At 72.0% G+C, this 57351-nt stretch carries 51 protein-coding genes and 1 pseudogene (1 of these 52 only partly in view); 37 read left to right on the forward strand and 15 right to left on the reverse strand.

Features of this window, described 5'->3' with window-relative positions; genetic code table 11:
• From D0D28_RS17155 to D0D28_RS17170, 5 genes and pseudogenes are all read left to right on the forward strand, one after another.
• A pseudogene (locus D0D28_RS17155) lies at positions 1–198 on the forward strand (YifB family Mg chelatase-like AAA ATPase); the annotation flags it as partial.
• Entirely contained in the window at positions 195–347 is a 153-nt protein-coding gene (locus tag D0D28_RS35715) for a hypothetical protein (protein ID WP_162830568.1), read from the forward strand. The pseudogene D0D28_RS17155 and the gene D0D28_RS35715, both read left to right, overlap by 4 nt.
• Positions 344–1516, forward strand: coding sequence for a DNA-processing protein DprA (gene dprA / locus D0D28_RS17160; protein WP_116111268.1), 1173 nt, complete (start codon positions 344–346; stop codon positions 1514–1516). The genes D0D28_RS35715 and dprA overlap by 4 nt, the downstream gene beginning before the upstream one ends.
• A gap of 70 nt (positions 1517–1586) precedes the next feature.
• Complete coding sequence (locus tag D0D28_RS17165) at positions 1587–2579, forward strand: tyrosine recombinase XerC (RefSeq protein ID WP_094007873.1); 993 nt, start codon at positions 1587–1589, stop codon at positions 2577–2579.
• 403 nt (positions 2580–2982) lie between these two features.
• A complete protein-coding gene (locus tag D0D28_RS17170) occupies positions 2983–3909 on the forward strand; it encodes a FliA/WhiG family RNA polymerase sigma factor (protein ID WP_240323246.1) in 927 nt (308 codons plus the stop codon).
• On the opposite strand, the gene D0D28_RS17175 is transcribed toward D0D28_RS17170, so the two are convergent.
• Entirely contained in the window at positions 3906–4469 is a 564-nt protein-coding gene (locus D0D28_RS17175; protein WP_240323247.1) for a murein hydrolase activator EnvC family protein, read from the reverse strand. The genes D0D28_RS17170 and D0D28_RS17175 overlap by 4 nt on opposite strands.
• Positions 4470–5259: 790 nt before the next feature.
• On the opposite strand from D0D28_RS17175, the gene rpsB reads away from it, so the two are divergent.
• The 5 genes from rpsB to D0D28_RS17200 all read left to right on the forward strand — a co-directional run bounded on the left by rpsB (position 5260) and on the right by D0D28_RS17200 (position 9318).
• Positions 5260–6084: a 30S ribosomal protein S2 gene (gene rpsB / locus D0D28_RS17180; RefSeq protein WP_094007874.1), complete on the forward strand. Its 825-nt coding sequence runs from the start codon at positions 5260–5262 to the stop codon at positions 6082–6084.
• A 69-nt stretch (positions 6085–6153) separates the two neighbouring features.
• A complete protein-coding gene (gene tsf / locus D0D28_RS17185; RefSeq protein WP_094007875.1) occupies positions 6154–6981 on the forward strand; it encodes a translation elongation factor Ts in 828 nt (275 codons plus the stop codon).
• Between the two features lie 104 nt (positions 6982–7085).
• Complete coding sequence (pyrH, locus tag D0D28_RS17190) at positions 7086–7835, forward strand: UMP kinase (protein WP_094007876.1); 750 nt, start codon at positions 7086–7088, stop codon at positions 7833–7835.
• Between the two features lie 44 nt (positions 7836–7879).
• A complete protein-coding gene (frr, locus tag D0D28_RS17195; protein ID WP_094007877.1) occupies positions 7880–8437 on the forward strand; it encodes a ribosome recycling factor in 558 nt (185 codons plus the stop codon).
• The gene (locus D0D28_RS17200; protein ID WP_116111269.1) at positions 8437–9318 is read left to right on the forward strand and encodes a phosphatidate cytidylyltransferase; all 882 of its coding nucleotides are present in this window, start codon (positions 8437–8439) and stop codon (positions 9316–9318) included. Before frr ends, D0D28_RS17200 begins: the two co-directional genes overlap by 1 nt.
• Positions 9319–9572: 254 nt before the next feature.
• Here the strand turns inward: D0D28_RS17200 and D0D28_RS17205 are convergent, their stop codons facing one another.
• On the reverse strand, positions 9573–10415 hold the full coding sequence (locus D0D28_RS17205) for a VOC family protein (protein WP_094007879.1): 843 nt from the start codon (positions 10413–10415) through the stop codon (positions 9573–9575).
• 84 nt (positions 10416–10499) lie between these two features.
• On the opposite strand from D0D28_RS17205, the gene D0D28_RS17210 reads away from it, so the two are divergent.
• The gene (locus D0D28_RS17210; protein WP_116111270.1) at positions 10500–11330 is read left to right on the forward strand and encodes a class I SAM-dependent methyltransferase; all 831 of its coding nucleotides are present in this window, start codon (positions 10500–10502) and stop codon (positions 11328–11330) included.
• Here D0D28_RS17210 and D0D28_RS17215 read toward each other — a convergent pair.
• Positions 11279–11725 carry a PadR family transcriptional regulator gene (locus D0D28_RS17215; protein WP_094007881.1) on the reverse strand — a complete coding sequence of 149 codons (447 nt, stop codon included), beginning with the start codon at positions 11723–11725 and terminating at the stop codon, positions 11279–11281. The two genes, D0D28_RS17210 and D0D28_RS17215, sit on opposite strands and share 52 nt — an antisense overlap.
• Positions 11726–12080: 355 nt before the next feature.
• Here D0D28_RS17215 and rlmN point away from each other — a divergent pair, with 355 nt between their 5' ends.
• Positions 12081–13187, forward strand: a complete 1107-nt coding sequence (gene rlmN / locus D0D28_RS17220; RefSeq protein WP_094007882.1) for a 23S rRNA (adenine(2503)-C(2))-methyltransferase RlmN — start codon at positions 12081–12083, stop codon at positions 13185–13187.
• A gap of 239 nt (positions 13188–13426) precedes the next feature.
• Here rlmN and D0D28_RS17225 read toward each other — a convergent pair whose 3' ends face one another.
• A complete protein-coding gene (locus D0D28_RS17225; protein ID WP_116111271.1) occupies positions 13427–13702 on the reverse strand; it encodes a DUF2631 domain-containing protein in 276 nt (91 codons plus the stop codon).
• 97 nt (positions 13703–13799) lie between these two features.
• Between D0D28_RS17225 and dxr the strand changes: the two genes are divergently transcribed.
• The 8 genes from dxr (at position 13800) to map (ending at position 21188) form a co-directional block, all read left to right on the forward strand.
• Complete coding sequence (gene dxr / locus D0D28_RS17230; protein WP_233157448.1) at positions 13800–15005, forward strand: 1-deoxy-D-xylulose-5-phosphate reductoisomerase; 1206 nt, start codon at positions 13800–13802, stop codon at positions 15003–15005.
• Between the two features lie 3 nt (positions 15006–15008).
• Positions 15009–16229, forward strand: coding sequence for a M50 family metallopeptidase (locus D0D28_RS17235; protein WP_116111273.1), 1221 nt, complete (start codon positions 15009–15011; stop codon positions 16227–16229).
• Positions 16230–16356: 127 nt separating this feature from the next.
• Positions 16357–17508, forward strand: coding sequence for a flavodoxin-dependent (E)-4-hydroxy-3-methylbut-2-enyl-diphosphate synthase (gene ispG / locus D0D28_RS17240; protein WP_094007886.1), 1152 nt, complete (start codon positions 16357–16359; stop codon positions 17506–17508).
• A gap of 82 nt (positions 17509–17590) precedes the next feature.
• The gene (locus tag D0D28_RS17245; protein ID WP_116111274.1) at positions 17591–18157 is read left to right on the forward strand and encodes a Uma2 family endonuclease; all 567 of its coding nucleotides are present in this window, start codon (positions 17591–17593) and stop codon (positions 18155–18157) included.
• Between the two features lie 4 nt (positions 18158–18161).
• A complete protein-coding gene (locus tag D0D28_RS17250) occupies positions 18162–18989 on the forward strand; it encodes a helix-turn-helix domain-containing protein (protein WP_116111275.1) in 828 nt (275 codons plus the stop codon).
• Positions 18986–19381 carry a VOC family protein gene (locus tag D0D28_RS17255; RefSeq protein ID WP_116111276.1) on the forward strand — a complete coding sequence of 132 codons (396 nt, stop codon included), beginning with the start codon at positions 18986–18988 and terminating at the stop codon, positions 19379–19381. Before D0D28_RS17250 ends, D0D28_RS17255 begins: the two co-directional genes overlap by 4 nt.
• Before the next feature lie 48 nt (positions 19382–19429).
• Positions 19430–20284: a GNAT family N-acetyltransferase gene (locus D0D28_RS17260; RefSeq protein WP_116111305.1), complete on the forward strand. Its 855-nt coding sequence runs from the start codon at positions 19430–19432 to the stop codon at positions 20282–20284.
• 46 nt (positions 20285–20330) lie between these two features.
• Complete coding sequence (gene map, locus D0D28_RS17265; protein WP_094007890.1) at positions 20331–21188, forward strand: type I methionyl aminopeptidase; 858 nt, start codon at positions 20331–20333, stop codon at positions 21186–21188.
• Between the two features lie 117 nt (positions 21189–21305).
• Here the strand turns inward: map and D0D28_RS17270 are convergent, their stop codons facing one another.
• Entirely contained in the window at positions 21306–21974 is a 669-nt protein-coding gene (locus D0D28_RS17270; protein WP_116111277.1) for a FadR/GntR family transcriptional regulator, read from the reverse strand.
• A gap of 48 nt (positions 21975–22022) precedes the next feature.
• On the opposite strand from D0D28_RS17270, the gene D0D28_RS17275 reads away from it, so the two are divergent.
• Both D0D28_RS17275 and D0D28_RS17280 read left to right on the forward strand, forming a co-directional pair.
• Positions 22023–23237 (forward strand): CynX/NimT family MFS transporter, encoded by a 1215-nt coding sequence (locus D0D28_RS17275; protein ID WP_430732397.1) that lies wholly within the window; start codon positions 22023–22025, stop codon positions 23235–23237.
• A gap of 43 nt (positions 23238–23280) precedes the next feature.
• The gene (locus D0D28_RS17280) at positions 23281–23706 is read left to right on the forward strand and encodes a nuclear transport factor 2 family protein (RefSeq protein ID WP_240323248.1); all 426 of its coding nucleotides are present in this window, start codon (positions 23281–23283) and stop codon (positions 23704–23706) included.
• Between the two features lie 23 nt (positions 23707–23729).
• Here D0D28_RS17280 and D0D28_RS17285 read toward each other — a convergent pair whose 3' ends face one another.
• Both D0D28_RS17285 and D0D28_RS17290 read right to left on the reverse strand, forming a co-directional pair.
• The gene (locus D0D28_RS17285; RefSeq protein WP_116111280.1) at positions 23730–25121 is read right to left on the reverse strand and encodes a mycothione reductase; all 1392 of its coding nucleotides are present in this window, start codon (positions 25119–25121) and stop codon (positions 23730–23732) included.
• Positions 25122–25187: 66 nt separating this feature from the next.
• Positions 25188–26024, reverse strand: a complete 837-nt coding sequence (locus tag D0D28_RS17290; RefSeq protein WP_205413292.1) for a M15 family metallopeptidase — start codon at positions 26022–26024, stop codon at positions 25188–25190.
• A gap of 175 nt (positions 26025–26199) precedes the next feature.
• Between D0D28_RS17290 and D0D28_RS17295 the strand changes: the two genes are divergently transcribed.
• Entirely contained in the window at positions 26200–27009 is an 810-nt protein-coding gene (locus D0D28_RS17295; RefSeq protein WP_116111281.1) for a S1 family peptidase, read from the forward strand.
• A 10-nt stretch (positions 27010–27019) separates the two neighbouring features.
• Complete coding sequence (locus D0D28_RS17300; protein WP_094007896.1) at positions 27020–27466, forward strand: GNAT family N-acetyltransferase; 447 nt, start codon at positions 27020–27022, stop codon at positions 27464–27466.
• On the opposite strand, the gene D0D28_RS17305 is transcribed toward D0D28_RS17300, so the two are convergent.
• Positions 27432–28607 (reverse strand): 8-amino-7-oxononanoate synthase, encoded by a 1176-nt coding sequence (locus D0D28_RS17305; RefSeq protein WP_116111282.1) that lies wholly within the window; start codon positions 28605–28607, stop codon positions 27432–27434. The genes D0D28_RS17300 and D0D28_RS17305 overlap by 35 nt on opposite strands.
• A gap of 45 nt (positions 28608–28652) precedes the next feature.
• Here D0D28_RS17305 and D0D28_RS17310 point away from each other — a divergent pair, with 45 nt between their 5' ends.
• The gene (locus tag D0D28_RS17310; RefSeq protein WP_094007898.1) at positions 28653–29372 is read left to right on the forward strand and encodes a PIG-L deacetylase family protein; all 720 of its coding nucleotides are present in this window, start codon (positions 28653–28655) and stop codon (positions 29370–29372) included.
• Here D0D28_RS17310 and D0D28_RS17315 read toward each other — a convergent pair.
• The 3 genes from D0D28_RS17315 to D0D28_RS17325 form a co-directional block, all read right to left on the reverse strand.
• The gene (locus tag D0D28_RS17315; RefSeq protein ID WP_116111283.1) at positions 29369–29965 is read right to left on the reverse strand and encodes a dihydrofolate reductase family protein; all 597 of its coding nucleotides are present in this window, start codon (positions 29963–29965) and stop codon (positions 29369–29371) included. The genes D0D28_RS17310 and D0D28_RS17315 overlap by 4 nt on opposite strands.
• A 169-nt stretch (positions 29966–30134) precedes the next feature.
• On the reverse strand, positions 30135–31517 hold the full coding sequence (locus D0D28_RS17320) for a DEAD/DEAH box helicase (protein ID WP_116111284.1): 1383 nt from the start codon (positions 31515–31517) through the stop codon (positions 30135–30137).
• Positions 31518–31730: 213 nt separating this feature from the next.
• Positions 31731–32666, reverse strand: coding sequence for a serine protein kinase RIO (locus D0D28_RS17325; protein WP_116111285.1), 936 nt, complete (start codon positions 32664–32666; stop codon positions 31731–31733).
• 208 nt (positions 32667–32874) lie between these two features.
• Here D0D28_RS17325 and D0D28_RS17330 point away from each other — a divergent pair, with 208 nt between their 5' ends.
• Positions 32875–33960, forward strand: coding sequence for an NAD(P)/FAD-dependent oxidoreductase (locus tag D0D28_RS17330; RefSeq protein WP_116111286.1), 1086 nt, complete (start codon positions 32875–32877; stop codon positions 33958–33960).
• On the opposite strand, the gene yaaA is transcribed toward D0D28_RS17330, so the two are convergent.
• Positions 33947–34678: a peroxide stress protein YaaA gene (gene yaaA, locus D0D28_RS17335; protein ID WP_094007903.1), complete on the reverse strand. Its 732-nt coding sequence runs from the start codon at positions 34676–34678 to the stop codon at positions 33947–33949. The genes D0D28_RS17330 and yaaA overlap by 14 nt on opposite strands.
• A 69-nt stretch (positions 34679–34747) precedes the next feature.
• Here yaaA and D0D28_RS17340 point away from each other — a divergent pair, with 69 nt between their 5' ends.
• Positions 34748–35689: a GNAT family N-acetyltransferase gene (locus tag D0D28_RS17340; protein WP_094007904.1), complete on the forward strand. Its 942-nt coding sequence runs from the start codon at positions 34748–34750 to the stop codon at positions 35687–35689.
• Between the two features lie 54 nt (positions 35690–35743).
• Positions 35744–36919: an FAD-dependent monooxygenase gene (locus D0D28_RS17345; RefSeq protein WP_205413290.1), complete on the forward strand. Its 1176-nt coding sequence runs from the start codon at positions 35744–35746 to the stop codon at positions 36917–36919.
• A 485-nt stretch (positions 36920–37404) separates the two neighbouring features.
• Here the strand turns inward: D0D28_RS17345 and D0D28_RS17350 are convergent, their stop codons facing one another.
• Positions 37405–40548 carry a BTAD domain-containing putative transcriptional regulator gene (locus tag D0D28_RS17350; RefSeq protein WP_240323249.1) on the reverse strand — a complete coding sequence of 1048 codons (3144 nt, stop codon included), beginning with the start codon at positions 40546–40548 and terminating at the stop codon, positions 37405–37407.
• A 77-nt stretch (positions 40549–40625) separates the two neighbouring features.
• On the opposite strand from D0D28_RS17350, the gene D0D28_RS17355 reads away from it, so the two are divergent.
• The 3 genes from D0D28_RS17355 to D0D28_RS17365 all read left to right on the forward strand — a co-directional run bounded on the left by D0D28_RS17355 (position 40626) and on the right by D0D28_RS17365 (position 44392).
• The gene (locus D0D28_RS17355) at positions 40626–41363 is read left to right on the forward strand and encodes a PP2C family protein-serine/threonine phosphatase (RefSeq protein ID WP_094007906.1); all 738 of its coding nucleotides are present in this window, start codon (positions 40626–40628) and stop codon (positions 41361–41363) included.
• Positions 41364–41872: 509 nt separating this feature from the next.
• Complete coding sequence (locus tag D0D28_RS17360) at positions 41873–42385, forward strand: DUF2087 domain-containing protein (RefSeq protein ID WP_094007907.1); 513 nt, start codon at positions 41873–41875, stop codon at positions 42383–42385.
• A 183-nt stretch (positions 42386–42568) separates the two neighbouring features.
• Positions 42569–44392 (forward strand): glycoside hydrolase family 2 protein, encoded by a 1824-nt coding sequence (locus D0D28_RS17365; protein ID WP_116111288.1) that lies wholly within the window; start codon positions 42569–42571, stop codon positions 44390–44392.
• A 606-nt stretch (positions 44393–44998) separates the two neighbouring features.
• Here D0D28_RS17365 and D0D28_RS17370 read toward each other — a convergent pair.
• Together D0D28_RS17370 and D0D28_RS17375 are read right to left on the reverse strand one after the other, a co-directional pair.
• Positions 44999–45379 carry a peptidase inhibitor family I36 protein gene (locus tag D0D28_RS17370; RefSeq protein ID WP_094007909.1) on the reverse strand — a complete coding sequence of 127 codons (381 nt, stop codon included), beginning with the start codon at positions 45377–45379 and terminating at the stop codon, positions 44999–45001.
• 193 nt (positions 45380–45572) lie between these two features.
• A complete protein-coding gene (locus tag D0D28_RS17375) occupies positions 45573–46646 on the reverse strand; it encodes a LacI family DNA-binding transcriptional regulator (protein ID WP_116111289.1) in 1074 nt (357 codons plus the stop codon).
• A 66-nt stretch (positions 46647–46712) separates the two neighbouring features.
• Between D0D28_RS17375 and D0D28_RS17380 the strand changes: the two genes are divergently transcribed.
• The 6 genes from D0D28_RS17380 to D0D28_RS17405 all read left to right on the forward strand — a co-directional run.
• Positions 46713–47900, forward strand: coding sequence for an MFS transporter (locus D0D28_RS17380; protein WP_116111290.1), 1188 nt, complete (start codon positions 46713–46715; stop codon positions 47898–47900).
• A gap of 20 nt (positions 47901–47920) precedes the next feature.
• Entirely contained in the window at positions 47921–49930 is a 2010-nt protein-coding gene (locus D0D28_RS17385; RefSeq protein ID WP_116111291.1) for a cytochrome c oxidase assembly protein, read from the forward strand.
• Between the two features lie 169 nt (positions 49931–50099).
• Positions 50100–50597: a single-stranded DNA-binding protein gene (locus tag D0D28_RS17390; protein ID WP_116111292.1), complete on the forward strand. Its 498-nt coding sequence runs from the start codon at positions 50100–50102 to the stop codon at positions 50595–50597.
• Positions 50598–50695: 98 nt separating this feature from the next.
• Complete coding sequence (gene ettA, locus D0D28_RS17395; protein WP_116111293.1) at positions 50696–52372, forward strand: energy-dependent translational throttle protein EttA; 1677 nt, start codon at positions 50696–50698, stop codon at positions 52370–52372.
• A gap of 52 nt (positions 52373–52424) precedes the next feature.
• The gene (locus tag D0D28_RS17400) at positions 52425–55184 is read left to right on the forward strand and encodes a hypothetical protein (RefSeq protein ID WP_205413291.1); all 2760 of its coding nucleotides are present in this window, start codon (positions 52425–52427) and stop codon (positions 55182–55184) included.
• A gap of 789 nt (positions 55185–55973) precedes the next feature.
• Positions 55974–57351, forward strand: the start of a protein-coding gene (locus D0D28_RS17405) for an NAD-glutamate dehydrogenase (protein ID WP_116111294.1). It continues 3584 nt past the right edge of the window; 1378 of the gene's 4962 nt are visible here — the first part of the coding sequence; the start codon lies at positions 55974–55976; the stop codon falls past the right edge of the window.

A 57351-nucleotide genomic window follows, 5' to 3' on the forward strand; every position in this document is an offset into this window, starting at 1 on the left:
CTCCACCGCGAGTTCGCCCTCCCACCCCCGACGACAGCCCTGCTGGAGCGAAGCCTCGAACGCGGCACGATCACCGCCCGCGGCGCCGACCGATGCCTCCGCATCGCGTGGACGCTGGCCGACCTCGCCAAGGTCGAGGAACCGACCTCCGATCACGTGGCCGCCGCGCTGGAGTTCCGCGATCGGAGAGCCGCATGAGCCCCGCGACCGACTTGCGCGAACCGCTCGCCACGAACCTGCCCGCCCACATCCCGAGGCTGGGAATGACCACGCCCCGAATCGGCACCGAACCCACCCCAGTCCACCTGGTCGCCGCGCTGGAACCCCGCATCCGGAGGCCGGCGTGACCAGCTCACACACCGCCCCCGAGCCCTCCACCGACAACCTCGCCGCCGAGCGCCTGGCCCGTTCCTACCTGGTCCGCGTCGCCGAGCCGCCGGCCCCGGCCGTGGTCGACTTCGTCGCCCAGCTCGGGCCCGTCGCCGCCGCCGAAGCGATCCGCGCCGGCGACTGTCCCAGCCGTGTGCGCGACGAGACCGAGGCCCGCCGCACGCACGACCACGCCCAGCGCGACCTCGACGAAGGCGCTCGCCTCGGCATGCGGCTGCTGATTCCGGAGGACGACGAGTGGCCGGCCTGGCCGCTCCTGTCCCTCCAGCTGGCGGCCAGCCGCGGCGTGCCGGGTGCCGCCCCGCCACTCGCGTTGTGGGTGCGCGGCCACACCCGCTTCGATGAGGCCACCGAACAGGCCGTGGCGATCGTCGGCGCCAGGTCGGCCACCGGGTACGGCGAGCACGTGGCCGGCGACTTCGCTTCTGCCCTGGCCCGCCAGGGAGTGCCGATCTTCTCCGGTGCGGCCTACGGCGTCGACGGCGCCGCCCACCGCGGAGCCCTGGCCGCGGGCGGCACCACCGTCGCGCTGCTCGGCTGCGCCCTCGACGCCGGATACCCCGCCGGGCACGTCGTCCTCCTCGACAAGATCGCCGAACTCGGCGGGCTCGTCGCCAGCGAGTACCCGCCGGGCACACCGCCCGCCCGCCACCGCTTCCTGGTCCGCAACCGCCTCATCGCGGCGCTCAGCGAAGGCACCATCGTCGTCGAGGCCGGCCGGCGTAGCGGCGCGCGCAACACCGCGACGACAGCCGGCGCGCTCGGCAAGGTCGTGATGGCCGTCCCCGGGCCGATCACCTCCGCGATGTCGATCGGCTGCCACGAGCTGATCCGCGAATCCGGCGCGACCCTCGTGGCCTCGATCGACGACGTGATCGAAACCGTCGGCCGGCTCGGCACGCCCCGGCCCGAGAAGGTCCGCTCGAAACGGCCGACGGACGGCCTCGGCCCGGACGCCCTGCGCGTCCACGAAGCGCTCCACAAACGCGAGGGCAAGTCCGCCGAGCAGATCGCCGCCGAATCCGGGGTTCCGGTCGCCCGGGTCCGGGCGGTACTGCCCGCCCTCGAACTCGACGACCTCGCCGAGCGCTGCGAAAGCGGCTGGCGCGGCAGGGCGAGGAGGTGATGCGATCGTCATCTGCTCCCGGTGTGGCGATGCTTGACCACGCGCGCCCCTTCGCGCAGCGTGAACAACCATGTCCGCACGGGAATCTCGGGGCCGCAAAACGGACCTGCACGCCCTCCGGGACGCCCTGCCGCGCGCCGCCGCGGGCCTGGTCGACGACTACGAACGGCACCTCGGGCTGGAGCGAGGGCTGTCCCCGCACACGGTGCGCGCGTATGTCGGGGACGTGGTGTCCCTGCTGGGGTTCCTGCACGGTGAGGAGCCGCAGCCGGACGCCGCCGCGCTCGCGGGCCTGGACATCGGGGTGCTCCGGTCGTGGTTGGCCGACCAGCGGAACGGGGGAGCGGGACGGACCACTCTCGCACGGCGAGCGGCTTCGGCCCGGACCTTCACCGCCTGGGCTCGCCGCCAAGGCGCGCTGGACCACGACCCGGGGGCGAAGCTGGTGGCGCCTCGCGTGCACCGGACCCTCCCGCCGGTGCTCCGGCCGGACGAGGCGGAGGACGTCCTCACCGCGGCGGGCAGCGGCGCAGCGCAACAGGAGCCGGTCGCCCTGCGTGATCACGCGGTCCTCGAGCTGCTCTACGCGACCGGGGTGCGGGTGTCCGAGCTGTGCGGGCTCGACGTCGACGATGTGGACTTCGGCCGCAGGCTCGTCCGGGTGCTCGGCAAGGGCGGCAAGGAGCGCATGGTCCCGTTCGGCGCGCCGGCCGATCGGGCTCTGCGCAGCTGGCTCGACCACGGCCGGCCGGCGGTGGCCGGTGCGGTGGCGAAGCCGCACGCGTCCGCGCTGTTCCTCGGTGTGCGGGGTGGGCGGCTGGACCCGCGGACGGTCCGGCGAGTGGTGCACGAAGCGCTCGACACGGTGCCCTCGGCGGCCGACATGGGCCCGCACGGACTGCGGCACACCGCGGCAACGCACCTGCTGGAGGGCGGTGCCGACCTTCGCAGCGTTCAGGAGCTACTCGGTCACGCTACGCTTGCCACGACACAGCTTTACACTCACGTGACCGTCGAGCGGTTGAAGGCGATCCATGACCAAGCCCACCCCCGATCCCGATGACCTCGGAGGACGGCAGGCAGGATCGTTGACACCGCCCACCCCGTACGAGCCCGGAGAACGACCTGAGCCCGCTGCCGAGAACGGTTCCCGTGTGAAGGCCGATTTGCGAGCGACACCTGCCCGCCCCGCCCCCGACCAGGCCGGGCGACCGATGCTGCCCACGTCCGAACAGGACGGCGAGCCCGGGAGCGAGCGCACCGGGGAACCGACGGCCACTGGTACCCCCAGCGCGCCCACACGGGAGAGTGCCCCCGAAGCCACAGCGGCGGCGGCCTCCGGCACGCTCGCGGAGGCACCTCGCAGCGGCGAGCCGGTGGCAGGTGCCGGTGCGCAGGCCGCGACCGAGGAGATCGGGGGTAGCGAGTCGGGGGTCGAGGGACCGCGGGTCACTGGTGGTGGGCCGGTGGCGGACGCTGGTGCGCAGGCCGCGACCGAGCCGAACGCGGGCACCGGTTCGCGGGGCAGCGGCGCGTCGGTCACCGACGGTGCCACCCAACCCGGTGCTGCCCAACCCGGTGCTGCCCAACCCGGTGCTGCCCAACCCGGTGGCAGCCCCACCCGCGCGGGTGACGGCGACTCCGCGATCCAAGCCGTCTGGCGCAAGTTCCGGACCTGCCCGGAGCAGCGGCTGCGGGAGCGCCTGGTCCTGCACTACGCGCCGCTGGTCAAGTACGTCGCCGGGCGGGTGGGGACCGGGTTGCCCACGCATGTCGACGTCAGCGACCTCATCCAGTCCGGCATCTTCGGCCTGATCGACGCCATCGAGAAGTTCGAGCCCGAGCGCGGCCTGCGGTTCGAGACCTACGCGATGCAGCGGATCCGCGGCGCGATCCTCGACGACCTGCGCTCCCAGGACTGGGTGCCCCGCGTCGTGCGCAGCCGTGCCCGTGAGGTGGAGCGCGCGCTCGAGCGCCTCGGCGGCCGCCTGCGCCGCACCCCGACCGACACCGAGGTCGCCGCCGAGCTGGGCATCACCCTCGAAGAGCTGCGCGACCTCTACAGTCAGCTCCAGCTGACCAGCGTCGTCGCGCTCGAGGACCTCATGGCGGCCGGCCGGGAGAGCGGCTCGCTGGTCGACACGCTCCCCGACGACGACGCCATCGACCCCGTCGCCGTCCTCGTCGACCGGGACAACCGGCGCCAGCTCGCCGAGGCCATCGCCCAGCTGACCGAGCGTGACCGGATCGTGGTCAGCCTCTACTACTTCGAACGGCTGACGCTCGCCGAGATCGGCCGGGTCCTGGGCGTCACCGAGTCGCGGGTCAGCCAGCTGCACACCCGCGCGGTCCTCCGGCTGCGCGCCCGGCTCACGGAGCAGGCCGGGGTCTAACCTGCCCAGGGTTTCAGCCGGATCGCTGTGCCGGTCTGGACCAGGGGAAGCGGGCTCAGGTACTCCTCGCCCCGGCGGACACCCCAGTGCAGGCAGGCCTCGACCGGACACCCCGGATGCCCGGCCTCGACGACGCCGATCGGCTGTCCCCGCCACACCTGCGTCCCGGCCGGAACCGTCGGCGTGACCGGCTCGTAGGTCGTGCGCAACCCGCCGTCGTGGTCGATCGAGACCACCGGACGCCCCGCGACGAGCCCCGCGAACACCACGACGCCCGGCCCCGCGGCCAGAACCTGCTGACCGGGCGTCGCAGCCAGGTCCACCCCGCGATGACCCGGCCCGTACGGCCCTGACGGCGCCTGGAACGGCCGGACCACCACCGGCTTGGGCGACAACGGCCACCCGAACCGCGGATCCAGGTCGTCGCGCACCGCAGCCGGCGGGGCGGTCGTCACGGGTCCCTGAGGTGCCGCCCTGACCCCTCCAACGTCCGGCGAGCCGGCCAGCAAACCGGCGCTGACCAGCACGATCCCGAGCAATCGGCGAACTACCACGATCATCAACCCAGGGTGGCGCACTTCCGGCCTCGGGAACGGCCGCTGACCAAATCTGTGGATAACTCGGCCGCTTGTGGACAACTCGAACCTGCGAACACACTCGCACCACGCGCGAGCGGGCCGCAGGGGGCCGAGCACGGTTCGCGTGGGGTACGGGCCACCAGAACGAGCCGGAAGTGCGAACCCCGAAGGGGAACAGGGCCAGCGCCCGAGATGCCGCAGAACTCGGGCTCACCCCCAGACGCCCGGGCGGGCGATGGCGCACGCCGGCCGGCGGTGACGCACTCGGGGCCGGCACGGCGCACCCGAGGCCGGCCCCGCGCATCCGGGGCCCGCGTCGCGCATCCAGGAGCAGCACCGCGGGCTCGGGGCCCGTACTGCGCGCCCTGGCTCACCCGCAGCACCCCGGGCTCACCCGCAGCACCCCGGGCTCACCCGTGTCGCACCTAGGCTCGCCCCCAGTGCGCCCGGGTCGGCGGTGGTGCATCCGGCTCACCACTGGCGCCCCCGGGCTCCCGCGGCGCCTGCCGCGATCACGAGGCCGCCCGTGGTGAACCCCGCGTCGCCAGGGCGTACACTGTTCGCGCGGCCTGTCACGACAGGTCGACTTCGCGTGTACGTGCAGGTTCCCCGCTCAGAGGAACCCACGGCGCCCGGCGGTCCCCGAGGAACAACCCCCGGGGTCCGGGCACCGGCACTGCACCAGGGTCGCCGGCCACCCGGCCGACGGCGACAAAACCGGCCAGCGCGTCCCGCGGGGCGCGCGCTACACAGAAGAGGTGCGGATCCGGCCATGGCCGTCGTCACCATGAAGCAGCTGCTCGATTCCGGCGTGCACTTCGGGCACCAGACCCGCCGCTGGAACCCGAAGATGAAGCGCTACATCCTCACCGAGCGCAACGGCATCTACATCATCGACCTGCAGCAGACGCTGAGCTACATCGACCGTGCGTACGAGTTCATCAAGGAGACCGTCGCGCACGGCGGCACCATCATGTTCGTCGGCACGAAGAAGCAGGCCCAGGAGGCGATCGCCCGCGAGGCGCAGCGCGTGGGCATGCCCTTCGTCAACCAGCGCTGGCTCGGCGGCATGCTGACCAACTTCCAGACGGTCCACAAGCGGCTGCTGCGCCTCAAGGAGCTGGAGTCGCAGGAGCAGACCGGCGGTTTCCAGGGGCTCACCAAGCGCGAGATCCTGACGCTGACCCGCGAGAAGGAGAAGCTGGAGCGCACCCTCGGCGGTATCCGCGACATGCAGAAGGTGCCCAGCGCCGTCTGGATCGTGGACACCAAGAAGGAGCACATCGCCGTCGGCGAGGCGCGCAAGCTGAACATCCCGGTCGTCGCGGTCCTGGACACCAACTGCGACCCGGACGAGGTCGACTACCCGATCCCGGGCAACGACGACGCGATCCGCTCGGCCGCGCTGCTCACCAAGGTGGTCGCCGAGGCCGCCGCCGCCGGCCTGATGGCCCGCTCCAGCCGCAACGGCTCCGCGCCGGCCGCCGAGGGCCAGGACAAGCCCGAGCCGGGCGTGTCCGACGAGCCGCTGGCCGAGTGGGAGCAGGACCTGCTCAAGGGCAACGAGGCCCCGGCCGAGCAGACCACCGCCTCCTGAATCTTTCCGGCAGGCCACGCCGCGCAGGCGCGGCCCCCACAACTTTCCGAGAGGAACGGACACCGCACGATGGCGAACTACACCGCGGCGGACGTCAAGCGTCTCCGCGAGCTCACCGGCTCCGGCATGATGGACTGCAAGAAGGCGCTCGAGGAGAGCGGCGGCGACTTCGACAAGGCCGTTGAGTTCCTGCGCATCAAGGGCGCCAAGGACGTCGGCAAGCGCGCCGAGCGCGCCACCGCCGAGGGCCTCGTCGCCGGGGACGGCGGCGTGCTGGTCGAGATCAACTCCGAGACCGACTTCGTCGCCAAGAACGAGCAGTTCCAGGAGCTCGCCAACAAGATCGTCAAGGTCGCCCAGACCCTGCAGACCGACGACGTCGAGAAGCTGGCCGCGGCCGAGCTCGAGGGCGGCAAGTCCGTCGGCGACGCCGTCCAGGAGCTGGCCGCCAAGATCGGCGAGAAGCTGGTCCTGCGCCGCGTCGTGGCCTTCGACGGCCAGGTCGCGACGTACCTGCACCGCCGCGGCACCGACCTGCCCCCGGCGGTCGGCGTGCTGGTCGAGTACAGCGGCGAGGGCGACGGCGCCGCCGAGGCGGCCCGCAACGCGGCGCTGCAGATCGCGGCCCTCAAGCCGAAGTACCTGACCCGCGAAGAGGTGCCCGCCGACCTGGTCGACAACGAGCGCCGCATCGCCGAGGAGACCGCCCGGGCCGAAGGCAAGCCCGAGCAGGCCCTGCCCAAGATCATCGAGGGCAAGGTCAACGCGTTCTACAAGGACACCGTGCTGCTGGAGCAGCCGTCGGTGCTCGACAACAAGAAGACCGTCAAGGCGCTGCTCGACGCGGCCGGCGTGACCGTCACCCGGTTCGCCCGGTTCGAGGTCGGCCAGCCGTAACACGACGGCAGTGACGTGAGGGTGCCCCGTCTCCGTGATCACGGGGACGGGGCACACTCGCGAAGGCAGGCTCCACGAGAGCACCCGAGCGGGCGGAGGCGGACATGGGCGAGGCGAAACGAGCCGACGGCGGTTACCGGCGGGTGCTGCTGAAACTGGGTGGCGAGATGTTCGGCGGGGGAGCGCTCGGTCTCGACCCCGACGTCGTCCACTCCGTGGCCGCGCAGATCGCGGACGTCGTTCGCACCGGCGTCCAGATGGCCGTCGTGATCGGCGGCGGCAACTACTTCCGCGGCGCCGAGCTGTCCCAGCGCGGCATGGACCGCGACCGGGCCGACTACATGGCCATGCTCGGCACCGTCATGAACTCCCTGGCGCTGCAGGACTTCCTGGAGAAGGAAGGCGTCCCCACGCGCGTGCAGACCGCCATCACCATGGGGCAGGTCGCCGAGCCCTACATCCCGCGGCGCGCCGAGCGGCACCTCGAGAAGGGCCGCGTGGTGATCTTCGGCGCCGGCACCGGGATGCCCTACTTCTCCACCGACACCGCCGCCGCCCAGCGCTCGCTGGAGATCGGCTGCGAGGCGGTGCTCATGGCCAAGGCCGTGGACGGGGTCTTCACCGCGGACCCGAAGAGCGACCCGAGCGCCAAGATGTTCGACGAGATCAGCCACCGCGAGGTGCTCGAACGCGGGCTCAAGGTCGCCGACGCCACCGCCTTCAGCCTCTGCATGGACAACAACATGCCCATCATCGTGTTCAACCTTCTCACCGAGGGGAACATCGCCAGGGCGGTGCGTGGTGAGAGGATCGGCACGTTGGTGAGCACCCCCGTCGCCGGGCCGAGCGCCTGACCGCCGGGGGACCGGGAACAACAGCACAGACAACGGGAGTAGCCGTGATCGACGAGACCCTCCTCGACGCCGAGGAGAAGATGGAAAAAGCGGTGTCCTTCGCCAAGGAGGATCTGTCGTCGGTGCGGACCGGCCGGGCCAACCCGGGCATGTTCGCCCGGATCATGGTCGAGGCGTACGGGTCGACGATGCCGCTGAACCAGGTGGCCGGCGTCAACATCCCCGAGGCCCGCATGGTGATCGTCAAGCCCTACGACCAGGGGCAGCTCGGTGCGATCGAGAAGGCCATCCGCGAGTCCGACCTGGGCGTGAACCCGTCCAACGACGGGCAGATCATCCGCATCACCATCCCGCAGCTCACCGAGGAGCGGCGCAAGGAGATGGTGAAGATGGTCAAGTCCAAGGGCGAGGACGCCAAGGTCCACATCCGCGGGGTGCGCCGCAAGGCCAAGGAGGAGCTCGACCGCATCGCCAAGGACGGCGAAGCCGGTGAGGACGAGGTCGCGCGCGCGGAGAAGGAACTGCAGCACCTGACCGACAACTACGTGGCGAAGGTCGACGAGCTCGTCAAACACAAGGAAACCGAGCTGCTCGAGGTCTGATGCCCCCGGTGAGCGAAGAACGCGAGAAGGCCCCCGTGGCTTCTGCGGAGCCGGCCGAACCGGCCAAGAAAGCGTCGCGGGCGGGACGCAACCTTCCCGCGGCGATCGGTGTCGGGCTGCTGCTGGGCGCGGCGATCCTCGTGTCGCTGCTCACCGTGCGGTACCTGTTCATCGGGATCATCGCGGCGGCGATCGCCGTCGGCACGTACGAGTTCGCGCAGGCGCTCCGCCGTGCCGCGGGGATCCGGCTCGCACTGGTCCCGCTGCTGGCCGGCGGTCAGGCGATGATCTGGCTGGCCTGGCCGTTCGGTTACGAGGGCGCGCTGATCGCGTTCGCGGTCACCGTCCTGGCCTGCCTGCTGTGGCGCCTGCCCGGCGGGGCCGAGGGCTATCTGCGGGACATCAGCGCGTCCGTGTTCACCGCCGCGTACCTGCCGCTGTTCGGCGCGTTCGCGGCGATGCTGGTCCCGCCCGCCGACGGGGTGGGCCGGGTGCTGGCGTTCCTGATCGGCGTCGTCGCGTCGGACACCGGCGGTTACATCGCCGGTGTCCTCAAGGGCAAGCACCCGATGGCGCCGTCGATCAGCCCGAAGAAGACGTGGGAAGGCTTCAGCGGCTCGCTGGTCGCGGGCGTCGTGGCGGGCGGGCTGACGCTGACGCTGCTGCTCGACGGGCAGATCTGGCAGGGTGTGGTGTTCGGGGTCGCGATCGTGCTGACCGCGACGCTGGGCGACCTGGTCGAGTCGCTGATGAAGCGGGACCTCGGCATCAAGGACATGGGAACGCTGCTGCCCGGGCACGGCGGCCTGATGGACCGGCTCGACTCGCTGCTGCCGTCGGCCGTGGTGTCGTTCCTGCTGCTGTCGGCGTTCCTGAACTGACCGCAAGCGCCTCGGCTGCGCGACCGCATCGCCGAGGCTTCGGCAGGAACAGGTAGACGCGTTCGGCCCAGCCGGCATCCGGACGCAGACACCCCGGACGCTCCGCGCCGCCAGGATCGAGCGCGGTCCCGCGACGGACTCGCGGAGCACCCGTCGTTCGGTCCTGGTCGGTGTGGGTGGCCCGAGGCGGGCCGGGTGCAGACGTGACGGGCAAGCTGTCGCACGCCCGGGAGAGCGCGACGGTAAGAACCGGCTCAGTCGTCGTAGGGGTCGTCCACCTCGGCGCGGCCCCAGCCCTCGCTCACGCGCGAGTGGTCGATGATCGAGAACACCGCCCCGGCCGGATCGGCGAGGATCGCGATCCGGCCCCACGGCGTGTCGTAGGGCTCCACCAGCACGGTGCCGCCGAGCATGAGCGCGTGGCCTGCCGTCGCGTCCGCGCCGCGGGCCGGGTCGACGCCGAAGTACACCATCCAGTGCGGCGGCGCCTGCGGCGGGTACTCGGGCCCCATCACGTACCGGTACAGCACCGGTTGCTGGTCCAGCCGCCATTCCACGTAGTCGATGCCGCGGTTGTCGCCCACCTGCAGGCTCGTGTACGAGAACAGCCTGGTGAAGAAGCCGTCCGCGGCCGCGCCGTCGCGGGTGTTGAGATCCGCCCCGGAGAAGGTGTTCGGATAGCCGGTCGCGAACGCCCAGTCCGGCGGCGGCTGCCACAGCACGAACGGCGCGCCGGAGGGCTCGACACCGTGCATGATGCAGCCGCGGTGGGGCAGCACGGTCGGTTCGAGCGTGACCGCACCGCCGAGCCGCTGCACCCAGTTCGCCGCCGCCTGCGCGTTCTGCACCGAGATGTTGATCATCCACGCGCTCGCCTGCCCGGGCGCCGCCTGGTAGAGACCACCGACGGGCACGCCCTCCAGCGTGCCGATCAGGTACCGGCCGGTGCGCGTGGCGGGATCGCGGCTGAGCACGTAGGTCCAGCCGAAGAGGCCCTCGTAGAACCGGTGGGACGCCGCCTCGTCGACGGTGGCGAGCTCGACCCAGCACGGAACCCCGGACGGCAGAACGGACGGGGCCGAAGATCCGACGGACATACCGCCTCCGATCGGTGGGGAGGGCAGCAAGTCTAGGCCGAACGTGAAGCGCTTTCCGGGCAACCTTTCATTTATCCTTGCGGTGTGTGGAAGATCGCCCGGCGTGGGCAGCGGACCACGTCCCGGGCGGACGTCCTGCCCAGCCCCAACATCTGGTACTACCCGGACACCTACGAGCTGGAGAACCGCGCGCAGGACGTCGACGGCGACATCTGGCGGGTCCTCGCCGAGGAATGTTCCTGGCAGGGCAAGGACGTCCTGGACGTGGGCTGCGGGGACGGTTTTCACCTGCCCCGCTTCGCCGGGACAGCGCGGTCGGTGATCGGCGTCGAGCCGCACGAACCGCTGGTGCGCCGGGCGGAACGCCGGGTCGCCGGACTGTCTTCGGTGCGGGTGCTGCGTGGTTCCGCGCAGCTGATCCCGGTACCGGACGCGAGTGCCGACGTCGTGCACGCGCGCACCGCGTACTTCTTCGGCCCGGGCTGCGAACCCGGTCTGCGCGAGGCGGACCGCGTGCTGCGGCCGGGGGGAGCGCTGGTGATCGTCGATCTGGACGTGTCCAGTGAGCCGTATGGCCGGTGGATGCGGGCCGATCTGCCCGACTACGACCCGGCCGCGGTCGACGCGTTCTTCGCCGGCCAGGGTTTTCGCTGCCGTCGACTGACGGCGCAGTGGCGGTTCGCCGACTCCGAGAGCCTCGCGGCAGTACTGCGCATCGAGTTCAGCCCGGAGGTGGCCGACCGCGCGATCGAAGAGGTCCTACGGGACAACGGATCGCGCGGCCGGCACGGCGCGGGCTTCACGGTGCCGGTGGGCTATCGCGTTCTCGTCCGCGACAAGCCCGCCGGCCTCGTGCTGCCTGGTCACTCCTCGTCGTCCTCGTCGTCGGTGTCGATCTCGCCGAGCACGGCGTAGATCGACCGACGGGCTTCGTTGAGGATCTCCGCGGCGCGCCGCTTCTGACCCGGCGTCCCGGCCTGGGACACCTGGACCGCGGCGGCGGCCAGCATGGCGCCCGCCTTGCGCAGGTCGACCTCGTTCGGGTCGACGTCGGAGGCGATCTGCTCCCACGGCGGCTTCCCGTCCTGGTTCGCGGCCGCCTCACGGCCGGCGTCGGTCAGCTCGAACAGGCGCTTGCCGCCGTCCTCGCGCGCCACGACCAGGCCTTCGTCGGCCATCAGCTGCAGGGTCGGGTAGACCGAGCCGGGGCTCGGCCGCCAGAAGCCGCCGCTGCGCTCGGCGATCTCGCTGATGATCTCGTAACCGTGCCGGGGCTGTTCGGCCAGCAGGGCGAGGATGGCGGCGCGCACGTCGCCTCGTCGTCCCCGCCGCCCGCCGTGCGGGCCGCGGGGACCGCGTCCCCGGAACTCGCCGCGCGGACCGCCCGGGCCCCAGCCCGGGGGGAACTCTCCGAAACCACCGCGGGCGAACGGGCCGAAAGCGGGCCGCCCGTGCGGCGGGGGGAAATGTCCGTGTCTCATGTCGGTTCTCCTTCCGTACTGTTCCGACATTCTCACGATATATCGGAAACAGTCGTAAGGCAACCCGGCTGTCGGTCCGCCGGGTCGTCGACCTGGATGACCTGTGGAGACGGTGTGGCGCCAGTGGCCAGTGCGGCACCCCGGCGCGGGTTCCCCGGGCGGTGGCGTGGGACAATGTGTGGTTGTGTCGACATTGCCGCTGCTCTTCGAGGCTCCCCGGCGTGGGATGCCGCCTCGCCACCTCGCCGATCTGACCGCCGCCGAACGCGCGGCGGCCGTCAGCGACCTCGGCGAGAAGCCCTTCCGCGCCAAGCAGCTGTCGAACCACTACTTCGCCCGCCTGACCGCCGACCCGGAGGCGATGACCGACATCCCGGCCGCGTCCCGGGAGCGGCTGGTGTCCGAGCTGATGCCGCCGCTGCTGACCGAGGTGCGGGCGCTGGCCTGCGACGACGGCACGACGCGCAAGACGCTGTGGCGGGCGCACGACGGCACGCTGCTGGAGAGCGTCCTGATGCGCTACCCGGACCGGGCGACGCTGTGCATCTCCAGCCAGGCCGGCTGCGGCATGGCGTGCCCGTTCTGCGCCACCGGCCAGGCCGGGCTGACCCGGAACCTGTCGACCGCGGAGATCGTCGACCAGGTGCGGTCGGCTGCCGCGGTCATGCGGGACGGGTTGATGCCCGGCGGCCCGGGGCGGCTGTCGAACATCGTGTTCATGGGCATGGGCGAGCCGCTGGCGAACTACAAGCGGGTGGTGGCCGCGGTGCGCCGCATCACCGACCCGGCGCCGAACGGGCTGGGCATCTCGCAGCGGTCGGTAACGGTGTCCACGGTCGGGCTGGCCCCGGCGATCCGGCGACTGGCGGACGAGAAGATGCAGGTCCGGCTGGCGGTGTCGCTGCACACCCCGGACGACGAGCTGCGCGACACGCTCGTGCCGGTCAACAACCGCTGGTCGGTGGACGAGGTGCTGGAGGCGGCGCGGTACTACGCCGACTCGACGGGCCGCCGCGTGTCGATCGAGTACGCGCTGATCCGGGACGTGAACGACCAGCCGTGGCGGGCGGACCTGCTGGCGAAGCGGCTGCGCAAGCACCTGGGCCAGCTGGTGCACGTGAACGTGATCCCGCTGAACCCGACGCCCGGTTCGAAGTGGGACGCCTCCCCGAAACCGGTCGAGAGGGAGTTCGTGCGGCGCGTCAACGAGGGCGGCGTGGCGTGCACCGTGCGGGACACGCGGGGCCAGGAGATCGCCGCCGCGTGCGGGCAGCTGGCGGCCGAAGGCTGATCGAAGGCGCGGCGAGACGGGGGGATTTCGCTGGTGCGGACTCGTCCACCGGACTTCTCGGTTCCCTTCCGGGCGGCCGGTTTTCCCACCGTAACGTTCCGGGCGAGCGCGTCGGCCTTCCGGGGCGCATCGCCGAGCGGCTTCGCCGGGCCGAGTCCGGTCGTGTGGACGGGTTGTTCGAGGGCTGAGCAGCAAAGAAGGGGCCCCTCGCCGAGGGGCCCCTCCTCACGTCGCCTGCGTCAGCGGCGCCAGGCCGTGCGCTTCTTCCGCATCTCCCAGAGCAGCCCGAACGCGATGCCGGCCGCGATGCCGACCAGCCACACGTTCTCGGTGTTGTTCTCGTGGTTGTTGTAGATCATCGCCAGCAGCACGACGACCGTGACCCAGCCCGCGATGCGCCCGCCCTTCGGGAACCCGCCGTGCCAGCCCCACTCGGCCGACGGCTCGTCCCGCGGGTCCACCTTCGCCGGAGCGGCCTGCCGCCGCTTCTCGACCGCCTTGCTCGCCACGATCACTCCTCCAGGCCCTGCTGAACGTCCAACCGGATGATTCCACACCGCGACCGGCCCCGCGCCGATGACCCGCTCGGACGGGTTCGCGACAATGACCCCGATGAACGCACCCCGCACCGTCCTCGTGCTCGGCTCGACCGGCTCGATCGGCACGCAGGCCCTCGACGTCGCCGCCCGCAACCAGCACCTCTTCCGCATCGCGGGCCTCGCCGCGGGCGGGTCCGATCCGGCGCTGCTGGCCGCGCAGGCGCTGGCCCACCAGGTCGACGCGGTGGCCGTGACGAAACCCACGGTCGTCGAGGACCTGCAGCTCGCGCTGTACGCCGAGGCCCAGAAGCGCGGCTACTCGCGGGGCGAGTTCAAACTGCCGCGCATCTTCGCCGGCCGGGACGCCGTCGTCGAGCTGATCAACACGGTCCGGGTCGACGTCGTCCTCAACGGCCTGCCCGGGTCCCAGGGCCTCGAACCGACGCTCAAGGCCCTGGACACCGGCGCGACGCTGGCCCTGGCGAACAAGGAGTCGCTCATCGCCGGCGGGCCGCTCGTGCTCAAGCAGGCCAAGCCCGGCCAGCTCGTCCCGGTCGACTCCGAGCACTCGGCGATGGCCCAGGCACTGCGCGGCGGCCGCGCCGAGGAGGTCGACCGCTTCGTGCTGACCGCCTCCGGTGGGCCGTTCCGCGGCCGCAAGCGCGCCGATCTGGCGAACGTCACAGTCGAAGACGCGCTGGCCCACCCCACCTGGGCGATGGGCCGGCTCATCACCATCAACTCGGCCACCCTGGTCAACAAGGGCCTGGAGCTGATCGAGGCGAGCCTGCTGTTCGGCGTCGCGTGTGACCGGATCGACGTGGTCGTCCACCCGCAGTCGATCGTGCACTCGATGATCACCTTCACCGACGGCTCCACCCTGGCCCAGGCCAGCCCGCCGGACATGCGCCTGCCGATCGCGCTCGCCCTGAACTGGCCGGACCGGGTGCCCGGCGCGGCCCCGGCCTGCCGCTGGGACCAGGCCGCCCAGTGGACGTTCGAACCCCTGGACAACGAGGCCTTCCCGGCGGTCGAGCTGGCCCGGCACGCCGGTACCGTGGGCGGCTGCCTGCCCGCGGTCTACAACGCGGCCAACGAGGTGTGCGTCGAGGCGTTCCTGACGCAGAACGCCGGCTTTACGGCGATTGTGGACACTGTTACCCAGGTGGTGGAGGCCGCCGACGAGTGGCGTCGCGAGCCTGGCGACGTCGCGGAGGTACTGGCGGCCGAGCAGTGGGCACGAGCCCGGGCCGCGGAGATCTTGACCGGAGGGAAGTAGCGGGTGGCCTACGTTTTCGGAGTCGTGCTGTTCGCGCTGGGCATCTGCGTGTCCGTCGCGCTGCACGAGGCGGGGCACATGCTGACCGCCAAGGCGTTCGGCATGAAGGTCCGCCGCTACTTCGTCGGGTTCGGCCCGACGGTGTTCTCCTTCCGCCGCGGCGAGACGGAGTACGGCCTGAAGTGGATCCCGCTGGGCGGGTTCTGCGACATCGCGGGCATGACCGCGCTGGACGAGGTGAAGCCGGACGAGGCGCCGCGCGCGATGTGGCGCTTCAAGACCTGGAAGCGCACCGTCGTGATGGCCGCCGGCTCGGTCACGCACTTCATCCTCGGTTTCGTGGTGCTCTACCTGATGGCCGCCACGATGGGCCTGCCCAACGCGGTCGGCAAGCCGCAGATCTCCACGGTGTCGGAGTGCGTGCGCAGCGCGACCACCGACGAGGAGTTCGCCAACCCGGTGTGCCGGCCGGGCGACGCGGCCCCGGCGAAGAGCGGCGGCATCCAGCCGGGCGACGAGATCGTGTCGGTCAACGGCACCCGCACCCCGACCTACTCCGACGTCACGGCGGCGATCCAGCAGCTGTCCGGCCCGACCCGGTTCGAGGTCGAGCGCGACGGCCGGATCGTGCCGCTGACCGTGGACGTGGTGCGGGTCGACCGCCCGGTCACCGACCCGGCCAACCCCAACGGGCCGGAGAAGGTCGTCTCCGTCGGTTCGATCGGCGTCACCTTCCAGCGCATGTTCGAGTACAACGCGATCACCGCGATCGCCGGCGCGGCCGGCTTCACCGGCGACATGTTCGTCCAGACCTGGCAGCGCCTGCTGGAGTTCCCGGAGCGCATCCCGGCCGTGGTGTCGTCGATCTTCGGCGGCGAGCGCGACCCCAACACGCCGGTCAGCGTGGTCGGCGCGAGCCGCATCGGCGGCGAGGCCGTCGAAGCCGGGCTGTGGTCGCTGTTCCTGCTCCTGCTGGCGAGCCTGAACTTCTTCGTCGGCGTGTTCAACCTGCTGCCGCTGCTGCCGCTGGACGGCGGGCACATCGCGGTCATCTGGTACGAACGGGTCCGCGACTGGATCCGCAAGCTGCGCGGCAAGGCCGGGGGCGGCCCGGTCGACTACTCGAAGCTGTCCGCGGTCACCGTCGTGCTGGTGCTGATCGGCGGGGCCGTAACCCTGCTCACCGTCACCGCCGACATCGTCAACCCGATCAGGCTGCAGTAGCAGTACGTTTCACCAGGTCAGGGCCTTGTGCGGGGGAACTCGCTCCGGCCGGTCGCCACCGTGCCGGGCCCGGCCTGTGAGTAAGCTGGACAACGTCAGCAGCCCGTCTCACGCCGTAGAGGATTCGATGAGCGTCGAGCTTGGTATGCCCGCCCTCCCCGCCCCCGTGCTGTCCGAGCGCCGCAAGACGCGCCAGCTCATGGTGGGCAACGTCGGTGTCGGCAGTGAACACCCGATCTCGGTGCAGTCCATGACGACCACCCTGACCGCGGACGTGAACGCGACGCTGCAGCAGATCGCGCAGCTCACCGCGGCCGGCTGCGACATCGTGCGCGTGGCCTGCCCGTCCGCGGACGACGCCGAGGCGTTGCCGGCGATCGCGAAGAAGTCGCAGATCCCGGTCATCGCGGACATCCACTTCCAGCCCAAGTACGTGTTCGCCGCGATCGAGGCCGGCTGCGCCGCGGTGCGGGTGAACCCGGGCAACATCAAGAAGTTCGACGACAAGGTCGCCGAGATCGCCCAGGCGGCGAAGGACCACGGCACGCCCATCCGGATCGGCGTCAACGCCGGTTCGCTGGACCCGCGGCTGCTGAAGAAGTACGGCAAGGCCACCCCGGAGGCGCTGGCCGAGTCGGCGCTGTGGGAGGCGTCGCTGTTCGCCGAGCACGACTTCCACGACATCAAGATCTCGGTCAAGCACAACGACCCGGTGGTCATGATCCGGGCGTACGAGATCCTGGCCGAGCAGTGCGACTACCCGCTCCACCTGGGCGTCACCGAGGCGGGCCCGGCGTTCCAGGGCACGATCAAGTCGGCCGTGGCGTTCGGCGCGCTGCTGCGGCAGGGCATCGGCGACACCATCCGCGTGTCGCTGTCCGCGCCGCCGGTCGAGGAGGTCAAGGTCGGCATCCAGATCCTGCAGTCGCTGAACCTGCGGCCGCGGAAGCTGGAGATCGTGTCGTGCCCGTCGTGCGGCCGGGCGCAGGTGGACGTCTACAAGCTGGCCGACGAGGTCACCGCGGGCCTGGAGGGCATGGAGATCCCGCTGCGCGTCGCGGTGATGGGCTGCGTGGTGAACGGCCCCGGTGAGGCGCGCGAGGCCGACCTCGGCGTGGCGAGCGGCAACGGCAAGGGCCAGATCTTCGTCAAGGGCGAGGTCATCAAGACCGTGCCGGAGCACCAGATCGTCGAAACGCTGATCGAAGAGGCGATGCGCATCGCCGAGGAGGCGGGGGACGCGGAAGGAAGCGGTTCTCCCGTCGTCACGGTGAGTTAGGCTCCCTCACCGAGGGCACATCCGGGCCCTCCGGCCGCTATCCTTCGGGACGGCGCGTGGACGGCAGGAACGGGGTGGGTCGATGAGCACCGCATTCGCGGGTTCGGCGATGACCTGGGAACGGCTGCTGGACACCTGGCGCGAACTCCAGGTGCCGGAGGGCTGGCGCCCGGAGCTCACCGCCGAGGGGATTCAGATCACGCCGCCGCCTGGGGGAAAGCACAACCTGATCGCAGATCTGGTGGACGATGCACTGCGCCGGGCACGCCCTGCGGGGTGCGGCATCGTCCAGACGCTGGGTGTCGGTATTCGCGCGATCGGGAGCATCTACGTGCCGGATCTCTGCGTGGTGCCGCGCGACGTTGTGCCGGAGAACTCCGATCCGGTCCCGGCCGAGCACGTGCTCCTGGCCGTGGAGATCACCTCGCCGAGCAACGGTGAGCACGACCGGAAGAAGAAGTGGGCGTACGCCCACGGCGGCATTCCGCAGTACCTGCTGATCGACGCCTACGACGAGGACGGCCCCGCGGTCTCGCTGTTCACCGAGCCGGTTCAGGGCGTCTACAGCCGGACCGTCCGGGTCCCGTTCGGGCAACCCGTCGAGATCGGCGAGCCGTTCGGGATCCGGTTGGAGACCACCGGGTTCTGAGCCCGTGACGGCCGAGTGGGTTGTTCGTGCGCCGCACCCGCAGTTGCGGCCCGCGATCACGCGGTACATCGGCTACACGCAGCACGGCGTGACCCTCGAAACCCACCGCGGGCTGCCCTCGCGGCACGTCACGCTCGTCATCAGCCTCGCCGAGCCGATCCGCTTCACCGGCCTGCCCCGCCCCGGCCAGTCGCCGGGCCGCTACACCGCCGCGCTCGGCGGGATGCACACCGCGCCCGCCCTGATCGCCCAGGACGCCTTCCAATCGGGCGTCCACGTCGAGATCGACCCGCTCGCCACGCCCGCCCTGTTCGGCGTCCCGGCCACCGAGCTGAGCAACCTCGTCGTCGACCTCGCCGAGCTGGGGCCGAAACACCTCGCCGAACGCCTCGCCGACGCCCCCACCTGGGCCCACCGCTTCGCCATCCTCGACGACGTCTTCCGCCGCGCCCGCGCCGACCGCGAACCGGCCCGGGAGGTCGCCTGGGCGTGGCGCCGCCTCACCCTGGCCGTTGGGCTGATCCGCGTCGAGGACCTCGCCGCCGAGGTCGGCTGGAGCCGCCGCCACTTCGCCGAACGCTTCCGCCGCGAGCTGGGCCTGCCGCCCAAGCAGGCCGCCCGCGTCCTCCGCTTCGAGCGCGCCATCGCCAGGCTCCGCCAGGCCCCCACCGACCTGGCCACGCTCGCCGCCGACTGCGGCTTCTACGACCAGGCCCACCTGTCCAACGAGTGGCGCGCCCTGGCCGGGTGCTCGCCGCGCACCTGGATCGCCGAGGAACTCCCATTCCTCCAAGACCAGGACGCCTCGGCGGGCCCAGACTCGGGGACATGACCGAGAACCCACCCACCGTCTGGCCCGCCTTCCGCTACGACGACGCGCACGCCGCGCGGAAGTTCCTCACCGAGGTGTTCGGCTTCCGCGAGACGCTCGTCGTGCCGGGCGAGGACGGGCAGATCGCCCACGCCGAGCTGCGCTGGCCCGAAGGCGGCGGCTTCATGTTCGGCAGCACCGGCCACACCACAGGCGTCCACGGCGAGACGAAGAACGCCGGCTCCGCGTACGTGGTCACCGACCACGTCGACGAGATCCACGAGCGGGTGCGCCAGGCCGGTGCGGAGATCGTCGAGCCCCTCCACGACACCGACTACGGCTCGCACACCTTCACCGCCCGCGATCCGGAGGGCAACCTGTGGACCTTCGGCACCTACCGCGGCGCCGCCTGATCCCCCACGATTTCCCGATCCACCACTCCATCTGGCAATCTGGTGGACGTGTTGCGGCTTGCCGGTGCACGGCTGCTCAGTGATCGGGACGATGCCGTGGTCCGTGCCGTGCTCGCGGCGGACCCGGTGGCCAGTTGCATGGTCAGCGCGCGCGTCGAGGTGGCCGGTCTGGACCCCTGGCGCCTCGGCGGGGAGCTGTGGGCCGCCGACTACCGGGGCGCCCGCGGCGGCCGCCTGCCCGGCCTGTGCTTCTCCGGCCCGAACCTGATCCCGTTGCGCGGCAACGCGGCGGCCCTGCGGTCGTTCGCGGACCGGGCCCTGCGCAAGCAACGCGTGTGCTCGTCGCTGGTCGGCCCGGCCGAGCAGGTCCTGGGGCTGTGGGACGAGCTGGCGGGGGAGTGGGGCCCGGCGCGCGAGGTGCGCGACGACCAGCCGCTGATGGCGATGGACGCCCAGCCCGCGGTGAAGCCGGACCCGCTGGTGCGCCCGGTGCGTCCGGACGAGCTGGAGCGGTACCTGCCGGCGGCGATCGCGATGTTCATCGAGGAGGTCGGCGTCGACCCGCGCGCCGGTGACGGTGGCGCGAGCTACCGCGCCCGCGTCGCGGAGCTGATCTCCAGCGGGCGCGCGTTCGCCCGGTTCGAGAACGGCGAGGTCGTGTTCAAGGCCGAGATCGGGGCGATGTCCCGCAGCGTGGGCCAGATCCAGGGCGTCTGGGTGCGGCCGGACCGGCGCGGGCACGGTCTGGGCGCCTCCGGCACGGCGGCGGTGGTGAGCCGGCTCGTCAACGGGCTCGGCCGCACGGCCAGCCTGTACGTGAACAGCTTCAACAGCCCCGCGCTGGCCGCCTACCGCCGCATCGGGTTCAGCCAGGTGGGCCGGTACGCGACCGTGCTGTTCTGACCGGGCTCACAGCCGCCGCGCCCGTCGGGGGTCGTAGGGTGGAGTCATGTCCCAGCGTGCTCCGTTGACCCCTGGCGTCCAGACGCCGCGCCGCCCCGTGCCCGCCAGCATTCCGCGCCCCGAATACGTGGACAGGCCGGCGCCGAAGCGGGACACCGGCAACGGCGTGCGCACGCCCGAGGTCATCGAGGCCATGCGCGTGGCGAGCAAGATCGCCGCGCAGGCGCTGGAGGAGGGCGGCAAGGCCGTCAAGCCGGGCAACACCACCGACGACGTCGACAAGGTGGTGCACGAGTTCCTGCTCGACCACAACGCCTACCCGTCGACGCTCGGTTACCGCGGCTTCCCGAAGTCCTGCTGCACCTCGCTGAACGAGGTCATCTGCCACGGCATCCCGGACTCGACGGTGATCCAGGACGGCGACATCTGCAACATCGACGTCACCGCCTACATCGGCGGCGTGCACGGCGACACGAACGCGACGTTCTGCGCCGGTGACGTGTCGGAGGAGGTGCGGCTGCTGGTCGAGCGCACCCACGAGGCGACGATGCGCGCGATCAAGGCCGTGCGGCCCGGCCGCCAGCTGAACGTGATCGGCCGCGTGATCGAGTCCTACGCGAAGCGGTTCGGCTACGGCGTGGTGCGGGACTTCACCGGCCACGGCGTCGGCCCGGCCTTCCACACCGCGCCGACCGTGCTGCACTACGAGGACCCGTCGGTGACCACGGTCATCGAGGAGGGCATGACGTTCACGATCGAGCCGATGATCACGCTCGGCTCGATCGACTACGACATCTGGGACGACGACTGGACGGTCACCACGAAGGACAAGAGCTGGACGGCCCAGTTCGAGCACACCCTGGTGGTGACCGCGGACGGCGCGGAGATCCTGACGCTGCCCTGACCACGGTCGGCCCGCGGAGCCGCGCGCCGGGGCGGGCCGCGCACCACGGTGGGTTCGTGCGGGGCTGTCGCGCAGCCCCTGGCGATCGCACCGTGACTACGCTCGCCCCGCCGCCGGTCAGGCGTCGGCGATCAGGTTGTCCAGGAAGCCGGCCGCCTCGGTCATCGCGCGCTCGGTGTCCCGCGCCGCGATGGCCTCCAGCAGGCCGCGGTGGCCGATCGCCTCGGTCTCGGGCAGGCGGGTGTCCGTCGTGGCCGCGACACTGGCCGTCACGGCCTCGAGAATCCCGCGGTACAGCTCGGTGAGCAGCGCGTTGTGGCTGGCCCGCACGACCGCGAGGTGGAACTCGGTGTCCGCCCGCACGTACGTTTCGATGTCCTCGCCCCGGTAGGCCTCGTCGCGCTGGTCGAGCAGCTCGGTGATCGTCGCCAGCTCCTCCTCGGTGCGGACGGTCGCGGCCAGCCGCGCGGCCTCCACCTCCAGCGCCCGCCGCACCCCCAGCACCTCGCGCGGCTCGGAGCCGCACAGCCGGCGGATCGCGCCGGAGACCTCACTCGTGGCGCGGACGTACGTGCCGTCGCCCTGCCGCACCTCCAGCAGCCCGCTGTGCGCGAGCGCGCGTACGGCCTCCCGGACCGTGTTGCGTCCCACCCCGAGGCTCTCGGCGAGTGCCGCCTCGGTGGGTATCCGCTGGCCGATGGCCCATTCGCCCTCCGCGATGGCGTCCCTGAGCTGCCCGATCACCTGGTCGACGAGACCGGTCCGGCGAGTAGTGGCGAGTGGCACGGGGATATCCCTTCACCCGATCATCCTATGTTTGTCATACTAGCCGCTGTGACCGTCAATGATGAAGCATCGGTGGAGGAGAAGACGCGCGTCCCCGCGCCTCGCGTGCTCATCGGCAGCGGGCTGCTCGCGGTGGCGGTCCTGCTGGCGGCGATGAACCTGCGCCCCGCGGTGACCAGCGTCGGCGCGGTGCTCGACGAGATGCAGGACACGCTGGGCGCGTCCGCCACCTGGGCGGGGGCGCTGACGACCATGCCCGGCCTGTGCTTCGCGCTCGCCGGCCTGACCGCGCCGGTGGTCGCCCGGCGCCTGGGCATCGCCACGGCCGTGTCGCTCGCGCTCGTGCTGCTGGCCGGTGGCCTGGTGCTGCGGGTGCTGCAGGTGCTGCTGGTCGTGCTGGGCGGGACGTTGATCGGGACCGCGGGGATCGCGCTGGCGAACGTGCTGATCCCGGTCGTGGTCAAGGAGTCCTTCGCGACGCGGATCGGCCTGATGACCGGGCTCTACACCGGCGCGCTGCAGGCCGGTGGCGCCCTCGGCTCGGCGCTGACCCCGCCGCTGGACAGCGCGTTCGGCGGCTGGCGTCCCGGGCTCGCCAGCTGGGCGGCCCTGGCCGTCGCGGCGCTCGTGCTGTGGCTGGCGTCCGCGCGGACCCGTCCCGGCGGGGCCGCCTCGGGCGAGAACGCGACCGCCGCGCGGTCGCTGTTCCGCAGCCCGCTGGCCTGGATCGTGACGGTCTTCTTCGGGATGCAGGCCTGCCTGGCCTACATCGTGATGGGCTGGCTGCCGCAGGTGCTGATGGACGCGGGCGTGACCCGCGCCGACGCCGGCCTGATGATGGGCCTGGTGTCGCTCCTCGGCCTGCCGGTGAGCCTGATCGTGCCGCCGCTCGCCGCGAAGCAGGGCAGCCAGAGCGGGTGGATCCTGCTGCTGGGTGTGTTCGGCATCGCCGGCGTGACCGGCCTGATGGTCGCGCCGAGTGCGGCGCCGCTGCTGTGGTCGATCTTCATCGGCATCGGGATGGCGGTGTTCTCGCTGGCGCTGACGACGATCGCGCTGCGGGCGCGCACGGGCGCCGAAACGGCGAAGCTGTCGGCGATGGCGCAGGGGATCGGCTACCTGCTGGCCGCGGTGGGCCCGTTCCTGTTCGGCCTGCTGCACGACGTGACGCACGGGTGGACCGTGCCGTTCGCGATGCTGCTGGCCGTGGTGGCGGGGCAGATGGTGTTCGGCTTCTTCGCCGGCCGGCCACGCTACGTCTGATTCCCGCCAGCGCTCAGCCGCGCCGTGATCCACAGTAGCGATCATGGAAACCAGTGATCTGTCGGTGCTGCGCGGTATGTACGCGGCCGAGGCCGCGTACCTGGCCGCCGGTGGTCCCGGCCGCGCCTCGTTCGAACCGCTTGCCCCGTTCTTCGCCCCGGACGTGGTCCTCCACCAGGCGGAGGCGCTGCCCTATGGCGGGGTTTGGCGCGGGCACGAGGGACTGGAGCGGTTTTTCGCCGCGATGAGCGGTGCGTGGGAGACCTTCGAAATGGTGGCCCAGGAGTTCCTCCGCACCAGCAGTCCGCTCGTCGTGCTCACCCACGTCCACGCCCGGGCCCGGGCAACCGGGCGCGAGCTGCGGTTCCCGATCCTGCAGACCGTCGCGATCGTGGACCGGCGGATCGCCGAGGTGCACCCGTTCTACTGGGACACCTCGGCGATCGCCGGCGCCTGCTCGCCCCGCTGACCGGTCCCGCTACGGCTGACCGCTCACAGCGGCAGGTTCAGCAGCGCGTTCTCGATCAGCTCGGGCATCGCCGGGTGGATCCAGTACTGGCCGCGGGCCATGGACTTCGCGTCGAGGCCGAAGCTCATCGCCTGGATCAGCGGCTGGATCACCGTCGACGCCTGCGGGCCGATGATGTGCGCGCCGATCAGCTGCCCGGTCGACGGGTCGGCCAGCAGCTTCGCGAACCCGCTGGTGTCCTCCATCGCCCAGCCGTAGGCGATGCCGGCGTAGTCCTGTGTGGACGTCACGTACTCCACGCCCCGCGCCCGTGCCTCCTGCTCGGTCAGGCCGACCGAGGCGATCTGCGGCGAGGTGAACACCGCGTGCGGCACGAACCGGTGGTCGGCCGTCATCGGCGAGTCCGGGTTCAGCAGGTTGTGCTGCACGACCCGCGCCTCGTGGTTGGCGACGTGCTTCAGCTCGTACGGCGACGAGATGTCGCCCAGCGCGTAGATCCCCTCGACCACCGTTTCCTGGTGGTCGTCGACCACCACGTGCCCGCTCTCGGTCGTGGTCACGCCCGTCGCGGCCACGTCCAGCAGGTCGGTGTTCGGCCGGCGCCCGACCGCGATCAGCAGCTCGTCCGCCTCGACGGTCTCCGCGCCGCCGGGGCCCTCCAGCTCCAGCGCGACCCCGTCGGCGGCCGGGCGCACCCGCACGGTCTTGCGGTTGAGCCGCACGTCGAACCGGCGCTCGGCCAGCTCCGTGAACCGCTTGCTGAGGTCGAAGTCCTCGCTGCGCAACAACGCGCCGGACCGGGCCACCATCGTGACCTCCACCCCGAACGAGCGGAACACGTGCGCGAACTCCGCCGCGATGAACCCGCTGCCGACGATGACCATCCGCGCGGGCAGCACGTCGAGCCGCATCACGGTGTCCGAGGTGTGGTAGCGCACGTCCTCCAGGCCCGGCAGGTCCGGCACCACCGGACGCCCGCCCGCGGCGAGCACGAACCGGTCCGCGGTGACGACCTCGTCCGGCCGCCCGTCCGCGAACGACACCGTCAGCTCCTTGTGCCCGGTGAACCGCCCCTGGCCCTCGTACACGGTGACGCCGGCGTTGTCCTCGTGGTTCTTCCGGTACTCGCGCCCGCCCTCGGCGATCGGGTCGATGCGGCCGAAGATCCGGTCGCGCACGTCGGTCCAGCGCACCTTGTCCAGCGTCTCGTCCACGCCGAACCGGCTGGACACCGACGGGGTCGCGGCCACGTCCGCGGCGTGCACGAACATCTTGGTCGGGATGCACCCGACGTTCAGGCACGTGCCGCCGAACACACCCTTCTCCACGATCGCCGTCTTCCAGCCCGCGAACCGGGGGTCGAGGATCGAGTTCCCCGAGCCGGTTCCGACGATCACCAGGTCGTAGTGGGGCACGTGCGGTTACCTCCCAAGTAGTCCGATCCGGTACAACCGGTCCGGACCCGAAATCTGTTCCCGTTACTACCCGCCGGTCGCGGTGAAATGCATCCGGTCCTTCGGCTCCCGCCAGGCCCCGCCCCAGCTCCAGCCGGCCGCGGCGAACGCCCGCACCGTCGCGTCACCGGCCTCCACCATGCCCGGCCGCACCCACGAGCGGTCCAGGTACGCCGAGGAGAGTTCCGGCAGCACCAGATCGTCCTTGGTGTAGGGGTTGCAGAACGGGTTCAGGTCGATCGCCAGGCCGTACGCGTGCGCCGACCAGTTCGTCTGGCCGCGCACCGGGCGGCAGACGAACGCGCTGGTGTTGTTGCCGTCCCCGGTCGGCGGAGCGTCGAGTTCGGCGGGCGAGGTGACCCGCATCTCCTCGATCGGGAACCGCGCGGCGAACAGCTGCCCGAACACGCGCGTGACCTCCCGCGCGACCGAGGCGCCGACGAGCATCTCACCGGTGTGCGGCTTCCCGTCGAAGCCCCAGAACGACATCGTCAGGTAGCGCAGCTCGGACGCGGCCACCGGACACGCGGGCCGCCAGGTGCTGCGCGTCAGCACGTCCGCCGGGACCGCGCTCACCGTCGAGGCGTAGCGGCCGTCCGCGGGCGGCGGCAGCAGGTCCGTCGTCGGGAGGCGGCGGTCGCGCAGCACGGCCGGGGTCGGCCGGATCTCGCCGAAGCCGTCCGGGCGGCGGGGCAGCGGGGTGGCGCCGACGGTCCAGGCCGGTGCCGTGGACGTGGTGGGCGGCGGTGCAGGGGGCGTGGTGGTTGTCGTGGTCGCCTGGACCGTGGGCGAGGGCACGGGTGCGGGTGGCGGCTCGGGTGGGGCGCCGCACGCCACGAGCCCGAGCGCCAGCAGGAGCGCCACGATTCCTCGCACGTCTCCAGCTTCGCAGAACCGGATACCACCCGATTCAGTGACACCGGTTCCGGGTCCTTGTCGATTACTGTATGTGCGGCAATCTCACGCCCCGAAGCCGGTTTTTCGACCATCGGGTGTGACACCGGGGGATTCATCGAGCTCTTCCGAAAGGAGCGCGCGCATGGCGAAGCACCGTCGACGCGACCGCAAGTTCCGCCTGGCGCTGACGGCGGTCATCGCCGCCGCCGCGTTCCTGCCGGTGGTGGCCGCGGCCGTGCCGAGCACCGGCGCCCGTCCGAACATCGTCGGCGGTACGGAGGCGTCCACCAGCAGCTACCCGTACGCGGTGTACCTGACCGACAAGAGCGGCAACCAGTTCTGCGGCGGGGTCATCGTCAGCTCGACCGCCGTGGCCACCGCGGCGCACTGCGCCGGCGCCGTGAAGCGGGCGGACCTGCGGGTCGTGGCGGGCCGCACGGACAAGCGCACCAACGAGGGCAAGACCGTGTCCGTGCGCGAGGTGTGGATGCCGGACTCGTTCTCCGACCCGGGCAAGGGGGACGACGTCGCGGTGCTCAAGTTGTCGCAGAGCCTGCCGTACCAGCCGGTGAACCTGCCCGGCGACGACTCGCTCTACGCCGAGGGCACCCGCGCGACGGTGCTGGGCTGGGGCCGCACCTCCGACGGCGGGGCGCGCTCGGACGTCCTGCGCAAGGCCGAGGTGCCGGTCATCAGCGACTCCGGCTGCCGGGCCAGCTACTCGAACTACGACTCCCGGTCGATGGTCTGCGCCGGTTACCCCGAGGGCAAGGTGGACGCCTGCCAGGGCGACTCGGGCGGGCCGCTGGTCGTGGGCAACACGCTCATCGGGCTGGTGTCGTGGGGCGACGGCTGCGCGCAACCGGGCAAACCGGGCGTCTACACCCGCGTGATCACCTACGTGAACGAGATTCGCAGCGAAGCCGAGTCGTCGCGGGTCGTGTTCTGGTAGTCAGGAGTCCGTGAACCCCGACAGAGGCGTCCGCGGACCGGACCTGACCACGCAGCAGCTGTACGACATCCTCCGGCTCCGGGTGGAGGTGTTCGTCGTGGAGCAGAACTGCCCGTACCCCGAGCTGGACGGGCGTGACCTGCACCCGACGACCCGCCACTTCTGGATCGACGGCCCCGATGGCATCGAGTCCTACCTCCGGGTCCTCGACGACGGGGACGGCGTCCAGCGCATCGGCCGCGTGGTCACCGCGAAGCACGCCCGCGGCAAGGGGCTCGCCGCCCGCCTGATGACCGCGGCGCTGATCTCGGTCGGCGACGCGGACAGCGTGCTCGACGCGCAGACCTACGCGCGCGGCTTCTACGAGAAGTTCGGCTACGTCGCCGAGGGCGACGAGTTCGACGAGGACGGCATCCCGCACATCACGATGCGACGCCGGCTGGCGCCGACTCGCTGATCACCTTCACCGCGGTGTCCACATCGGACTCCGTGAGGTCGGCCCTGGCGGTCAGGCGCAGCCGCGAGACGCCGTCCGGGACCGACGGCGGGCGGAAGCAGCCGACCCGCACCCCCTGCTCGGCGCAGCGGCCGGCCCATTCGGCGGCCGACTCGGGGGAGGGCGCCTGAACCGAGATCACGGCCGCCTCCGGGTTGCTCACCCGGAACCCGGCCGCGCGCAGTCGGCTCGACAGCGTCACCGCGTTGGTGAGGACCTTCTCCGGCAGGCCAGGCTCGGACTTGAGCACCCCGAGCGCGGCCAGTGCCGCGGCCGCGCTGGCCGGGGCGAGGCCGGTGTCGAAGATGAAGCTGCGCGCGGTCTCCACGAGGTGCCGGATCACCCGGCGCGGCCCGAGAACGGCGCCGCCCTGCGCGCCGAGCGCCGTGGACAGGGTGATCGTGGTGACCACGTCCGGCTCGCCCGCCAGCCCGGCCGCGTGCACCGCGCCGCGGCCGCCCTCGCCGAGCACGCCGAACCCATGCGCGTCGTCGACCAGCAGCGCCGCGCCGTGCTCGCGGCAGACCTGGGACAGCTCACGTAGCGGGGCGAGATCGCCGTCGACGGAGAACACCGAATCGGTGACTACCAGCGCCCGCGGTTTGCGGCGGGTCGCGAGCGCGTGCTTGATCGCCGCCGGATCGCAGTGGTTGATCGCCGCGACGTCGGTGCGGGACAGGCGGCAGCCCTCGATCAGCGACGTGTGCACGTACTTGTCGGTGACGATCGCGGATTCGGCCCCGGACAGGGCGGTGACGGCGCCGAGGTTGGCGGTGAAACCCGAGGAGAACACCAGCGCGGCCTGCGCGCCGCAGAAGCGGGCCAGCTCGTATTCGAGTTCGGTGTGCAGCTCGGTGGAGCCGGTGCCCAGGCGCGACCCGGTCGCGCCGGCGCCCCAGCGGAGCGCGGCCGCCGCGGCGGCCCCGGCGACGCGCTTGTCGCGGGCCAGGCCGAGGTAGTCGTTGCCGGCGAGGTCCAGCTCGGTCGAGGAGGCTCCCCGCGGCCGCAGCCGGCGGGTCAGCCCGGCCGCCGCGCGCTTCTCGGCCGCGGTGTCGAGCCAGTCGAAAACCTGCTCTGGAGAGGAGGAAGCCGGTAGGTTCACGTCACGCAGTGTCGCACCGAGCCCGCGCTGGGCAGTGGAGGGGCCATGACCGACCCGAGACCGGCCGCGATGCCGGAGGACTGGAACCGGGCGCTCGCGGTGGTCGCGCACCCGGACGACCTGGAGTACGGCGCGGCCGGGGCGATCGCCCGGTGGACGGGCCAGGGGAAGTCGGTGGTGTACGTGCTCGCCTCGCGGGGCGAGGCCGGGATCGACAGCCTGCCGCCCGAGGAGGCCGGGCCACTGCGGACGCAGGAGCAGCTGGCCGCGGCCCGGGTCGTCGGGGTCGAGGAGGTCGAGTTCCTGGACCACCCGGACGGCCTGATCGAGAACGGGATCCCGTTGCGGCGGGACATCGCGGCGGCGATCCGGCGGCACCGCCCGGAGCTGGTGGTGACGCTCAACCACCGCGAGTCGTTCCCCGGCGGCGGGTACAACATGGCCGACCACCGCAACGTCGGCGTGGCGACGCTGGACGCGGTCCGGGACGCGGCCAACCGCTGGCTGTTCCGCGACCTCGGGCTGGAGCCGTGGAGCGGCGTGCGGTGGGTGGCCGTGTGCGGCTCGCCGGTGCAGACCCACGCGGTGGACATCACGGACACCTTCGACGCGGCGGTCGCTTCGCTGCGGGAGCACAAGGCGTACCTGGCCGCGCTGGGCGGTGACATGGCCGAACCGGAGCCGTTCCTGCGCCAGTTCGCCGCCCAGGCCGGCGAGTCGTTCGGGGTGCCGCTGGCCTGCACGTTCGAGCTGTTCCCGATCTAGCGCCGGACGCGGTAGGTCACGTGGGTGGCCAGCGTGGTGGTGCGTGACGACACGGGTTCGAGGTCCAGGCTGGTCACACCGGCGAAGAGCCGGGCGCCGTCGCCGAGCACCGTCGGCGCGATGGTCAGCCGCAGCTCGTCGATCAGCCCGGCGTCCAGGTACTGGTCGATCGTCGCCGCACCGCCCATGATCGCCACGGACCGCTCACCCGCGGCGGCACGCGCCTGGTCGAGCGCCGGCTCGATGCCGTCGGTGACGAAGTGGAAGGTCGTGCCGCCCGCCATCTCGATCGGCTCCCGCGGGTAGTGGGTCAGCACGAAGACCGGCGCGTGGTACGGCGGCTCGTCACCCCACCAGCCGTGCCACCCGGGGTCGTCCCACTCGCCGCGGATCGGGCCCAACATGTTGCGTCCCATGATGTAGGCGCCGTGGCCGAGGATCGCGTCGCGCTCGGCCCGGTTCTCCTCCGCGGCTTCGAACATCCACCGGTGCAGCCGCTCACCGCCTTCGCCGAGCCCGAGCTCGCGGCTCTGGCGGGGACCGGCCAGGTAGCCGTCGACCGAGATGGTGGGGCTGCTGATCACCGTGCTCATCGCGGCTCTCCTGACTGAGTCGGTTCTGGGAATGCCGACCAACCTGTCAGTCGAGGTCCCGGGTGACAAGTGGTCATGGGGGAGCCGGCCGCCCCAAGCCGAGCGGAGCGCAGGAAAAAAACCGCCGCGACCCCGGGCTGGGATCGCGGCGGTTCTCGGTTTCAGCGCGTCAGCTGGCGGACGGCGTGCTGCGGCGCGGGCCGCGGCCCGGACGCCCCTGCCGGTAGCCGGCACCGTGCCCGCGGTCGCGGTCACCGTAGCCGTAACCGCCGCCCCGGCGCGTCCGCGGCGGCCCGCCGAAGCCACGCGAGCCGCCACCCCGGCGCGGGGCGGTGTCACGCGGCCGCTCCACGAACGGCACCCCGCTCGGCTCGCGAGCACCGGTGATGTCGGACAGCTTCGCGTCACCGGGCCGCACGACCAGCTGGTCGGCGCGCACGCCGGCCTTGTCGGTCATCCGGCGCACGGTGCGCCGCTGGTCCGGCGTGATCAGCGTGACCACGACACCCGACGCCCCGGCGCGCGCGGTGCGGCCGGCGCGGTGCAGGTAGTCCTTGTGGTCGGCCGCCGGGTCGACGTGCAGCACCAGGCTGACGTCGTCGACGTGGATGCCGCGCGCGGCGACGTCCGTGGCGACCAGCACCGTGGTGTGGCCCTCGCGGAAGTCCTGCAGGACCCGGTTGCGCTGGCCCTGCGACTTGCCGCCGTGCAGCGCACCGGCCCGCACACCGCGCTCACGCAGCCGGTCGGTCAACCGGTCCACGTGGTGCTTGGTGCGCACGAACATGATCGTGCGGCCCTCGCGGGCGCCGATCTCGGTGATCACCGTCTGCTTCTCCTGGCGCGAGACCTGGAACACGTAGTGGTCCATGGTGTCGACGCTGGCGGTGGCCGGCGCGACCGAGTGCTCGACCGGGTCGTGCATGTACCGGTTGACCAGCTGCCCGACGTCGCCGTCGAGCGTCGCGGAGAACAGCAGCCGCTGCCCGTCGCGCGGGGTCAGGTCCAGGATCTCCCGGACCTGGGGCAGGAAGCCCATGTCCGCCATCTGGTCGGCCTCGTCGATGGCGATGAACTGGACCTCGCTGAGGTCCGCGGTGCCCTGCCGGACGTGGTCGGACAGACGGCCCGGCGTGGCGATCAGCAGGTCGACGCCGCGGTGCAGCGCCTCGGCCTGCCGGGGGAAGGCCATCCCGCCGACGGCGGTCCGGCACCACAGGCCCAGCGCGCGGGCCAGCGGGGTGAGCGCGTCGCTGACCTGGAGGGCCAGCTCACGGGTGGGAACGAGGACCAGGCCGCGGGGCTTCCGCGACCGGGCCCTGCCGCCCTCGAGGCGGGCCAGCAGGGCCAGCCCGAAGGCGAGGGTCTTCCCGGACCCGGTCTGCGCCCGGCCGAGCACGTCGCGCCCGGCGAGCGCGTCCGGCAGGGTCGCCGACTGGATCGGGAAGGGTGCGTCGATGCCGGCCTTGCGCAGAGCCCCGAGCAGGGGCTCCGGCAGGTTCAGGTCGGCGAACGACTGCACGGTGGAAGTGGACTCAAGGGTGATGCTCACGCATTGCCTCTCGGACGTGGTGGTACGTCGCAAGGGAGGCCCGGTGTGCCTGCGCGCAGGCAGGCGAAAGACATGTTCGGCGGGCTTTCACAAGGACGAACCCGGCGCGGCTGCGCCATCGGTGGTTAGTGCCGCGTTCCAGGAAGGGGGCGACCCGAATTCACGTCGCCGGTCGCGGACTGTGATCAGACTACCTGAAGACCGTCCGGTACTTCACGCCAGCCCCGCCCGCTCCAGCAGGTCCCGAGCCAGGTCATCGGCTCCGACCTGCAATCCCCGCGCGGCAAACCACGCGGAGATGTTGTGGACGTCACGGGTGAGGTACTCCGCTCCTCTCGGATTGGCCACCACATCCACGACCTGTGGCAGATCGATGAGCACGATCCGGCCGTCGTGGACGAGGATGTTGTAGGCGGACAGGTCTCCGTGCGCGAGCCCCTCCGACGCCAGGACGTCGAGCGCCCCGACCGTCTGGAACCACAGTTCGCGTAGTTCCTCCGGTTCGGGCCGCAGCTGTGCCAGGCGTGGCGCCGCCGTGCCGTCGGGCTCTCCGATGAACTCCAGCAGGAGTTCCGTGCCGTCCCGCTGCACCGGGTACGGCACCGGCACGCCGATGGTCCACAAGCGACTGAGCGCGGCGAACTCGGCGACCGCCCACTGCTCGGCGATGAGATTGCGGCCGAACGAGGTCCGTTGTGCCATGGCCCGGTTCTCCCGGGACCGGCGCATGCGCCTGCCCTCGAGGTAACCGGAGTCGCGGTGGAACTGGCGGTGCTCGCTCAACCGGTAACGCTTCGCGGCGAGCAGGCATTCCCGGCTGCCGTCCGGCAGGCCGCGGCGCAGCAGGTGCACCTCGGCCTCCTTGCCGGTCTTGAGGACACCCAGCTCGGTGTCCACGGCGGCCAGTTCGGTGATCACCCAGGCCGGGTGCGGGCGTGGGCCGTGCTCGGCGCTGTCCCAGGTCGAGTAGCGGTCGGCGCCACCCGGGATCTCGGGTTCGGCGTAGCTGTCCTCGCGCAGGCGGGCCAGCCGCTCACGTTCGTCCTGCGTGAGGCGGCCGCTGCGGATCGGATTGAACTCGTCGTCGGACCGCGGGCGGCGACGACGGGAGCGCGGGGTGGGGTCTTCGGCGAAATCGTGCTGGCGCACTGGTGGGTCTCCATGGCTGAGGTGCCCCACCGGCGCCGTGATGATCAGGCGGGCGGGGCGGGTGGATGGGCGAGGAAGGCACGGCCCAGGACAACGACGGACACGACGCACCTCCCTTCTCCACCACCGGGCCCAGCGCACCGGCGTACGGGTGATCATGCCCGCGGCGGCGCTGCGGCCGCAACCGAATTACCGGCAGACTGGCGGCATGCGCGTGATCGTGATCGGCTCCGGCATCACCGGGGCGAGTACCGCCCACCAGCTCGCCCGCCGTGGCGCCGAGGTCGTCGTGGCCGACGCGGGCCGTCCGGGAGTGGCGACGGCCGCGGGCGCCGGGATCGTGTGCCCGTGGACCAGCCGCCGCGGCGACGACGAGTACCGCTTCGCCGCCGCGGCCGCGGCGTACTACCCGGAGCTGGTCGCGCAGCTGGCCGAGGACGGCGCGGGGGACACGTCGTTCGAGGTGGTCGGCGGGATGGTGGTGTCGGCGGACCCGGCCGAACTCGACGAGGCGTTCGCCCGGGTGAGTGAACGCGTGGCCGGGGAACCGGTGGCCGGCGAGGTGTCCCGGCTCGATCAGGCGCAGGCCCGCGAGCTGTTCCCCGCGCTCGCCCCCGGCCTGGCCGCGGTGCACGTCAGCGGCGGCGGCCGGGTGGACGGGCGGCGCATGCGGCAGGCGCTGCTGGACGCGGCAGTGACGCGGGGCGCCCGGATCGTCGAGGGCGCGGCGGAGCTGACCCGGCGCGGGGTGCGCGTCGCGGGGGAGGAGCTGGCGGCGGACAAGGTCGTCGTCGCGGCCGGTGCGTGGAGCGGTGAGCTGGTGCCGTCGGTGTCCGTGGCGCCGCAACGCGGACAGATCAGTCATTTCGAACTGCCCGGGGTGGACACCGCACGCTGGCCGGTCGTGCTGCCGGTGTCCAGCCACTACCTGCTGGCCTTCCCCGGCTCGCGGGTCGTCGCGGGCGCCACGCGCGAGACCGGTTCCGGGTTCGACCACCGGATCACCGCGGCCGGGCAGCGCGAGGTCCTGGACCACGCCCTGACGGTCGCACCGGGCCTGGCCGACGCGACGCTGCTGGAGACGAGGATCGGTTTCCGCCCCGCCTCGCCCGATGGCCTGCCGCTGCTCGGCGCGCTGGCGGAGCGTCCGGACGTGCTGGTCGCCACCGGGTTCGGTCCCGGCGGGCTCACCGTCGCGCCGTTCGCCGGGCGGCTCGTCGCGGGTCTCGCGCTCGGTGAGGAGGCGCCGGTCGACCTGACGCCCTACCGGCCGGAGCGGTTCACCGGTCGGTGATCAGCTCCAGTTCCTGCTCGCCCACCCGGTCGAGCGTGATGCCCGCGCGCTCGGCGGCGCCGATCAGGCCTTCCACTGTGGAGGGTTCGCGCGAGGCGGTCGCCAGCGCGGCGGCGAGCTTTCCCTTGTACGCCTTGTTGAAGTGGCTCACCGTCCGCCCGCTCGCGGTGACCACGCGCACCGTGATCGCGCGCGGGATGCGGGCCAGCGCGGCGTAGGCGCCCGAGCGCAGGTCGACGATCAGACCGTCCACTTCGGCCAGCGCGGGTTCCAGGACCGGGCGCCACAGCGAGCGCAGCGTGCCGAGGGCGGGCAGGGTCGTGCCGCCGGAGAGGCGATAGGCCGGGATGCGGTCGTCGCCGCGGGCGATGCCGAACAGGGCGGACGCGACGGCCAGCCTGCGGTCGGCCTTGGCCCGCGCGGCCGGGCGCAGGCCGCCGTAGTCGAGGGCGTCGTAGAGCACGCCGGTGTAGCGCTCCAGCGCGGGCAGGGTGGGTGCGCTCCAGAGCGCGGCGTTGCGGGCGACCTCTTCCTCCTGCCGCCCCGACAGCCCCAGCACGTTCAGGCTCTCCGGCACGTCTCCGGCCAGCTCGGCCAGTGCGTCGGCGAGCTTGCGCCGCAGCGGGTTCAGCTCGGGGAACGACAGCGCGTCCAGATCCAGCGGAGGGCCGTCCCCACCGGCGGCTTTGGTTTCCGAAGGAGGCAGCAGCACCAGCACGGCCAGCAGGGTAACCCGCGCCCGGGAAATCATTGGGGACGGGCCAGCGGCAGTGCCTACGCTGCGTGGATGACTGTGACTTGGCGCGCACTGCGACGCGACGATGCCGAAGCGGTGGCGGAGTTGTTCGCCGCGGGGGAGACGGTGGAGCCCACGGGGGAGGAGCACAGCGTCGCCGACATCGGGGAGAGCCTGGAGTCGCCGAATTCGCCCCTGCCCGACGCGGGCGTGGCCGTGGTGGAGGGCGACCGGCTGATCGCGTACGCGATGACGGCCCGGCGCACGGAAGCGGACCCGGTGCACCGCATGCGGGTGGAGTCGATGGTGCACCCGGACCACCGGAGCGACGCCCTCGGTGCGGAGTTGCTCCGGTGGTACGAGGAGGCGAGCGCGAAACTGCACGCGAAGGTGTTCCCGGGCGCGCCGCTGGAACTGCACGCCGCGGCGCACGAGAACCAGCGGTGGTACGCGTCGGTGCTGTGCCGGGGCGGGTACGAGGTGGTGCGCACCATCGCCGACATGGCCGCGGACCTGTCCGCGTTGCCGCCGATCGAGTCCACGGTCGAGCCGGTGCCGTACGAGGCGCGGTACGAGGAGGCGACCCGGCTCGCGCTCAACGAGGCGTTCCGGGAGCACTTCGCCAGCACGGCCTTGACGCCCGAGCTGTTCCGCCACTGGGTGACCGGCAGCGCGGGTTTCCAGCCGGACCTGTCGTTCCTGCTGCTCGACAGCGATCGGGTGATCGCGTTGGTGCTGTGCCTCGAGCGCGGTGCCGCCGACGGGGAGGTGGTGGTCGAGTACGTCGGCACGCTTCCGGAAGCGCGTGGCCGCGGTGCCGCCAGGAGCCTGGTCGCCGCCGCGTTGCGGGCGGCGCGCGCCCGCGGATACCGGCGTGCCGTGCTCGGCGTGGACAGCGAGAACCCCACCGGCGCGCAGCGCGTGTACGAGCGGTGCGGGTTCGTGGTGACCGGTCACTGGCACGTGCACGCGCGGCCGGTCAGCGGACGGTAAGCCGGCGGTCAGCGCTCCTCGCGAAGCTCGGGGCAACCGAGTGGAGGAGTCCCGATGAGCAAGACAGTGCTGATTTCCGGTGCGAGCATCGCCGGCCCGTCCGTGGCGTTCTGGCTGAACCGCCTGGGGTACTCGACGACCGTGGTCGAGCGGGCGCCCGCGCTGCGTGCGGGCGGGCAGGCGGTCGACTTCCGCGGCGAGCAGATGAAGGTGCTGCGGCGGATGGGGTTGCTGGAGGAGATCCGCGCGCACCAGACGGCGATGGGGGAGCAGCACATCCTGGACGCCTCCGGCCGGCGCGTGGCGAGCCTGCCGGCGTCGATGATCAGCGGTGAGGTGGAGATCCAGCGCGGCGACCTGAGCCGCGTGTTGTACGAAGCGACGAAGGACCGGACGGAGTACGTGTTCGGCGACTGGATCACGTCCCTGACCGAGACCGGTTCGGGTGTCGAGGTGACGTTCGCCCACGGCGCCCCGCGGACCGTGGACCTGGTGATCGGCGCGGACGGGCTGCATTCGGGTGTGCGGGCGCTGGCGTTCGGCCCGGAGTCGCGGTTCCGGACCGAGATGGGGTACGCGTGCGCGGGTTTCAGCGCGCCGAACCACCTGCGGCTGGACCACACCGGGTTGATCTACAACGTGCTCGGCCGGGGCGTGACGTACGCCGCGCAGGACCCGGACGGCCCGGCGAGCGTCGGTTTCGTCTTCGCGGCGGACGGCCTGAGCTACGACCGCAAGGACGAGGCCCAGGTGAAGAAGGTGATCGCGGAGGTCTACGCCGGGGTCGGCTGGGAGGTGCCGCGCCTGCTGGAGGGATTGCACGCCGCCACTGACCTGTACTTCGACGAGCTGGCGCACGTGTACCTGCCGCGCTACACGAGCGGCCGGGTGGCGTTGGTCGGCGACGCGGGATGGGGCGTGGGCCCGGGCGGCAGCGGAACGGGCCTGGCGATGATGGCGGCGTACGTACTGGCGGGCGAACTGTTCGCGGCGGCGGGCGACCACCGGCTGGCGTTCTCGCGGTACGAGGCGGCGGTACGCCCGGCCGCCGAGGCGGGTGCCAAGCAGGCCAAGGGAACCGGCCCGTTCCTGGCCCCGCGCACGGCGCGTGGGCTGTGGCTGCGGAACCAGTCGCACCGCATGCTGACGACCCGGATGTTCTCGGGAGTCTTCGACAGGATGACCCTGAAGGCGGCGAACACGCTGAAACTGAAGGACTACGGGATGTGAGGGTTGCCCGACGCGGCCGCCGGGCCCCAGCCGCGACGTACCCGGTTCAGGACGAGGCGACGGCCACGGTGGCAAGCATCGGCGCCGAGGTTCTTCCGAGCACCCCATGTCTGCCGCAGCGGGCATCCCTCGGCCGGGCGATCCCCGCCGCGCCGCCCGTCCACGGTTGCGTGGCCGGGCGGCGCCCGTCGTGTCCAGGTGTCCGGCCGGTCACCCCACCCGGTGGTCGTGTCCGTGGTCGGTCGGGCGAGCCTGGTGATCTCCTTGTAGGGCCGTGCCGTGCCGTGTTCGTAGGCGGTGGCGCAGGTGCCGGCGCCAGGAGCTTTTTCACCCGCTGCCCGCCCGGGGTCACCCCACCTGGCTCTCGTGTCCGTGGTCGGTCCGGGCGAGCCGGGTGATCTCCTTGTAGGGCCGTGCCGTGTTCGTAGGCGGTGGCGTAGGTGCCCCCGCCGCAGGAGGTTCTGCACCCCGCCGCCCGCCCGGGGTCACCCCACCGGGCTCTCGTGTCCGTGGTCGGTCCGGGCGAGCCTGGTGATGATCTCCTCGTAGCGCAGTGCCGCGCCGCGGTCGTAGGCCGTGGCGAAGGCGTCGGGGCCCAGCAGCTTCTGGCACCCCGCCGCCACGCCCGCCACGTCCTGGTCGCCCGGTCGCGCTGCGCCCCGCAGCGCTACCGCCATCCCCAGCTGCTCGGCCGCCCCCTCGGCGTCGCCGTCGAGCAGGGTCATCCCCGCCTGCCCCTCCAGCGCGTCCGCGATGCTGGAGCGGAAGTGCTGCGTCAGCGTGATGTCCAGCGCCTGCCGGTGCCGCGCCCGCGCCTCGGCCAGGTCGCCCGTCGCCTCGGCGAGCCGGCCCAGCGCGGTCAGGGTCTGCGCGCTCGCCGCGTCGCTCTGCCAATCCGCGCCCAGCGTGGCCAGCGCCCGCTCGTAGTGCTCCCGCGCACGCGCGAAGTCCCCGCGGTGCCGGGCCAGTTCGCCGAACCCGCGCTCGGTGAGGGCGAGCACGGTGGACGCCCCCGCGCGCCGTGCCAGGTCGGCCGCGCGGTGGTAGCCGGCTTCGGCGTCGGTCAGGTCACCGTCGCGCAGCAGCCGGTCCGACCGCCGCGCCCCCAGCTCGGCCAGCTCCTCCGTCGCGTTGAGCTGCCCGAGCAGGGCCATCGCCTCGTCGGTCAGCGCCAGCGACCGCTCCCGGTCACCGCGCAGGTCCGCGAGCTCGGCCAGCCCGTCGAGCACCTGCGCGGTACCCCAGCGGTCGCCGATTTCGCGGAACAGCTCGAGCGACTTGCCGAACGTCTCCTCCGCGCCCGGGGTGTCGCCGTTCAACAGCCGGATGTAGCTCGCCGAGAAGTGGTGCAGCGCCTGGAACCACGGATCCTCGTCGTCGAACATGGCCTGTTCCAGCTCGTTCGGCCGGCTCGCCGGATCCGGCGGCCCGGCGAACAGCGCCCAGTAGACGAGCAGGTACGGCTGACGCAGCGGCCACGCCAGCGACCGCATGATCGATTCGACGCGCCGCAGGTGCTCGTCCAGCCCCGGCGGTTCCGCGGGTGCGGCGTTGAGCACGCACAGTGCGTACTCCTCCGCCAGGCCGTCCGGCGGTTCCGCGCCGAGGTTGTCCAGCAGCCGCGCGGCCAGCGGCGCGATCTCCGTGCGCACGCCCAGCAGCCGCCAGTACGACGACAACGCGCCGACGAGCCGCAGCGCCAACCCGGTGTCCTCCTCGACCGCCCAGCGCAGCGCGCCGTGCAGGTTCGCTCGCTCGGCCGTCAGACGGGCGAGCCACTCGACCTGCTCGGTGCGGCGCAGGTGCGGGTCGGCGGTCTGGGCGAGAGCGAGGAAGTGCTCGGCGTGCGCGCGTGCCACCGCATCCCGTTCGCCCGATTCATCCAGCCTTTCACCGCTGAACGCCCGGATCGTCTCCAGCATCCGGTACCGGTCGCCGGACATCTCGAGGAGCGATTTGTCGACGAGGCTTTCCAGGAGGTCCTCGGTGTCCGGTTCGTACAGTCCACAGACGCCCGCGACCGCCTCCGCCGTGGCGCCGCCGGCGAAGATCGCGAAGCGCCGCACCAGGTCCTGCTCCTCCGGTTCGAGGAGGTCCCAGCTCCAGCCCACGACCGCGCGCAACGTCTGGTGCCGCGGCGCGGCGGTGCGGCTGCCCCTGGACAGCAGGCGGAACCTGTCGCCGAGACGGGCCTCGAGCTGATCCAGGGGCAGGGTCCGCAGGCGCGCCGCGGCCAGTTCGATGGCCAGGGGCAATCCGTCGAGCGCGGCGCAGATCCGCAGCACCCGCGCGGCCGAGTCGTCGTCGAGCCGGAAACCGGGGCGCACCGCGGCGGCCCGTTCGGTGAACAGCCGCACCGACTCGTAGCCGGTCGCCTCGGCCGCGCTGGTCGCCGGCGGAGGCGAAGCGAGCGGCGGCACGGCGCACAGGGCCTCGCCGGTGATTCCCAGGGGTTCGCGGCTGGTGGCGAGCACGCGCAGTCCGGGAGCCGACGAGAGGAGCCGGTGGACGAGCTTCGCGGCGTCGGTGATGACGTGCTCGCAGTTGTCGAGGATCAGCAGCATGCGGCGGTCGGTCAGCGCCACCTCGATGCGCGCGACCGGGTCCGGCGCGGCCCCGGCGGCGGGGAACAGACCGGTCTCCCGCAGGCCGAGCGCGGTGAGGACGGCTTGGGCGACGCTGGTGCCGCTGGTCACGGGTGACAGGTCCACGAAGCACACTTCGCCGTCGGCCCGGCCACCGGCCTCGATGGACAGACGGGTCTTCCCCGCGCCGCCGGGGCCGGTCAGGGTGACCAGGCGTCCGGTCGCGAGCAGGCCGGCGATGCGGGCCAGTTCCGGTTCGCGGCCGATGAAGCTGGTGAGCTGGGCGGGGAGCTTCGGCGGTTCGGGCACCGGTTCGGCGCGCAGCACGGCGAGGTGAGCGGCGGCGAGTTCCGGGGACGGGTCCGCCCCCAGTTCGTCGGCGAGCGTGCGGCGGGCGTCCTCGAAGACGGTGAGCGCCTCGGCGTGACGGCCGTTGGCGGCGAGCGCGCGCATGAGCAGGACGCGGGGCCGTTCGCGGAGGGGGTGGGCGGCGCACAGCTCGGTGAGTTCGTCGATCACCGCGCGGGATTCGCCGAGCGCGAGGTCGGCTTCCGCGCGGTCCTCGAGCGCGGTGGTGCGCAGCTCGTCGAGGCGTGCGGCCTGCGCTTCGGCGAAGGGGGCGTCGCGGATGTCGGCCAGCGCCGGGCCGCGCCAGAGGTCCAGCGCTTCGCGGAGCAGCTTCGCCGCGCGGGCGGGTTCGCCGCCGGTCAGGGCTTGACGGCCGTCGCGGGCGAGCCGGGTGAAGCGGTGCAGGTCGACGCGATCGGGTTCGACCGTGAGCCGGTAGCCGGCGGACTGGGACTCGATGCGTGCCCCGGCACCGAGCTTGCGGCGCAGGCGGGACACCTGGGCCTGCAGTGCGTTGGCCGCGTCGCCGGGTGGGGCGTCGCCGTAGAGGCCGTCGATGAGCCGGTCGGTGCCGACGACGCGACCGGCGTCGAGCAGCAGGAGGGCGAGGAGGGATCGCGGTCGTGGCCCGCCGACGGGCACGGGGTCGCCGGCCGCGGAGCGCGCCTCGACCGGACCCAGGACGGCGAACCACACCCGGTGATTGTGGCGCATGGCGCCTTGGACGGGGTGAGGCTGTGCCGTGGTTCGCGGCCCGCTGCTTTACTTCACGTATGGAACCTGGGCCGCTGACGATTTCCTACGCCGTGGCTTCCGACGTCGGACAGCGACGCGAAGCGAACGAGGACTCGGTCTACACGAGTCCGCGTCTGCTCGCCGTCGCCGACGGGATGGGTGGGCACGTCGCCGGTGAGGTCGCCAGTTCGGGCGCGGTCGCCGCGATCGCCGCCCTGGACGAGCGCCTCGAGGCCGAGTCCGCGAAGGCCGGCGTGGAGGCGCTGGCGGAAGCCGTTTCCGACGCGGGGCGCCGTCTGCGGGCGCTGGTCGAGGAGGACAGCCGGCTGCAGGGCATGGGGACCACGCTGACGGTCCTGGCGTGGGACGGGGCGTCGTTCGCGGTGGCTCACGTGGGCGACTCGCGGGCGTACCGGCTGCGCGAGGGTGAGCTGGTGCAGGTGACGCGGGACCACACGGTGGTGCAGGAGCTGGTGGACCAGGGGCGGATCTCGCCGGAGCTGGCGGTGAGCCACCCGCAGCGTTCGGTGCTCACCAGGGCGCTGCAGGGCGCCGGCGAGCCCGAGCCGGACCTCTTCGTCCTCGACACCCGAGCCGGCGACCGATACCTCATTTGTTCCGACGGCCTCTCGGACGTCGCGACGCCGGAGCAGCTGACGGAGGTGCTGACGACGGTGCCGGACCCGGAGGAGGCCGTGCAGAAGCTGGTCGAGCTGGCCAACGCCGGAGGCGGACCGGACAACATCAGCTGCATCGTGGCGGACGTCGCCGCCTGACGGCGGTTGCCCGGCGTCACTGTTCGCGGGCACTGGTTTGACACGCGGGGGTCGCTCGGCCGCTTTGCACTCTGGACGCTGATCGACCGCACTGAGCCCGGGACGCCGCTCGACCTGGAGATGCGGAACCCCGGCGAGGGGCCGCCATGGCCACAGTCGCTCTGTCGTGCCGCTGCCGGATGGCGATGAGCCGCGGGAGGTGCGCGAGCACGTGGCCGTGCCAGCCCCGCGCTCTTCCGAGGCCGGTGGGGCGTTCGCTGCCTGCGGGGACTGCGGCGGGCGCCCTCGCTGCCTGCGGAGACGGTGGCGGGCGCCCTCGCTGCCTGCGGAGACGGTGGCGGGCGCCCTCGCTGCCTGCTGCGACCGGCAGCCGGCGGTGTGTCTTCGCCGCCCGGCGGCGCGGGCAGGACCGGCCCCCGGTCCGTCGGCGGATCACGCACTCCCCCCAACCGGATCCGGATCTTGAAAACCGGTTCGCCGGTCGCTTGGCCGCAGGTACGGTCGAGGCCATGGCCTCACCGGAAGCGCTGGTCTCCGCGCTGGCGGACCCCGAACGTCTGATGCTCTTCGCCCGGATCTGCACCGCACCTGACGGGCTCCCGGTCGCCGACGACCGGCACACCGGCAAGCTCGCGAAGCGCCTCATCTCGGCCGGGATCGTCACGGTCAGCGAGAACCGCTACCGAGCCGTACCGGAAGCCTTCCGCGACTCGCTCGCCCGACCCCCGTCCGATCCGCTCGAAGCACTGTTCAACCACGGCCGGCTCACCGCGATCCCTCGTCCGGGCAAGCTTCGCCAGGCTCTGCTCTCGAAACTCGCCGAGCGGTTCGAGCCCGGACGTGTCTACACGGAGCCGGAGGTGCGCGAAAAGCTCGCCGCGATCCACGACGACCACGCCGCGCTTCGCCGTTACCTCGTTGACGAAGGCCTCCTCCAGCGCAGCAACGACGGCCGCGCATACGGCCGTCCAGCCGAAGCCCGCCCAGACGCGGAGACCGACGGAGAGCGTGCCCCTGCCTGAGAGCCCCGCGTCGTCCCTGGGAAGGGATGGCACGGGAGGTGGCGGCCACAGGCCTACCGGGGGATCACGGCGCGGCCGGGCGTCCTTTCTGCGCGGCGAACGGCCAACGCGGTTGTCACGGCGTCGAAGCGGGCAGTTCGTGGTGCGATGCTCAATCCTCCTTCCTGTCGTAGGGTTTTCGTCATGATCGCCGCCGACCCGGACCGTCTGTGCCCACGACCGCAACTCGTCCGGCCCGAGTGGTTCGACCTGAACGGCTCCTGGGGCTTCGCCTTCGACGACGACGATCGCGGCCTCGCCGGCCGATGGTTCGCCTCGGCCGATCCCTTCGACCGGACGATCACCGTTCCGTACCCGCCGGAGTCGGAACTCTCCGGCCTGCACGCGACCGAACCGCACACCGTCGTCTGGTACCGGCGCGAGTTCGACGCCCCGGCGATCCCCGACGGCCACCGGCTGATCCTGCACTTCGCCGCCGTGGACTACGCGGCTTCGGTGTGGGTCAACGGAATCCACCTGGGCAGCCACGAAGGCGGACAGACACCGTTCTCCTTCGACATCACCTCCGCTCTGCGGGCCACTGGTCCGCAAGTCGTCGTTCTCCGGGCCGAAGACCGGCCGGACGAAGGCACTCAGCCCCGGGGCAAGCAGGACTGGCACCCCGAGCCGCACGACATCTGGTACCACCGCACCACGGGGATCTGGCAGCCGGTGTGGGCGGAGGTCGTGCCGGCCCTGCACCTCCGCGAACTGCACTGGACGCCGGATCTCACCCGTGCGTCGGTCTCCTGCGAGGGCGAGCTGTCCGCGGCGCCGGGCGAGGCCGTCACGGTCCGCGTGGTGCTGCGGCACGGGGACGAGATCCTGGCCGAGCAGTCCGTGCGCGTCGACCGGCGGCGGTTCCGGTTCGACGTCGCCGTGCCCGCGCTGCGGCACGGTCAGGACCGGTCCCGCCTGCTGTGGTCTCCGGAGAACCCGGTACTGGTCGACGCCGCGGTGGAGCTGCACGCCGCCGAAGCGCCGTCCGACGCCGCATCGAGCTACCTGGGTCTGCGTGAGGTCGGGGTGACCGACGGTCGCTTCCTCCTCAATCACCTCCCGTACTACCCGCGAATGGTTCTGGAACAGGGCTACTGGCCGCAGTCACACCTCGCCGCGCCGGACGCGGTCGCGCTGCGCCGGGAAGTCGAGCTCATCAAGGAACTCGGGTTCACCGGTGTCCGGGTGCACCAGAAGGCCGAGGATCCGCGGTTCCTCTTCTGGTGCGACCGGCTCGGCCTGCTCGTCTGGGGCGAGACCGCGAACGCCTACGAGTTCGCGCCCGAAGCCGTCGAACGGCTGACCCGGGAGTGGCTGGAGATCCTGCGCCGGGACCGCAGCCACCCGTGCATCGTGACCTGGGTGCCGGTCAACGAGAGCTGGGGCGTTCCCGACATCGCCTCGGCACCCGCTCAAGCCCACTTCGTGCGATCTCTCTACCACCTCACCAAGAGTGTCGATCCCAGCCGTCCCGTCATCGGCAACGACGGCTGGGAGATCCCGGAAGCCGACATCGTCGGCGTGCACGACTACGCCCCGATGGGCGAGGCATTGTCCACTCGCTACGGCGACACCGACACGTTGCGCCGCACCCTGGCCGACGGACGGCCCGGCGGTCGCCGCCTCCTGCTCGACGACCTTGCCGAGGCCCGCGCCGTCATGCTCACCGAGTTCGGCGGCCTCTCCTACGTTCCCGCCGAGGACGAGAAGTGGTTCGGCTACTCGACCGTGGCCGACGAGGAGGAGCTGGTCGCCCGGCTGGACCAGCTCGTCACCGCCGTCCTGTCGTCCCCGGCACTCGCCGGCTTCTGCTACACCCAGCTGACCGACACCGAGCAGGAACGCAACGGACTGCTCACCGCCGACCGCACACCGAAGGTCGACCCGGCGCGGATCCAGGCCATCCTCACCCGCCCAGCGGCGGCCGTGCCTCCGGAGGAGCTGAACCCCTACCGGGAGCGCAGCTGACCGCGACTACATTGCCTGAACCAGACCGGAATCTCACCTCCACGGCACGGCAGTGGTCCCCAGTGTGCGGGGCCTGTGGCGAGCGGTAGGTCTTTCCCACCCCTGGCGGTTCCGGGAGGAGCTGAACCTCTACCGGGCCACAGCTGACCGTCGAGTTCCCACTGTGATCAGGACAGGGCCGACTACATTGCCTGAACCAGACGGAATCACCTCCACGGCAAGGCAGTGGACCCAGCGCGCGGGGTCCGCGGTGAACGGTAGGTCTTTCCCACCCTGGCGGCTCCGGAAGAGCGGAATCCCTACCGGGACCACAGTCGACCGTCGAGTTCCCACTGCGATCAGGCCAGGAGAGACCACGACCCGATCACGCCTGAACCGGACGGGAACTAGCCTCCGCTCCCAGGCAGCGGGCCACAGCGGGGTCCGTCAAACCTGACGACAGCGGCTCCGACATCTCAGCTGTGACCTGGGTGACCCGCGGGCGCGCCGTGTGCCTGCGCCGCGCCCGCGGGTGGGAACCGCGCGGTGCGGGTCCCGGACCGGCGTCCGCTCGGACTCACGTCCCCAGGAGCGAGCGGGCGCCGGCCCCGTCCGTGGGGATGCGGCCTAGTAATCCCAGATCTGGATGGCCCGCACGACGAACGGTGCGTGCGGTACGAACGTTCCGCCGCCCGGGTACGTGGTGAAGTCACCTTCGGTGGAGCAGTCCTCGCCCTGGTACACCGTCACTTCGCGCTCCAGCCGGTTCACGAAGGAACGTGCGTCACCGCTGAGCGGGATGCATTCACCCGGGTTGGCGGTGCGCAGGTCGAGGAACTGCACCGCCCCGCCGTAGAACTCCTCCGACCACGCGCAGAACTCGCCCTGCTCGCAGCCGTACCCCACGGGCGGCGCGGTTTCCGCCTCGGCGATGCCTCCCGCGGTCAGCAGTCCCAGCGCGGCCAGGACGAGCACTCTCGGCAGGTACGCGCGAACTTTCCCGAACATTTCTCATCTCCCCTGTGAGTGGGTTTTCCGCACTGCGCGGTTCCGGGATCCACAATGGCCGGTGCGGGAAAGCTTGTCAGCAGGGATTTCTACTCGTGTGGATAAGTAGGTTCCGTTAACTCGATCGAGACCGCCGAACCGCAGTTGTCCACAGGATCGCGAACTCGCTCTTGCCGAGCGGGCGAATCTTCTGCTATTCGGCGGGACCCGTGGAACCGCGCACCACGAGTTCGACGTCCAATGTGGTCGGCTTCGGTGCGCGGTGCCCGGCGAGCAGGTGCAACGCGAGCTCCCCGGCGAGCTGTCCCTTGCGCACGAGGTCCTGCCGCACCGTCGTCAACGGCGGATCCGACCACGCCGCCGGCGGGGTGTCGTCGAACCCGACGATCGACAGATCCCGCGGCACGCGCAGACCGCGTTGCCGCGCCACCGCCAGCGCCGCCAGTGCCAGTTCGTCCGACATGCACAACAGCGCGGTCGGTTCGCGGTCGAGCAGGCGCGCCGCGCCGGGCATCGCCGCCTCCCGCGACAGCCCCGACACCTCCCAGATGGGCACCGCGTCCGGGGCGGTCCCCGCCGCCGCCAACGTTTCCAGATATCCCGCGAGCCGCTCCCGGTTGTCCAGGAACCGGCTCTGCGCCGCCTCGGCCGCGCTCAGCGGACCCCCGCGCGGCTCGGACAGGCACTGGGCGGACAGGATCGCGAACCGCCGGTGTCCCAGTTCCAGCAGGTGCCGGGCCGCGGCCGTCGCGCCACCCCGGTCGTCCGTCGACACCCGCGCCGATCCGGGAACGATCGGCTGGTCGATCACCACCAGCGGCAACCCGCGCTGCTTGACCGCCCGCAGCGCCGGCGCGTTGTCCGCCAGCGAGTACGCCACCGCGAGGTCCGCCTGCGCCGCGAGCACCCGGTCCGCCCGCGGCCCGCCGTCGTGCCCGCCCGGCAGGAGCAGCAGCGCGTGCCCCTCCGGATCCACCCGGCTCGCGAGCGCGTCGAGCGTGATCGACAACGCCGGATCGGAGAACGCCGCCGACAACCCGGTGTCGAGCATGAAGGCGATCGCGCCCGACCGCTGGGTGGCGAGGCTGCGCGCGGTCGGGTTGGGACCCGCGTACCCGAGCCGCTTCGCCACGCGCAGCACTTCGTCGCGGAGGCCGGCCGAGAGCTGGTCGGGGCGGTTGTACGCGTTGGACACCGTCGCCCGAGACACGCCCACCGCGCTGGCGACGTCGTCGAGCGTCGGGCGGCGCCGACGGGTACCGGTCATCGCCGCAGTCTAGACCGAACCAGAACCCGGTTGACGTTCTGAAGCGCTTAAGTCATTGTGGGACGGGTGATTGTGGTCAGCGACCGGGCAGCGGTCTTCGTGGTCTTCGCGCTCAACGGCGCGGTGTACGGGTCGTGGGCGCCGCGTGTGCCCGCCCTCGCCGAGCAGGTGGGCGCCAGTCCGGGCGAGCTGGGTCTGGCGTTGCTCGGGGGCACCGCGGGGCTCCTCCTCGCGGCTCCGCTGTCCGGCCGGCTGTCGGAGCGGTTCGGCGCGCGTGCCGTCATGCTCGCCGCGACGCTGCTGTCCTGCGTCGTGCTGCCCCTGACCGGGCTCGTAGGTTCGGTGGCGTGGCTCGCGGTCGCCCTGTTCGGCCTCGGTTTCGCCAACGGCGGGCTCGACGTGGCGATGAACATCGGCGGCGTCAGCGTCGAACGGCGCACCGGCAAGGCGATCATGCCGGTCTTCCACGCCGGGTTCAGCTTCGGCGGCCTGGTCGCGTCGGCCGCGGCCGGGCTCGCCGCGGCGCTGCGCTGGTCGCCCGAGCGGCACTTCCTGGTCGCCGCCGTCGTGACGGCGCTCGTGATGCTGGCCGTCCACCACGGCCTGCCACGGGCGGTGCCCCGATCCGAGCGGCCCGCCCGCGCGGCGACCACGGCACCCACCCGCCGGCCGGTGCTGTGGCTGCTGGCCGTGGTCCCGCTGTGTTCCGCGATGGCCGAAGGCGCCAGCTCGGACTGGTCCGCGCTGCTGCTGGTCACCGAGCACGGCGCCGGTCAGGGCGCGGCCGCGCTGGCCTTCACCGCGTTCTCGCTGGCCATGGCCGTGACGCGGCTGGGCAGCGCGTGGGTGCAGCGCCGCCTCGGGGCCACCCGCACCCTCGCGATCGGTGCGGTCGTGGCCGCCGCCGGCCTGCTGATGTCCGCGCTGGTCCCGATCGCCGCGCTGGCCTTTGCCGGGTTCGTCCTGGCTGGGATGGGTCTGGCCGCCGCGTTCCCGGTCGCGCTCAGCCTCGCCGGCGAGGCGGGCAAGCGTGCGGACGGCAGCGGCGGGGAGCGGGAGATCGCGTTCGTCACCACCGTCGCCTACACCGGGTTCCTGGCCGGTCCGCCGCTGATCGGCGGTATCGCCCAGCTGACCTCCCTGTCCGCTTCGTTCGTGCTGGTAGCGGTCCTCGCGGCGCTCATCGCCCCGGCCGCCGCCGGCGCGAGTCGCGCAGGTCACCGTGAACGGACCGCTGCCGAACTCCGCGTTTGACGCGGGCCTACCCTCGACGTGTGCCCTCCGAAGTTTCCGAGACCGCGACCCGGCGCCGGGTGAGCGTCCTCCCGCTGCTCCTGGTGTGCGGGTTGCTGGCGGCGCTGGTGGCCGTCGCGCTGCTCGCGCTGTCGGGCGGGGCCACCTACCAGATCGCCGGCCTCCCCGAGCCCGGGCTCGTCACCCAGTACGGCGTCGGCGTGGTCCGGGTGCTCGCCGACGCGGCGTCGGTCGTGTGCGTGGGATCCCTGCTGCTCGCGACGTTCCTGGTGCCGCCGCAGAAGTCCGGCGTCCTGGCGCGTGACGGGTACGCGGCCCTGCGCGCCGCCGGGATCGCCGCGTGGGTGTGGTTCTTCGCCGCACTCGCCTCGGTCCTGTTCACCGCGGCGGACGCGGCGGGCAAGCCGGTCACCGAGCTGTTCTCGCCGCAGGTCCTGCTGGACCTGGTGGACGCGATCGAGCAGCCCAAGGCCTGGCTGTGGACGGCGGCCATCGCGCTCGTGCTGGTGCTCGGCTGCCGCCTCGCGCTGTCCTGGGGCTGGACCGCGGTGCTGTTCGGGCTGTCCGTCGCCGGGCTCGTCCCGGTCGCCGTGACCGGCCACTCGGCCAGCGGCGGCTCGCACGACCTCGCCACGAACAGCCTGCTCTACCACCTGATCGCCGCCTCGCTGTGGGTCGGTGGCCTGGTCGCGCTGCTCGCGCTCGGCTGGCGGCGCGGGGAGCACCTGTCGCTCGCGGCGCGCCGCTTCTCCCGGCTCGCGCTGGTCTGCTGGATCGTGATGGCCCTGTCCGGCGTGATCAACGCGCTGGTCCGGCTGCCCCTGTCCGACCTGCTCACCACCGAGTACGGCCTGCTCGTCCTGGCGAAGATCGTCGCGTTGCTGGTGCTCGGCGTGTTCGGCCAGCAGCAGCGCAGCCGCGGCGTGCGGGCGGTGGTCGACGGCCAGGGCGGCGGGCAGTTGCTGCGGCTGGCCGCGGTCGAGGTGCTGATCATGTTCGTCACGATCGGCATCGCCACCGCGCTGGGCCGCACCCCGCCGCCGCAGGAAGCCGTGCAGCCGTCGACGACGGAACTGCTCATCGGCTACGACCTGCCCGGCGCGCCGACCCTGCTGAGGCTGCTGTTCGACTGGCGCTTCGACCTGATCTACGGCACGGCGGCGATCGTGCTGGCCGCGCTCTACCTGGCGGGCCTGCGGCGGCTGCGGCGCAACGGGGTCGAGTGGCCGGTGGGGCGGACGGTGGCGTGGCTGGCGGGGTGCTTCGTGCTGCTGATCGCCACGTCCTCGGGCATCGGGCGCTACTCGCCGGCGATGTTCAGCGTGCACATGGGCAGCCACATGCTCCTGTCGATGATCGCTCCGGTGCTGTTCGTCCTGGGCGGGCCGGTGACGCTCGCGCTGCGGGCGTTGCCGGTGGCGGGCCGGGACGCCCCGCCGGGGCCGCGCGAGTGGCTCCTGGCGGCAGTGCACTCACCGGTGTCCCGGGTGCTCACCCATCCGATCGTCGCGCTGGCCTTGTTCGTCGGTTCGTTCTACGCGCTGTACTTCTCCGGCCTGTTCGACGCGGCGCTGAACTACCACTGGGCACACCTTCTGATGAACGCCCACTTCCTCCTCGCCGGTTACGTCTTCTACTGGCCGGTGATCGGCGTCGACCAGGCTCCGCGGCGGCTGCCGCACCTCGGCCGGCTCGGGATGATGTTCGCCGCCATGCCCTTCCACGCCTTCTTCGGCGTGATCCTGATGTCGAAGCAGACGATCATCGGCGACAACTTCTACCACGCGCTGCACCTGCCGTGGGTGTCCGACCTGCTGGCGGACCAGCGGCTGGGCGGCGGGATCGCGTGGGCGTCCGGTGAGGTGCCGGTGCTGCTGGTGCTGATCGCGTTGCTCGTGCAGTGGTCGCGGGCGGACGCGCGGGAGGCGAAGCGGAAGGACCGCCGGGAGGAGGCCAGCGGCGACCAGGAGCTGGCGGCCTACAACGCGATGCTCAAGCAGATGGCGGACCAGGGCAAGCCCCGCCCCTAGCACACGCCACCGACATTTTCGGTGCCACGAACGGTTTTCCCCGCGAGTTGTCCACACGGCGCGAAACCATCCACAGATTTCGGCCGATTTCGCTTTCGCTCTCCCCATCGCTCGTTCCCGGGGCACTCTGGTGTCAGGCCGGTGACGACGAGTGAGAAGGAGAACGGCGATGGCGATCGGGGAGACGATGGTGACCCTGGTGGGCACGATGACCAGCGACATCACGGTCAAGCGGGTCGGGCAGGACCGGCGTGAGCTGGCGATCTTCTGGGCACGCAGTGACGAGCGCCGGTTCGACAGGCGCAGACAGGAGTGGGTGCCGGGCAGGCGGTTCTCGGTGCGGGTGGTGTGCCATCGCGCACTGGCGGCCTCGGCGGCGCAGGCGTTGCGCCGGGGCGATCCCGTGGTGGTCAACGGGCGGCTGCACACCGGCGATCCGGACGTCGACGGGTCTCGTGCTCAACTTGAACTCGAGGCTTTCGCGCTCGGGCCCAACCTCGCCCAGTGCGGCGTCTCGCTGAGGCGGGGTCCCGGGGCCGAACCCGATGTGCCGTCCCAGATCCCGTTGTGGGACCCTGCCTGCCTCACCGACGAAGCCCTGGAGAACCGGCCCGTCGGGGCCCGCGCGCCGGTGCTGGCCGGGCCGCGGGGAGGGCAGGGCCCGTGACGCGCCGGAGGTTCTCCACGGTGACGGGGGGTTGACTGTCCGTCGCGGGATGGTGACCGGCGTTCGGTCGCGCGTGACACGGCTCTACGATCGTGGGCATGGCCGAGTTCATCTACACCATGAAAAAGGTGCGCAAGACCGTCGGGGACAAGGTCATCCTCGACGATGTCAGCACCGCGTTCTACCCGGGCGCCAAGATCGGTGTCGTGGGTCCGAACGGTGCCGGCAAGTCCACCGTGCTGAAGATCATGGCGGGACTCGATCAGCCGAGCAACGGCGAGGCCTTCCTCCAGCCGGGCGCGAGCGTCGGAATCCTGCAGCAGGAGCCGCCGCTCAACGAGGACAAGACCGTGCGCGGCAACGTCGAGGAGGGCCTCGGCGAGATCAAGGTGAAGCTCGACCGCTTCAACGAGATCGCCGAGCTGCTGGCCACCGACTACAGCGACGAGCTGATGGAGGAGATGGGCCGGCTGCAGGAGGAGCTCGACCACGCCGACGCCTGGGAGCTGGACTCCCAGCTCGAGCAGGCGATGGACGCGCTGCGCTGCCCGCCGCCGGACGAGCCGGTCACCCACCTCTCCGGTGGTGAGCGCCGCCGGGTGGCGCTGTGCAAGCTGCTGCTGTCGAAGCCCGACCTGCTGCTGCTCGACGAGCCCACCAACCACCTGGACGCGGAGAGCGTGCTGTGGCTGGAGCAGTTCCTGGCCGGCTACCCGGGCGCCGTCCTCGCCGTCACCCACGACCGGTACTTCCTGGACAACGTCGCCCAGTGGATCATGGAGCTCGACCGCGGCCGCGTCGTCGGCTACGAGGGCAACTACTCCACGTACCTGGAGAAGAAGCGCGAACGCCTCGAGGTCCAGGGCAAGAAGGACGCCAAGCTCGCGAAGCGCCTGAAGAACGAGCTGGACTGGGTGCGGTCCAACGCCAAGGCGCGCCAGACCAAGTCGCGGGCCCGGCTCGACCGCTACGAGGAGATGGCCGCGGAGGCCGAGCGCACCCGCAAGCTGGACTTCGAGGAGATCCAGATCCCGCCGGGGCCGCGGCTGGGCAGCGTGGTCGTCGAGGTCTCGCACCTGAAGAAGGGCTTCGAGGACCGCGTCCTGATCGACGACCTGTCGTTCACGCTGCCGCGCAACGGCATCGTCGGCGTGATCGGGCCGAACGGTGTCGGTAAGACGACCCTGTTCAAGACCATCGTCGGGCTGGAGAAGCCGGACGACGGCGAGGTCAAGATCGGCGAGACGGTCAAGCTGTCCTATGTGGACCAGAATCGGGCCGGGATCGACCCGAAGAAGACGGTGTGGGAGGTGGTGTCCGACGGGCTCGACTACATCAACGTCGGGCAGACCGAGATGCCGTCGCGCGCCTACGTCAGCGCGTTCGGGTTCAAGGGGCCGGACCAGCAGAAGCCGTCGGGTGTGCTCTCCGGTGGTGAGCGCAACCGGCTGAACCTGGCCCTGACCCTCAAGCAGGGCGGGAACCTGATCCTGCTGGACGAGCCGACCAACGACCTGGACGTCGAGACGCTGGGCTCGCTGGAGAACGCGCTGGAGCAGTTCCCCGGCTGTGCCGTGGTCATCTCGCACGACCGGTGGTTCCTGGACCGCGTGGCGACGCACATCCTCGCGTGGGAGGGCACGGACGAGAACCCGGCCAAGTGGTTCTGGTTCGAGGGCAACTTCGAGGGCTACGAGAAGAACAAGGTGGAGCGGCTCGGACCGGACGCGGCCCGGCCGCACCGGGTGACACACCGCAAGCTGACGCGCGACTGAGCGGGGAAGCCCCGTGCTAGCACGCTCGAGCCGACACGGAAGCGGAGTCCCCTTGGTAGCCACCCAGCACAGCCGAACCGGTTCGCGTCCGCAGGACGGCGGCCGGAGCGCCGAGATCGCGGCGGTCGAGCGGTTGCTCGGCCAGGCGGCCGACTTCGAGCTGCGCGCGCCCGAGCTGGCGCTCGTGCTCGGTGAGCGGGCCGCTGCCCTGGCCGAGGCGGCCGGAGCGGAGGAGCTGTGGGTCCGTGGCGAGGGGCTCGCGGTGTCGGCGCGGGTTCGTCTCGGTCTGCGGGCGCCGACGGTGGGCCGTGCCGTGGCTGCCCTGCGTGCCGCGGAGGACACGGGGCAGACGACGCTCGCGGCCCAGTTGCGCACCGACCTCGCCGTGTGTGCGCGCAGTGTCGGCGCGCCCTTGACCGGGCTCGCCGCGCTGCGGCCGGTGCTGGACGCGTCCGGCTTCGGTGGCGCGCGCAAGGCGGCGGCGCTGAGCCAGCTGGTCGGGTGCCTGTCGCAGTTCGGGCGCAAGCTGGAACTCGACCGGACCCTCGCCGAGGCCGACCGGCTGTGCGGGGCGGACGACGACCTCGACGGTGACGGGCGGCTGCTGGCGCGGTCGCTGCTGCGGGTCGCGGTGTCGGCGCACCGGCGGCGTCACGGGGACGTCATCGGCGCGGCCGACGCGGCGCGGACGGGGCTCGGTTTCCTCGAACAGCTGGAGGACGCGCAGCACGACGGTGGTGTGGTGCGGATCCGGCTGGTGCTCCAGCTCGTCTGCTCGCTGCTCGACCGCGGGGACGGCACCAACGCGCTGGACCTCGCGCGACCGGTACTGGACGAGCCGGCCCGTGCGGCGTCCGTCGCGCCGGCCGGGTGGCTCCGGATGGCGATCGCCACCCGGGTCCTGCTGCCCTCTGGCAGCGTGGAGGCGGCCGCGCGGATGCTGCGTGACGCCGTGCACGCCACCGAGCGGCACGAGCTGCACGCGCTGACCGCGCGCCTGTGGACTGAGCTGGCGCACGTGGAGGAGCGCCTCGGCCGGTACGCCGAGGCGATCGAGTGCCTGCAGCTGGCCCGGGCCGCCGAGCACATCCACGCGCGTGCCCGGCGTCAGGCGGTGGGCCTGCTGGCCGGTGAGTTCGGTGGCGGCGGGCACGCCGATGTCGATCTCGACCACGTCCTGGGGTCGGTGCCGGCGAGCGAGGTTGCGACCGCTTCGGTTGCGGTCGCGCCGTTGTCGGTTCCCGAGCCGGCGAGCATCGAGGCGACGAGCCAGGAGACGCCGCGACCGCGTGAGGCGGCGGAACAGGCTCGGCCGCAGAGCGCCCGGCCGAGCTGGTCGCTGGCGCCCGAACCCGCCGACGAGCGGCCGGCGGAGGTCGCGAAGACCGAGCGCTTCGAAGACGTGGTGCGGGCTTCGCGATCGGACGACACCATTCCAGGCTCGCGGTCCGAGGAGCGCGGCCGGACATCGCGCTCGGACGAGGTCGTGACGGCGTCGCGGTCCGAGCAGCGTGAGTCCGAGAAGCCGCGGGAGGATGCTGCGGCGGCATCGCGGTCCGAGGCTTCGGACGTGGTGCGGTACCGGCGGTCCGAACCGGTCGTGGATGTGTCCCGGCTGGGGGACGCGGTTGTGAAGGCGCTGCCGGATCGATCGCGTGAGGGATCGGCGGGGCGTCGGCGGGCCGAGGACAAGCCGGACGGGCGGTCCGAAGAGGTTGCGTCGCGGGACGACGTGACGTCGGAGGACGTGGCGGTTTCGCGCTCCGAGCGCGCCGAGACGCGGGCGGCCCGGAAGACGCGGCACGACTCGGAGCACGGGTCGGTCGCGGCGCGGAGCGTGCTGGACAGGCTGGGCGTCAGCACCGGGGCGGGTGGCGGTCGCCGCCGCGCAGCCGGAACGGGTGAGCCGGGACGCCCCGAGACCGCCGGACGCCGCCGCGCCGGGGACGACACGCTCGGCGCCTCCATGGCGCCCGCGGAGGCCGGCCGCGATGGACGCGGGGACAACGGCCGTGAGTTCGGTGAGCGCGCGGATGTCGGCCGGGACTTTGCTGGCCTCGGCGACGCCGGCCGGGAGTCCGGTGGGCGTGCTGGCCTGGACGATGCCGGCCGGGAATCCGGTGGGCGTGCCGGCCTCGGCGACGCGGGCCGGGAGTCCGGTGGGCGTGCTGGCCTCGGCGACGCGGGCCGTGAGTTCGGCGGGCGTGCGGAGACTGGCCGCGATTCTGCTGGACGCGGCGGCGTGAGCCGTGAGCCCGACGGGCGTGAGGAGTTCGCCGCGCGGGACGACGGTGACGCCTCCAGCGAGTCGTGGTTGAGTGCGGAGGCGGAGCCGGTCAGCCGCGCCGAGGTCGCTCCGGCTGCGCGTTCGGACAGCGCTTCCGAGCCCGAGGTTCGCGGCGAGAACGAGCCGGCGCCGAGCGTGCCGGTCATCGACAACTGGTTGCCTCGCCTGCGGCTGCCACCGTCGCTGGCGCCGTGGGACGACTTCTCCGGCACGGACAGCGAACCGGCCACCAGCAGCAGCACGTCGGAGACCCCGTTCACGAACGCGCCCGTGCTGCGGGACGACGATCTCGGCGAGCCGTTCCGCACCGAGCTGACCGGCGTGCCGGACGACGATCTGCCCGAGGACGCCGGCCTAGCCGACCTGCTCGCCCGCGCGCTCGCCGAGCACCAGGCGCCCACCGCGAGCGCGGCGGCCCTCGTGAAGCGACTCGGCAACCAATCATCGTCCGAGCCGCGACCGGTCAACGGCCACGGACGCAACGGCAGCGAGCCCGGAAACGGCCGCCACCGCGGCGACGGCTGACCTTTCACCGGCGGCTGCGCGGCTGTGGGCGCGACGGCTGCGAGTCGGGCAACGGCCGCGACCGCGGCGACGGCTGACCTTTCACCGGCGGCTGCGGCTGTGAACGCAACGGCTGACCTTCACCGCGGTTGCGCGGCCGTGGCCGCAACGGCTGTGAGCCGGACGCTGGTTTCCGCGGTGTCGAGGGTTGAGGGTGCACTGTGGCGTGGCTGGGGTGCGGCCGTGCGTAGCGGTAGTGCGCCGGGTGCCGGTTGGCATCGCGGGGGAGCCGGGTGCCGCCGCTGGGGTGGCTTGGCTTCAGTCGACGGGTGGTCCAGGGCGTAGCGACGGAAGTGCTCGGTGACGAGAACGGCCGCCACGGTGGTATGGGCCGTGTGAGGCCGCTGACGGGGTGAAGTTGCGGCTTGACTGCCGCCGTTGGTGGGCCGAGGTTGTGGCGGGGCGTGGCTGCCGCCGTTGGCGGGGCGAGCTCGTGGGGTGGCGTCGCTGCCGTCGGGCTGGGGCGAGCCGGGGTGGAAGGGCGTCGCGAAACCTGGCCGCCGTAGCCGGGGGAACGTGCCGTAGCGGCTGGCGCACCGTGCGCCGAGGGGTCGCCATCGTGTTTCGGGGGGCCTGCCCTCGGCCATCCCTCCAACGTGAAAACCCGCTTCCATCCCTGTGCCAATCCGCCTCGATTGTGCATCGATTCTACGATCCGGCGGTCGGGCGTCAGTGGGTTTTTCGGGCTGGTTATGGTGGTGTTCGTTCAGCGTCATGCGCGCGATCAGACTCGGTGGAGAGTTGCCTGAGATGAGCTCGTCAAGAGTGTCCGTCCGCCCCGGGACCACGTCCGGAACCGACCGTCTACGCCCTGCCAGCCCGGAGCAGATCCGCGACGAGCTGATCGAAGCCGCGGCCCGGCACGCGCCGGACATCGCCGACCTCATCCGCCTCTACTACCGCCACATCCCCGCCGACGAGATCCTCGGCGACGACCCCGTCGACCTCGTCGGCGCCGTCCGGTCCCACCAGGAGTTCGCGCGCAACCGCGTGCCGGGGGGCCCCGCGGTCCGCCTCCTCAACCCGACCACCGCCGAGGACGGGTGGACCCGCGACGCCACCGTGGTCCAGATCGTCACCGACGACATGCCCTACCTGGTCGACTCGGTCACCGCCAAGCTCGCCCGCGACGGCGTCCAGGTCCAGCGCCTCGTGCACCCCATCGTCGCCGTCACGCGGGACATCACCGGCGAACTCGTCAAGGTCCACCCGGCCGCCGACGTCGCCAACCCGCCCGAGGGCGCGATGGTCGAATCGTGGATGTACGTCGAGATCGACCTGATCACCGACCCCAACCGCGGCCGCGAGCTGAGCACCCACCTCGCCTCCGTCCTCGGCGACGTCCGTGAGGTCGTCGAGGACACCGACAAGATGATCCAGGCCGCGGAAAGCCTCGCCGCCGAACTCGACGCCACCCCGCCGCCGCTGCCCGACGACGAGGTCACCGAGGGCGCGAACCTCCTCCGCTGGCTCGCCGACGGCCACTTCATGTTCCTCGGCTACCGCCGCTACGAACTGGTCGAGGACCCCGACCCGGGCACCGACGGACCCGCCCTGCGCGCCGCCCTCGCGTCCGGGCTCGGCGTGCTGCGCCAGGACAGCCTCGCCGCCCGCAGCCTCACCGCCGGCCCCGACATGGCCGCCACCGCGCTCGCCCCGCACCTGCTCGTCCTCACCCAGGCCAGCGCACCGTCCACAGTGAACCGTCCGGTCTACCCGTACTACGTGGGCGTCAAGACGTTCGACGAGCGCGGCAACGTCACCGGCGAGCACCGGTTCCTCGGCATGTTCACCACCTCCGCGCTGCACGAGGACGTCCTCGACGTGCCGGTCATCTCCCGCAAGGTGTGCGAGGTCATCCACCGCGCCGGCTTCCCGATGGAGTCCTACTCCGGCCAGCGCATGCTGGAGGTCCTGCAGAACTGGCCGCGCGCCGACCTGTTCTCCGCCGACCTCGACTCGCTCTACTCGACCGCCATCGGCGCCATCACCCTGTCCGACCGGCGCCGCCTGCGGCTGTTCCTGCGCCGCGACACCTTCGGCCGCTTCTACTCGTGCCTGGTGTTCCTGCCGCGCGACCGCTACACCACCCGCTCGCGCCTGGCGATGCAGGAAGTCTTGCTCGCCG

The organism is Amycolatopsis ruanii, from assembly GCF_003385175.1.
GTDB classification, from domain to species: domain Bacteria; phylum Actinomycetota; class Actinomycetes; order Mycobacteriales; family Pseudonocardiaceae; genus Amycolatopsis_E; species Amycolatopsis_E thermalba.

Coding starts and splice junctions, on each gene's coding strand:
- D0D28_RS35715 (WP_162830568.1), top strand. CDS start 195: ATGAGCCCCGCGACCGACTTGCGCGAACCGCTCGCCACGAACCTGCCC.
- D0D28_RS17165 (WP_094007873.1), top strand. CDS start 1,587: ATGTCCGCACGGGAATCTCGGGGCCGCAAAACGGACCTGCACGCCCTC.
- D0D28_RS17175 (WP_240323247.1), bottom strand. CDS start 4,469: ATGATCGTGGTAGTTCGCCGATTGCTCGGGATCGTGCTGGTCAGCGCC.
- rpsB (WP_094007874.1), top strand. CDS start 5,260: ATGGCCGTCGTCACCATGAAGCAGCTGCTCGATTCCGGCGTGCACTTC.
- tsf (WP_094007875.1), top strand. CDS start 6,154: ATGGCGAACTACACCGCGGCGGACGTCAAGCGTCTCCGCGAGCTCACC.
- pyrH (WP_094007876.1), top strand. CDS start 7,086: ATGGGCGAGGCGAAACGAGCCGACGGCGGTTACCGGCGGGTGCTGCTG.
- D0D28_RS17200 (WP_116111269.1), top strand. CDS start 8,437: ATGCCCCCGGTGAGCGAAGAACGCGAGAAGGCCCCCGTGGCTTCTGCG.
- D0D28_RS17205 (WP_094007879.1), bottom strand. CDS start 10,415: ATGTCCGTCGGATCTTCGGCCCCGTCCGTTCTGCCGTCCGGGGTTCCG.
- dxr (WP_233157448.1), top strand. CDS start 13,800: ATGAACGCACCCCGCACCGTCCTCGTGCTCGGCTCGACCGGCTCGATC.
- ispG (WP_094007886.1), top strand. CDS start 16,357: ATGAGCGTCGAGCTTGGTATGCCCGCCCTCCCCGCCCCCGTGCTGTCC.
- D0D28_RS17245 (WP_116111274.1), top strand. CDS start 17,591: ATGAGCACCGCATTCGCGGGTTCGGCGATGACCTGGGAACGGCTGCTG.
- D0D28_RS17255 (WP_116111276.1), top strand. CDS start 18,986: ATGACCGAGAACCCACCCACCGTCTGGCCCGCCTTCCGCTACGACGAC.
- map (WP_094007890.1), top strand. CDS start 20,331: ATGTCCCAGCGTGCTCCGTTGACCCCTGGCGTCCAGACGCCGCGCCGC.
- D0D28_RS17280 (WP_240323248.1), top strand. CDS start 23,281: ATGGAAACCAGTGATCTGTCGGTGCTGCGCGGTATGTACGCGGCCGAG.
- D0D28_RS17295 (WP_116111281.1), top strand. CDS start 26,200: ATGGCGAAGCACCGTCGACGCGACCGCAAGTTCCGCCTGGCGCTGACG.
- D0D28_RS17310 (WP_094007898.1), top strand. CDS start 28,653: ATGACCGACCCGAGACCGGCCGCGATGCCGGAGGACTGGAACCGGGCG.
- D0D28_RS17315 (WP_116111283.1), bottom strand. CDS start 29,965: ATGAGCACGGTGATCAGCAGCCCCACCATCTCGGTCGACGGCTACCTG.
- D0D28_RS17330 (WP_116111286.1), top strand. CDS start 32,875: ATGCGCGTGATCGTGATCGGCTCCGGCATCACCGGGGCGAGTACCGCC.
- D0D28_RS17340 (WP_094007904.1), top strand. CDS start 34,748: ATGACTGTGACTTGGCGCGCACTGCGACGCGACGATGCCGAAGCGGTG.
- D0D28_RS17345 (WP_205413290.1), top strand. CDS start 35,744: ATGAGCAAGACAGTGCTGATTTCCGGTGCGAGCATCGCCGGCCCGTCC.
- D0D28_RS17355 (WP_094007906.1), top strand. CDS start 40,626: ATGGAACCTGGGCCGCTGACGATTTCCTACGCCGTGGCTTCCGACGTC.
- D0D28_RS17360 (WP_094007907.1), top strand. CDS start 41,873: ATGGCCTCACCGGAAGCGCTGGTCTCCGCGCTGGCGGACCCCGAACGT.
- D0D28_RS17365 (WP_116111288.1), top strand. CDS start 42,569: ATGATCGCCGCCGACCCGGACCGTCTGTGCCCACGACCGCAACTCGTC.
- D0D28_RS17370 (WP_094007909.1), bottom strand. CDS start 45,379: ATGTTCGGGAAAGTTCGCGCGTACCTGCCGAGAGTGCTCGTCCTGGCC.
- D0D28_RS17375 (WP_116111289.1), bottom strand. CDS start 46,646: ATGACCGGTACCCGTCGGCGCCGCCCGACGCTCGACGACGTCGCCAGC.
- D0D28_RS17390 (WP_116111292.1), top strand. CDS start 50,100: ATGGCGATCGGGGAGACGATGGTGACCCTGGTGGGCACGATGACCAGC.
- ettA (WP_116111293.1), top strand. CDS start 50,696: ATGGCCGAGTTCATCTACACCATGAAAAAGGTGCGCAAGACCGTCGGG.